The organism is Hoeflea sp. CAU 1731 (assembly GCF_039888615.1).
Taxonomy (GTDB): domain Bacteria; phylum Pseudomonadota; class Alphaproteobacteria; order Rhizobiales; family Rhizobiaceae; genus Flavimaribacter.
Genome location: NZ_JBDQQS010000016.1, coordinates 55461 through 112727 on the forward strand (window position 1 = coordinate 55461; position 57267 = coordinate 112727).

A 57267-nucleotide genomic window follows, 5' to 3' on the forward strand; every position below is an offset into this window, starting at 1 on the left:
CGTCTGCAACAGCTTCCCGGCGTCCGGCAAAAAAAGGAAGTTCAGTTGGTCTTTTTCTTGTCTTCGAGCTTCGCCCAGGCGTTCTGTTGCGCCAGCATGGTCCTGAGATAGGCCATATTCGCGTCCGCCTGTTCTCTCGACAATTCGGATTGCGCGATGCGCTGGGCCTCGTCGAACCGACCCTGAAGGCCGACGACGAGGGCGAGGTTCTGTCGTACGCGGCTGTCTGCGCCCGGACGGGCAACGGCTTGTTTCAGATAGGTTTCCGAAGTCCTGAGATCGCCTGTGAGCAGATAGGACATGCCAAGATTGGAGAGGATTGTCGGCTCGTCCGGCGCCAGGTCGAGCGCCTGGCGGTAAAGCCCGCGCGCCTGCTCGGTCTTGCCGAGCTGGTCGAGAATGGCGGCTTCCGCCGAGAGCAGCTTCCAGTCCGGCCGGTCCGGCGTCTGGGCCCGCTTGATCGTCGAAAGCGCTGCCTCGAGCTGTCCTGCGGCCGCCTGCGCCTTGCCGTAGCTGGCAAGCACGTCGCGGTCCGACGGATGCGCGATCGCCACCTGTTGCATGACTGCGAGCGCCTGTGAATCGCGTCCAACCATTCTGAGAACGGTTGCGTAATTGATGCCGGTCGCCTTGTCTTTCGGATCGGCTTTGTAGGCCGCAGCAAACTTGCTTTCCGCCTTTAGCAGCTCCGTTGCGTTCATCGTCGCAAGAGACGCCGAACTTCGGGCAATTGATCCGGTCGTCTGGCGGCTGACATTGTTGGCGCATCCGGATGCCAGCAGGGCGATGGCGAGTATGCCCGTCGAAACCCGCAGACCTGATGATAACGCCCCCCTCGATTTTGATTTCATGCCGTGTGTCCCCGTCTGGCAAAAGTGACCGCTGGCTGATCGGGACCCGGGCTCCGTTTTCCCTCCGGCGGCGATATCCCCGGCCGCCCGGTATTGCCCTGGCGATCCGATCCCGCCATTTGCATCCCGCTGCAGCGCCTGGAAGCGCAAATGTCGGACTCTTTCAGGCCAACAGCAGGAATATGTTTTTGTGGAGCTTAAAGATTTGACATTCGAAGCCGAGTTCAGGTCTTGTGGCGTTCAACTGTCGAATTTGCTCCATCAGCATTGAAAGACCGACAACGAAATCAATATTCTGTTAACCCTAACGGACCGTTAACGAGCACCTCGGATAACCCATGAACAGTTTCAGTTTTCAGGACGGCTCGGCGCCTTCCCTGCCCGTATATCTCGTCTCCCCCCGCGATCTCGAAAAGGCGTTGCCGTTGCCCGAGATGACCGAATGGGTGAAAGGATCGGGATTTTTAGCCGCAAGCGGCGAGATACTGCTTGTTCCGGGGCCAGACCGCACCATCGTCGGCGCGTTTTTTGGAACGGGAAACGGTCTTGAGGAAGACCCTCTGATCGCCGGCGCTCTGGCCAACGGATTGCCGAATGGCGTTTGGCGCATCGCCAATCCCGACCGCTTTGGCGAGCAGATCAGCCTTGGATTCGGTCTCGGCAGCTATCGCTTCGACGCCTACCGCAAGAAAAAGAGAGAGGGCGCGGTCGAACTCGTTTGTCCCGAAGGCGTTGATCGGGATCGCGCCGAAAGCATTGTTTCCGGCTGTTTTTTTGCGCGTGATCTCGTCAACACGCCGGTGAACGACATGGGGCCGGACGATCTGGAAAAGGCCGTTCGCGATCTGGCTCTTGACTGCTCCGCCTCCGTGGAGGTAATTGCCGGCGATGCGCTGCTTGCAAGCAATTTTCCGATGATCCACGCCGTCGGTCGGGCGAGCGCGCAGGCGCCGCGCCTGATCGACATGAGCTGGGGTAAGCCGGATGCGCCGAAGGTGACGCTGGTCGGCAAGGGCGTGTGCTTCGACACCGGCGGCCTGGACATCAAGCCGCCGTCCAGCATGCTTCTCATGAAGAAGGACATGGGGGGCGCCGCCAATGTTCTTGGACTGGCCAGGATGATCATGAAGGCCGGGCTCGATCTGCGTTTGCGGGTGCTTGTGCCGGCTGTCGAGAACTCCATAGCCGGCAATGCCTTCCGGCCTGGCGACATTCTGACCAGCCGGGTGGGCCTGACCGTCGAGATCGGCAACACCGATGCGGAAGGCCGGCTTGTGCTCGCAGACGCCATGGCGCTGGCCGACGAGGAAGAACCCGAGATCATGATTGACATGGCGACGCTGACCGGCGCCGCGCGGGTTGCGGTGGGAACGGACCTTGCTCCCTTCTTCTGCCATAGCGACAGCCTTGCGTCGGCGCTGCTTGAAGCCGCAGACAAGGCTTTCGACCCGCTCTGGCGCATGCCCCTGTTCAAACCCTATGACCGGATGCTGTCGTCGCCGATCGCGGACCTCAACAATGCGCCGGCGGGCGGGTTCGCGGGATCGATCACGGCGGCGTTGTTCCTCAACCGGTTCGTCCAGAAGGCGAAGGAGTGGGCGCATTTCGACATTTACGCCTGGAACCGCGCCGACAAGCCGCATGCGCCGGCAGGCGGCGAGGCGCAGGCGATTCGCGCGCTCTATACGATGCTGGAAGACCGCTACGGAAACTGATCGCTGCAGGTTTTGACCCGATGACGGCGAACTGATACGGTAGCGAAACGATTTCCGTATCTGATAGGTTTGCATGAGCGTACATCTGAGAGCGTCCGAAGCGCTCTATCTCTGGCGCAGCGCGATGCTGTCGATGGTCCGCAGTGACGGGCCGGATCTCACGCAACGTCAACTGACCATCCTTCTGCATGTCTATCTGGAGCCGCCGCCGCACACGGTGCGGGGACTTGCGGCGCTTCTTGGTGTCACGAAGCCGGTCATCACCCGGGCCCTCGATACGATGGGCGCCATGGGACTGGTGCATCGCACGAGAGACAAGGCCGACCGGCGCAACGTCGTCGTTCAACGCACTGTCGAAGGATCGGAATATATCGAGATGCTCGGGCGCATCATCGTCCGCGAGGGAGAGGAACTTGGTGTATGAGCGCAGCTCCGGACAAGCGGCTCAACGTATACCGAGCCGATCTGGCCGACAGCCGGCTTCGCAACGTTGTCGACGCCGCCGCCTATGTTACTGGCGCGCCCGCTGGGATCGTCGCCGCTGTCGCCAATATCCACGCCAGACCCGATCAGGCGTCGGAATGCGTGTCCCAGTCCCTCTACGGTGAAACGGTTCGCGTTTTCGAGAAAAAGGACGGGTGGCGGTGGATCCAGTGCGACGCCGATGGTTATGTCGGCTATGTCGAGGCTGAAGATGTGTCGGACAGCCAACCCAACCCAACCCATGTCGTTACAGTTCCGCGTACATTTCTCTATGACGGCGCCGATTTGCGCCACCGTGTCGAAATTCATCTCTCAATGGGAAGTCGACTAAAAATAACTGGGACAGCGGAAACCAGAGGCACGCGCTATGCGATAACGCATGACCGATTGGCCGTGATAGCCAGCCATGTTGCGCCGCTCGACCATCGAGAAGCGGACTACGTCGCTGTTGCGGACCGGTTTCTTGAGACGCCCTATCTCTGGGGTGGGCGATCGGGCTTCGGCCTCGACTGTTCGGGCCTGGTGCAGCTCGCCATGGCGATGGCGGGCCTCAAGGCGCCGCGCGACACCGACATGCAGGCCGCCGGCGTCGGCGACGCGGTCGATCCGGGGCGGGATTACAGCGCACTGCGCCGCGGCGATCTCGTATTCTGGAAAGGTCATGTGGCGATCATGCGCGACCGCGAGAGCATCCTGCATGCGAGCGGTCACACGATGGTGGTGACGGTGGAGCCGCTGGCCGCCGCCGTTTCACGCATAGCGCATCTCTATGGCCCGCCGACCGGTTTTCGTCGTCCGAAAATTCAGTAGTTCCTGCTTCGGTCGACGAGGTTCTTCAAGGGCTCGCCGGCGTCGTGGCGATCCATCTGTTCCAGCATGCCCGGCACGATTGCGCTTGCGACCGAGGTCGCCGCCGCATGCGGCGTGATGAAAATGCGCTCGTCCAGCCACAGAGGACTGTCCGGGGACAGGGGCTCGCCGTTGAAGACGTCGAGGCTCGCCGCTGACAGCAGTCCCCTGTCGAGCGCCGTCACGATATCCTCCTCGATCTGCTGACCGCCGCGCCCGGCGTTGATCAGGACAGGCGCGCCGTAGGGACCGCCTTTCTTGAGCTTTTCGAACAGCGGCAGCGCCAGAATGTGACGCGTCTCGTGGGTCAGCGGAAGCAGGCATACGATCATGTCGCTGATCTTCAGAAAATCATCGAGGCCGTCGTCGCCGGCGTATGACTGCACGCCCTCCATGGTCTTCCGGCTGCGCGACCATCCAGCAACCTGAAAGCCGAGGACGCGAAGCTTGCGGGCGGCGTCCTGCCCGAGAGCTCCAAGACCGAGAATGCCCACGGTGACGTCGGCCGCGATCGGCTGGTCGAGGTCCTCGCCCCACAGGCGTTGTGTCTGTTGACGCCGGTAGAGGTCGCCCTGCCTGTGATGGTCGAGAACGCGCCACACGACATATTCGCTCATGCGGTTGGTCAAATCCTCCGCCACGACGCGCACGATCGGCACGTCGGGAAGATCCGGATCGCGAAACAGGTGATCGACGCCGGCGCCGACGGAAAAGATCGCCTTGAGGTTGGGCAGAGACGCCAGCAGCCCCGGCTTTGGCGCCCATGCGACCGCGTAATCGATGGACGGGTCGCCTTGCTCGATAGGCGCGCGCACGACCTTTCGGTCTTTCGACGCGCTGCTCAGAAATGCGTGCCAGGAATCGCCCATCTCGCCTTTCATGGCGAGCAATATTGCCCCCTTGGTCTGCGTCACGCGATCCCCTTTGCGTCGTTCGTGCGGATTATTCGCTCACCACGCCTTCCGGCGCGGTTTCCAGATTGAAGGCAGCGGCCATCAGCGCCCTGGTGTAGTCGGTCTGCGGGTGATCGAAGATCTGATCGGACGGTCCCTGTTCGACGATCTTGCCATTGCGCATCACGATAACATTGTTCGCCAGCGCGCGAACCACCTTCAGGTCGTGGCTGATAAACAGATAGGCGAGATTATGCCTGGTCTGCAGCGTACGCAGCAGATCCACCACCTGGGCCTGCACGCTCATGTCGAGCGCCGAGGTCGGTTCGTCCAGCATCACGAAACGCGGGCTGAGCACCATGGCGCGGGCAATGGCGATGCGTTGGCGCTGGCCGCCGGAAAACTCGTGCGGATAACGCCACCGGGTCGCAGGATCCAGCCCCACTTCCTCGAGCGCTCCGACGACCTTGCGGTCGCGTGCGTCCGCATCGAGGCCCGGTTCGTGGATGCGCAGGCCTTCCGCGACGATCTCGGAGATAGACATGCGCGGGGACAGCGAGCCGAACGGATCCTGGAAGACGATCTGCATCTGGTCGCGCAGTGGCCGCATCTCGCGAAACGAGTAGCGCCCGATATCCTTGCCGACGAAACCGATCTGTCCCTCCGACGAGATCATGCGCGTCAGCGCGAGGCCAAGCGTCGTCTTTCCGGAACCCGACTCTCCGACGATGCCGAGCGTCTGGCCGGCCCGCAAGGTCAGGTCGATGCCGTCCACCGCCTTGACGTGATCGACGGTCCGTCTCAGCAACCCCTTCTTGATCGGAAACCAGACCTTGACCTGTTTGCCTTCGATGACGATCGGCGCCGCATCGTCCGTCTCCGGCGGCGCGCCGCTTGGTTCGGCAGCCAGGAGATGTTTCGTGTAGTCATGGGACGGAGCAGTGAACACGTCTTCCGTCACGCCTGATTCGACGATGCGGCCCCCGGTCATCACACAGACACGATCGCTGATCTTGCGGACGATCCCGAGATCGTGCGTGATGAACAGCATCGACATGCCGTATTCCTGTTTCAGCTCGTCGAGAAGCGCCAGGATCTGTGCCTGCACCGTTACGTCCAGAGCCGTTGTCGGTTCGTCGGCGATCAGCAGTTTCGGACGGTTGGCGAGCGCCATGGCGATCATCACGCGCTGGCGCTGCCCGCCGGAAAGCTGGTGCGGATAGGAGGCGAGGCGTTGTTCCGCGTCGCGTATGCCGACCTGCTCCAGCAGTTCAAGCGTCCGCGCTTTGGACGCTTTCTCGCCCATGCCCTGATGAAGTTTCAGAACCTCGCCGATCTGCTTTTCGACAGTGTGGAGCGGATTGAGGGACGTCATGGGCTCCTGGAAAATAATGCCGATCTGGTTGCCGCGCACCTGTCGCATGCGTTTCTCGCCGGCGCTCAGAAGATCGCCGCCCTCGAACATGATCTTGCCCGACGGATGGCTTGCCGCCGGATATTGCAGGAGCTTGAGCACAGACAGCGCCGTGACCGATTTGCCGGAGCCTGATTCACCGACCAGCGCGACCGTTTCCCCGTTTGCGATGTCGAAGGACACGCGGTCGACGGCGAGCGTCTCGTTGTCGCCCTGACGAAAGAGCACGGACAGATCGCGTATGGTGAGCAGCGGTTCGGTCAACTGAATGTCTTTCGCGGGTCGAAGGCGTCGCGCGTGGCTTCGCCGATGAAGATCAGCAGAGACAGCATCAGCGAAATAATGACGAAGGCCGTGATGCCCAGCCAGGGCGACTGCAGATTGTTCTTGCCCTGCGCGATCAGTTCACCGAGCGACGGCGAGCCGGGCGGCAGGCCGAGTCCGAGGAAGTCGAGCGACGTCAGAGTCGCGATGGATCCCGACAGGATGAAGGGCAGGAAGGTCAGCGTCGCCACCATGGCGTTGGGCAGCAGGTGGCGATAGATGATTGTCGCGTTGCCAACGCCCAGCGCCCGCGCCGCGTTCACATATTCGAAATTGCGGGCGCGGAGGAATTCAGCCCTCACGACGCTGACGAAGGCGACCCAGGAAAACAGCAGCATGATGCCGAGCAGCACCCAGAATCCCGGCGGGAGGATGGAAGCGATGATGATCAGCACATAGAGCACCGGCACGGCCGACCAGATTTCGATGAAGCGCTGGAACGTCAGATCGATCCAGCCGCCGAAGAAGCCCTGAATTGCGCCGAGCCACACGCCGACGACGGCGGAGAGCCCGGTCAGGATCAGACCGAACAGCACGGATATCCGAAACCCGTAGATGGCACGGGCCAGCACGTCGCGCGCCTGGTCGTCGGTGCCCAGCCAGTTGAGATTGCCGAGCGTGCAATCCGGGTCGTCACTGCCCTCCAGATAGGCGGAACAGCGCTGTTCCTTGTCCATCAGCCAGAAGGGCGGGGTGGGCGCCGAATGGGGCACCTCGGAATTGCGGGTGAGATAGGAATAGCGGATCGGCGGCCACAGGATCCAGCCATTGTCCGTTATTTCCTGGTTGATCATCGGATCGCGATAGGCGGTCACGGCGTAGAAGCCGCCGAATTTCTCTTCCGGATAGTCGACGAGGACCGGAACCAGGAGTTCGCCCTTGTACCAGGCGAGCAGCGGCTTGTCGTTGGCGATGAATTCCGCGAACAGGCTGAGCACGAACAGCACGAGGAAGATCCACAGCGACCAGTAGCCGCGTCGGTTGGAGCGGAAATTCTGCCATCTTCGTTTCGTGGTTGGCGAGAAGAACCCTTTCGGAGGGCCATCGAGCGCCTTGGTTTTGTCGACCGTCTGTTCCATGTCAGACGTCCCGCCGCTCGAAATCGATCCGTGGATCGATCCAGGTGTAGATCAGGTCCGAGACAAGGCCCACCACCAGCCCCATCAGAGAGAAGATGAACAGCGTCGCGAAAACAACCGGATAGTCGCGGTTGATCACAGACTTGTAGCCGAGCAGCCCGAGGCCATCGAGATTGAATATGGTCTCGATTAGCAGCGATCCGGAAAAGAAGGAGGAGATAAACGCCGCTGGAAAGCCGGCGATCACGATCAGCATGGCGTTGCGGAAGACATGACCGTAAAGAACCTGATTCTCTGTCAGTCCCTTGGCGCGCGCCGTCGTCACGTACTGTTTCCTGATTTCGTCGATGAAGGAATTCTTGGTCAGAAGCGTCGTTGTCGCAAAGGCCGCCAGTGAAAGCGCAAGCAGTGGCAATGTCAGGTGCCAGAAATAGTCGAGGATTTTTTCCCACCAGGAAAGGTCCGAAAAATTCTCCGACACGAGACCGCGCAGCGGAAACACGTCAAAGAACGAACCGCCGGCAAACAGCACGATCAGCAGTATGCCGAACAGGAAGCCGGGTATGGCGTAGGCGATGATGATCACGCCGGACGTCCATATGTCGAACCGCGACCCGTCCGTCACAGCCTTCTTGATCCCCAGCGGCACCGAGATGATGTAGGAAATGAGCAGGATCCAGATCCCCAGCGAGATGGAAACCGGTAGTTTCTCCTTGATCAGATCAATGACCGAAATATCGCGAAAGAAGCTCTCTCCGAAATCGAAGCGCATGAAATCCCACATCATTATGAAAAAGCGTTCCGTGGGCGGCTTGTCGAAGCCGAATTGTTTTTCGAGCTTTTTGATAAAGTCCGGATCGAGACCTTGCGCGCCCCGGTAGCTTGACGACGCGTCAGCGCCGCCCGCCGGCTGGTTCTGGAAATCGCCGCCGCCGGAAATTCTCTCGGTCGCGGAATTGCCCTGTCCGGAAAGGTCCGCCAGGATCTGCTCCACAGGCCCGCCGGGCGCAAATTGCACGACGAGGAAAGACAGGGCCATGATTCCGATCATCGTCGGAATGATCAGGAGCAGCCGTCGAACGATATAGGCGCCCATCAGCGCTTATCCTTGCCGGTTGCGAATGCCGTCATTCGATTCAATCTGTTCCCGTCCCGCTCTGGCTTCATCTGCCGATCGCACGCGCCTTTTCTTCGTCGAGCCACCACAGTGATTCGACAGGCCACCCGTAGTCCGGCTTTGTAACAGGGAATCCGAACATGTCCCAGAATGCAACCTTGTGGTCCGCCGAATACCAGTTCGGAATCCAGTCAAGCCGCGCTCTTTCGACACGATCGAGCGCGCGCATGGCTATCACCAGCTCTTCGCGGCTTTGGGCTTTGCCGACATGAGCGAGCAGATCGTCATAGACGCCGCTTTGTGCGCCCGGATAATTGTTTGAACCCTCGACGGCCGCAAAGGAATCGGAAAACATCGACGCCAGATTTTCCCGGGTCGGCGTGGCGCCCATTGACAAGGCAAGGCCCACCATGTCGAAATCGAACGTTTCGAGCCGCGACTGGAATTGCACCGGATCGACCAGTCGGACCGAGGTTTCGATGCCCACCCGACGCATGTTTTCCACCAGGCCAGACAAAACCCGCTCGAAGACTGGCGACCGGATCAGGATTTCCACCGACAGGGTCTCGCCATCCTTCTTCAATACCTGCCCGTCACGCGTCCAGCCCGCTTCGTCGAGAAGGGTCACAGCCTGCCGGAGCAGGGCGCGGTCGCGCCCGGATCCATCCGAAACGGGCTGCGTCACGGCTTCGCCGAAGGCGGCTTCCGGCAGCCTCTCTCTCAGCGGTTCGAGGATGGCAAGTTCTGCCTCCGTTGGCATGCCGGTCGCAACGAACTCGGACTTCTCGAACAGGGATTGCGACCGCTCATAGGCGTTGTAGAAGATCTTGTCGTTGGTCCACCGAAAGTCGAAGCAAAGATTGATCGCCTGCCTGACGCGCCAGTCGGAAAAGCGCGCGCGGCGCTGGTTAACCGGCCAGGCCTGCATCATTGGACGACGCTCGGCGGGAAAGGTTCGCTTGATCACGCGGCCCTGTGTGATGGCCGGAAAATTATATTCGGTCGCCCAGCTCTTGGAGGTGAACTCCTCGCGAAACTGGATCTCGCCCTTCTTGAACTGCTCGAAACCGGCCTGCCGGTCGGCGAAGAATTCGATGCGCAACGTGTCGAAATTGTTCTGGCCCCGGACAGTCGGCAGATCCCGGCCCCAGTAATCTTCGACGCGGCCATATTCGATGAAGCGGCCGGCGTCCACGCGCGACGGCCGATAGGCGCCGGAAGAGAGTGGAATGTCGAGCGTGCTGGAGTCGAAAGGACGGTCGGAGTAGTAGGCCTGCGACAGCACCGGCATTTCGACGGCGGCGAGGATCGCGTTTGCAGACTGGTCGCCGCTGAAACGTAGCTCCAATGTGCGCTCGTCGATATCGACGGCTTCGGTCATCTCCCGCAGCGTGATGACGATATTGGGATGACCCTCTTCCTTGAGTAGATTGTAACTGTAGGCCGCATCTGCGGCGGTCACCGGGGATCCGTCATGGAACCGGGCTTCCGGCCGCAATCCGAACCGCCAGACATTGCGGTCTTCGGAGACCTCGACCCATTCGGCCAGGTGGCAATATTGCGCGTCTGGTTCGTCGAGCGCTCGCACCATCAGACTGTCGAAGCACAGTTCCATGCGCGGCGGCGCATCGCCGCGCAGTATGAAGCTGTTCAGCGTATTGAATGTCTGGACGTTCTGGTTGTACTGCCAGTTCGGCGGCTGGAAATTGAAAATGCCGCCTTTTGGGGCCTGCGGGTCGACATAGTCGAAATGCGTGAAATCGGCCGGATATTTCAGGTCTCCGAAAGCCGAAATACCGTGCAGGCGTGTATTGCCCGGAACTTGCGCGAAGGCGAAACGCGCCGGCGTCAACATGCCGGCGGCGCCAAGCCCGGAGGTGAGAAGGAAAGTACGACGGTCCATAGCCGCCATCAGTCCGTCGCCTTCTTCGACCACCAGATCGAAGGAAAGCCGAGCGAATAGGTCGGCAGCGGTTCCGGAAAGGCCAGGAAACTCCAATAGGCCAGGCGCGCCTTTCTCAATGTGTAGGACGGAACGACATAGCGGCCGGCAAGCAGCACCCGGTCGAGCGCCTTCGCAGCGGCCACCAGCGTGTCGCGGTCTTCGGCGAAGACGATCTTTTCGATAAGCGCGTCGACGCCCGGATCGGAAATGCCGGCGTAGTTCGCCGAACCTTCCCGGTTCGCCGCAGCCGAGCCCCAATATTCCATCTGCTCATTGCCGGGCGACAGCGACTGGCCCCATCCGCTGTAGATCACATCGAAGTCCCGGCTGCGCTCGCGGTTTGTGTATTGCGCCGGATCGACGGAGCGCACCGTCGCCTCGACGCCGATCCGCTTCAGGTTCTGGGCGTAGGCCTGGGCGACGCTCTCGATAATCGGACCATTGAGCAGGATCTCGAAGCCGAAAGGCTCGCCGGTTTCGATGTTGACCATCTTGCCGTCGCGGATTTCATAGCCGGCTTCGCCGAACAGGCGAATGGCCTCGCGAAGATTTTTGCGCTGGTTGGCGCGGTCGCCGCCGACCGGGTTCTTGTATTCTTCGGTAAAGACCTCTTCGGGCACAAGGTCGCGCACCGATTCGAGTATTTCCAGTTCCTTTCCCTGAGGAAGGCCGCTGGAGGCAAGTTCGCTTCCGTAGAAATAGCTGCCGATGCGCTCATACTGATCGAAGAACTGGGTGCGATTGAGCTCCTCGAAATCGAAGACCTGGATCAGCGCTTCGCGCACGCGCGAATCCTTGAACTTGTCGCGCCGCAGATTGGGAATGAAACCGACCATGACGCCCGAGGACCGGTAGGGGTTCTCGAACATGTCGCGGACGATCCGCCCGTCCTCGACCGCGGCGAAATCGTAGCCATTGGCCCAGCGTTGCGCCCTGTTCTCGAGCCAGAAATCGACCTTTCCGGCCTTGAAGGCCTGAAATTCGGAATCCCTGCTTGTGAAATATTCGTATTGAAGCTTGTCGAAATTGTTGCTGCCTACATTGACCGGCAGATCCTTGCCCCAATAGTCCTCGACCCGCTCGAAGACCACCGTGGAGCCGGGCGATACGCTGGTGATCTTGTACGGTCCCGATCCCATCGGGATTTCGAGAGTGGTGCGCTCGATGGAGCGTTGCTCGCCCTTGTCGTTGATTCCTTCCCACCAGTGTTTCGGCAGAATAAGGAGCTGGCCGACAATCTGCGGAAGTTCCCGGTTGTTCTTTTCGTCGAAGGTGAAGGTGACGTCGCGCTCTCCGGTCTTCTCGGCGCCGGTGACATGCTGATAGTAGAAATGCCTCTGGGGATCGAGTTCGACGACCTTTTCGAAGCTCCAGATCACGTCCTCGGGCGTGACGGGTGTTCCGTCGTGCCAGCGCGCGCCCTCTCTCAGGCGATAGGTCGCCGAGGAATAGTCGTCGGGAAAGCTGACCGCCTCTGCAAGCAGTCCGTATTCTGAGTTGATCTCGTCCATGGACGAGGTCAACAGCGTTTCGAAAACGAGGCCGAGGCCTTCGGCGAGATCGCCCTTGGCGAGCAGCGGGTTGAACGTGTCGAACGTGTCATTGGCAGATACCCGCACCTCGCCGCCCTTCGGCGCATCCGGGTTGACGTAGTCGAAACGCTGGAAATCAGCTGGATATTTCGGCGTCCCGATCAGCGACGACGCATGACGCCACACCATGTCGTCGGCGACCGCGGCCGGGGGGAGGAGGTTGAGAACTGTGAAGCCGGCCACGATGCCGGCAAGGATGGCGGGACTGCGTCTGGATAGAGAACGAACCGTCACCGTGATCTCCCGTTGTGTGAGGCGTCATTGCTGTCGTTTAGTACATAAACAAAAGCAATAGTCGGTCAATGTATCGACCCATGAAGGTCAAATGTGACGAAGAACGGGCAAAAATTATGAACAATCGGTAAGGTTCGCCGATACGAAAAAGGCCGGGCGCGGGCCCGGCCTCATCGAGGATTGTTTTTTTTCAACGTCAGTTCGAAGATTCGGTTTCCGTTGCCGTCGGCTCCGCTGCTTCTTCTTCCAGCGCGTCGACATCGGTCGTCACGGCGTCGGCGCCCTCTGCGGCCGCCTCATCCAGCGTCTTGGATTCCTCGGCCTTTTCTTCCGCCGTTTCGGCAGGCGTCATTCCGGAGGAGCCGGACATGTCTTCGGCCGCGGTCGCATCGCTGGCGGCCTCCGGCGTGGCTGACGCTTCAGTCGCTTCCGGTGTCGTTTCGGCTTCCGCGGCCTCGGGCTCAGGCGTGGGGAGCGGCAGCAGTTCAGGCGCCTGTTCCCTCAAGTAAGCAATCACATTGGCGCGATCTTCCGGCTTTTTCAGGCCGGCGAAGCTCATCTTGGTGCCGCTGAGGAATTTCTTCGGATTGTCCAGGAACTCGCTGAGATTCTGGTACATCCAGTGGGTTTCGCCGCCAGCAGCGTATTCGACCATGGCCGGCGAATAGGCGAAGTCCGGGGCGCTGGCCACCGGTCGACCAAGCACATGCCACAGGTTGGGGCCGACCTTGTTGGCGCCGCCATCATCGACTGTGTGGCAGGACTGGCACTTCTTGAAAACATTGGCGCCGGCCTCGGCGCTGGCGCCCGCCATCAGGGTTGCGATCTGGAATGGACCCGCATCTTCCTTGCCACCGGCTTCCCCGCCCCCTTCGGTCACCTCGATCTCGAAGCCTTCCTTGACCGGTTCCCTGGTGTGGAAAATGGCGTCGGAAGCGATCGACACGGTCATGACAACGAAAACCACCGTGAGAAAAGCGCCGGCGATTGCGTTGAAATAAGAGCTGTTCATCTTCGGGGGCTCCATGTTATGCCGGTCCTTCCCCGAAACCGGCACAAGTCTCGATTTGGCGCGGAACCTATGTCTTTTGCCTTGCTGTTGCAACACTGTTTATAACCGCTCCAGAAAGTGACTTCCAGCCCGCGAAGCAGAACCGGTCCCCAGATGTCGTCCAGCAGCAATATTGTCCTGATTCCCGCGCGCATGTCCTCGACGCGGCTGCCTGGCAAGGTGCTCGCCGACATCGGTGGAAAACCGATGATCGTCCAGGTGGCCCTGCGCGCCCGCGAAGCCGCAATCGGCCCGGTTGCGATCGCGACCGACAGCCGCGAGGTGGCGGACGCCGCACGACGCGAAGGCTTTGAGGCGATCCTTACCCGGCCCGATCATCCATCCGGATCGGATCGTGTTTTCGAGGCCCTGCAAGCCCTTGATCCTGATGGAAAAATAGAAACAATTGTGAACGTCCAGGGCGATCTCCCCACGGTGCGTCCGGAGACGATTCGCGCGGCTTTCGCGCCTCTCGAAAATCTGCAGACAGATATTGCAACCGTTGCAGCGGTGATTTCGGAGGCGGAAGAAAAAACCAATCCGAACGTCGTCAAGGTGGTCGGGTCTCCGCTGTCGGAGAAAAGGCTGAGGGCTCTGTACTTTACCCGCGCAACCGCGCCTCACGGCGACGGGCCGCTCTACCACCACATTGGCCTTTACGCCTGGCGCCGCGACGCTTTGTCCCGGTTCGTCTCGTTACCGCGATCGACGCTCGAAACGCGGGAATCGCTCGAACAACTTCGCGCGCTTGAGGCCGGAATGCGCATCGACGTGGAAATCGTCGGCGAGGTTCCGCTGGGAGTCGACACCGGGCCCGATCTGGAGCGCGCGCGGCAAATTCTTGCCGATCCTCACGCGTTCGGCTAAAGCGCAGACATAATACGACAAACAATCAGGGCAGGAAAATGAACAGGATCTCGTTTCAGGGTGAATACGGCGCCAATTCGGACATGGCTTGCCGCGACATGTTCGCCGAGATGGATCCAATGCCCTGCCGGACTTTCGAGGACGCCTTCAACGCCGTGAAAAGCGGCGAGGCGCAACTCGCGATGATCCCGATCGAGAACACCATCGCGGGCCGCGTCGCGGATATCCACCACCTGCTGCCGGAATCAGGACTGCACATCGTCGGCGAATACTTCATGCCCATCCATTTCCAGTTGATGGTGGTCCCGGGCGGGAAGATCGAGGACATCAAGACGGTTCACAGCCATATCCATGCGCTCGGCCAGTGCCGCAAGATCATGCGCGAAAATGGCTGGCAGCCGGTTGTCGCCGGCGACACTGCGGGCGCGGCGCGCCTTGTCGCCGAAAAGGGAGATCCGTCCATGGCGGCGCTTGCGCCGCTTCTGGCCAGGGACATGTACGGCCTCGATATCCTGATGGAAAACGTCGAGGACACCGACGACAACGTCACCCGGTTCGTCATCCTGTCGGCGGAAAGCGTCATGGCGCCGCGCGAGCGCGACGAGGACCTCATCGTCACGACGTTCATCTTCAACGTGCGCAACCTTCCGGCGGCGCTCTACAAGGCGATGGGCGGTTTCGCCACCAATGGCGTCAACATGACGAAGCTTGAAAGCTATCAGCTGGAAGGGCGATTCACCGCGACCCAGTTCTACGCCGATATTGAGGGCCATCCCGATGATCTGAACGTGTCGCGGGCGCTCGAGGAACTGGGTTTCTTTTCCACAAAGGTGAGGGTGCTCGGCGCCTACAAGGCGCATCCTTTCCGCTACGAGCAGGACCGCAACGGTTAAAGCCGCGTGCGCGCCCGCATCGCGGCCGACAGCGTGCCCTCGTCGAGATAGTCGAGTTCGCCGCCCACCGGAACGCCGTGCGCCAGTCGTGTGACGGAAAGATCAAGGCCTTCAAGCTGATCGGTGATGTAGTGGGCGGTCGTCTGGCCTTCCACCGTCGCGTTGACGGCGATGATGATCTCCTTGACGTCGCCGCCTGAAGCCCGCTCCACCAGCGCCTTGATGTTGAGATCGTCGGGACCGACGCCGTCGAGCGGTGACAGCGTGCCGCCAAGCACGTGGTAGAGCGCGTTCAGCGCGCCAGCCCGTTCCAGGGCCCAGAGATCGGCGACATCCTCGACCACGACGATCACGCTGCGATCGCGCCGCGGGTCGGTGCAGATCGTGCAGGGGTCGCTGGTGTCGACATTGCCGCAGGTCGAACAGACGCCGACATGATCGTAGGCCTCGCGCATTGCGTCGCCGAGTGGGCCCAGCAACTGGTCCTTCTTCTTGATCAGGTGCAGGGCGGCGCGGCGCGCCGAGCGCGGCCCGAGCCCCGGCACCTTGGCCAGCAGCTGGATAAGTTTTTCGATCTCGGGTCCGGCGACGCTTTTGCTCATACCTGCCTTTCTAGCCTGATTCGAGACGAATGGCAGCGCAGGAGTTGGCGGAAGACCGGTGGCGTTTGCCGGCCGGCCACACTATGTGTGATCAGGATTTTGAATGATGCGCAAAGCATCGATGGGATGAAAAGATGACGAAAACACTCAAGGTCGCCGTCCAGATGGACCATGTCTCAACGATCCAGATTGCGGGCGATTCGACCTTTGCCATGTGTCTGGAAGCCCAGCAGCGCGGCTATGAGCTGTTCCATTACACGCCGTCGCAGCTGTCGCTGTTCGACGGCAAGACCATCGCCACGATGGAGCCCATGACCCTGCAGGACAGAGAAGGCGATCACTACACCCTCGGCGAACCGCGCCGCGTCGAGCTCGCCGCCATGGATGTGGTGCTGCTGCGTCAGGATCCGCCCTTCGACATGTCCTACATCACCTCGACGCATCTGCTCGAGCGCGTTCATCCCGAAACGCTGGTGGTCAACGATCCGGCCTGGGTGCGCAATTCTCCGGAAAAGATCTTCGTGACCGAGTTTCCGGACCTCATGCCAAAGACACTGATTACAGCCGATCCGAAGGAGATTGTCGCCTTCCGCAAGGAAATGGGCGATATTATCATCAAGCCCCTCTACGGAAATGGCGGCGCCGGCATCTTCCATCTGAAGAACGACGACCGCAACCTCTCTTCGCTGCTGGAACTGTTTGCCGAGATGTATCGCGAACCGCTGATCGCGCAGCAATATCTTCCGGCGGTGAGACAAGGCGACAAGCGCATCATCCTCATCGATGGCGAGCCGGTCGGTGCAATCAATCGCGTGCCGTCCGAAACCGATTCGCGATCCAACATGCATGTCGGCGGCCGCGCCGAACCGTCTGAGCTCACGCAACGCGAGGAGGAGATTTGCGCCCGTATCGGCCCGTCCTTGCGCGAACGCGGTTTCCTCTTCGTCGGCATCGACGTGATCGGCGACTGCATGACGGAAATCAACGTGACCTCGCCGACCGGCATTCGCGAGGTGAAAAAATTTGGCGGGGCCGATATCGCCGCCCTGTTGTGGGACGCCATCGAAGCGAAAGTCGCTGTTTGACGTACAAATGGAACGCGCCGCAAAAGCGGCGCGAACAGTGAGTTAAAACTCGGGCGTTTTTGACTACTGGACGACGGGTCCGCTGCGAACACGCGGACGTTCCGGCAGGTCAAGCTCCTCGTCCGGTGCGCCGGGCGTTGCGAAATCGAAGGCCTTGTACAGGCGCACGCCGAAGACATGCGAGCCGACGCTGTCCTCGTCCACATAGGCGTAGCCGAGCGTCAGATCGAGACCATTGTCGAACTCGTAACCGCCGGAAAGCTGGACGAAGGATGTGTCCTCCGAACCGCCGCCATCGAGATTGATGTCGCGAAGCGCGCCGGCGAGTTCGCCATGCCAGGAGCCATTGCTGAGTTCCAGACCGGCGGTGAAGTAGGTTCCGTCATCGAGCGTGCCGCCGATATTGTTGAAATAGGCCACTTCCCCGGTGACGTTCATGGTGACGCCGTTGGCGTATTCGTTTTCGTAAGCCAGACCGAAAACATAACCGGTCTGGTCGGCGACATCGCCGATTCCTGCGGAAAGATAGGTAAAACCGAGATTGTAGCTGAGGCCGGGCAGCGCCGTCATCTCCTCGCCGCTGAGGGCGACTGCGTAATTGTTGAACCTTTCGGTATTGGCCGACCCGCCGTCGGACAGCGAGACGCGGCCGCGATTCGTAATCAGCGATTCGGACAGCACCGTCGTATCGGCGAAGAAGGTGTTGGCGGCGAGCGTGTGGGTGCCGGCGTCGCCCAGTTCGAAGTCATAGGCAAAGCCCAGTGCGATCATCTCGGTGATCTCGTAATCCTCGGCCAGCGAGGTGCCGTAAAGACCGGGCGTGTTGTCCCACGCCTGTCCGAACTCGGGACCGTATTTACCGGCGAGCAGCGACAGCCCACCGACATCGGCTTGCAGATGGATTGTATCCATATAGAGCCCGACATCTTCGAAATAGCTGTCCTCTTCCGGATCCTCGAGCTGCTCCATGGTCAGGCCGACAACGACCTTGAAATACTCGTTCAGACCGAGTTCGGCGACGAACCCGATTGTCGGATAGAGATTGTTGAATTCGGCGTCGGGATCGTCGGAATTAAAGACGAGGTCGTTTTCCAGTTCCACTTCCAGTTCGGCGATGATGAATGGATAGCTGACGGTCTGGACAGCGGGAGCGGTGACAATCTCCACCTCCGTCAGATCGGCTGCGATCGCCTGCCCGCCGAATGTGGCTGCGCCAACGAGCGCCAACATCGCGACCACCGGCTTGACGGGGCTTAAGAGCGTCGACCCGATCAGGTTGCGCGTGTTGAAATTCGAGTCCCTCATAGACCTCTCCTGTCCGATTGTCGGGATATTCTGATAATGCAAATCATTCTCATCCGCACTGTACTGTTTGCAGAATTGGAGATCAAGCTTTAATGAGAATGCGACTCAAATGCATTTGACGCCAATTCGTGTCTGGCGCCGGCCGAGTGCTCAGGATGTCGTATCCCCCAAGATCCCCTTGTGTGACCGTGCCGAAACCGCAGGCTTCAAATAATGATACGTAATAACATAACGTATCTTCTACGACAGGCTCTGTCCATCGGTATTTCATTAGCCGGTTGACAATTTTCGGGTAAAGCGGCCGCACAGTCGCCATTAGCGAATGCTAATTTTCTAGAAGTGCTTTAGCGGAGTGTCAATTGCAAACATGACAAAAATTATCATGATAAATGCGACCGTATGTCGCTTGCGCTGAGACCCTGTCGCCCGTGTCAGGAAGAGGTTTCCAGCCAATCGCGGATCAGGTGATGCGCGATTGCTCCCGGCGGCGGTGAATTGAGGGTCCCGCTTCCCACCCGTCGCGAGAGAATCTCGGCCGTTTCTTCCCGATTGAACCAGCGGCAGTCTTCCAGTTCCCGCGTATCGGCCACGATGCGGTCGCTGAGCGCTTCTCCGTAGCAGCCGATCATCAGCGAATGCGGCATCGGCCAGGGTTGCGACGCATGATAGCGTACGGCGCCGATCCGGATGCCCGATTCCTCCAGGGTTTCGCGCCGAACCGCTTCCTCGATTGTTTCGCCCGGCTCCAGAAAGCCGGCAAGGCAGGAAAACATGCCCGGCGCAAAATGCGGGCTGCGGCCAAGCAGGCAGCGATCCGTCTTTTCGTCGATGGCCAACATGATGACGACCGGATCGGTCCGCGGAAACATCTGGTTGCCGCAGGAGGGGCATTCGCGCCGATAGCCGCCGGCGCGCGGTTGTGTCTTTTCGCCGCAACGTCCGCAAAAGCGGTGCGACATCGTCCAGGCGAGGAGGCTCGCGCCTTGTGCGAGTTCCCCGAGTTCGCTCCCGCGGACGAGACCCTGCATGTAGATCGAGCGATGATCGATGGCTTTGATTGTGTCCGGGAGGTCATCCGGATCCCGCTTCACCGGAACCGCCAGCCGCGGCGCGCCGGAGTCTGTATAGCCAAGCACAACGGCGTTTTCGAAATCCGGCGAAAGCGCGTCCAGATCGGCGATGTCGTGAAGCGCGTCGAAACCCTCTCCATTCATCGCCAGATAGGCCCGGCCGCTGCGCATGGCGAAGGCCATGGCCCCGGCAGTGGCGAGCGCCTCTTCGAGCACGCCGTCGTCGCGATGTTCCGAACGACGTTCCAGCCGGTTTCCTGCAAAGGCGACGAAACTGCTCGGTTCCGGCCCGTTCCCGTTAAAAAGCGACAATGTTTCTTTTCCTAAAGTGCGTCCACGATGGCGGCTTTCAACCCGTCGGCTTCTCCACGATCATAGGGGATAGCCGTTCCAACGCCCCAGACCGGTTTCGGCCAGGCCGCGTCGTCGGTTCTGCGCGCGATCACATGAAAATGGAGCTGGCGGACCTGATTGCCAAGCGCGGCGACGTTGATTTTAGCGCAGCCCGTAACCTGCTTGAGCGCGCGGGCTATTTCGCAGGTTTCGAATGTCAGGAGAGTCTGGTCGAGTGGCGTCAGGTGGTAGATCTCCTCGGCTTCCGGTCTCTGCGGGATCAAAAGCAACCAGGGCCAGCGACTGTCGTTCATCAGCCGCAACTGGCAAAGACCCAGTTTCGAGACGAGCATGCTGTCGGCTTCCAGCACCCGATCCAGCTTGAATGCACTCATACAGTTTCCACCCCGGTTTCTTCTTCTGGCGAACCAGTTGCCGTAGCGTAACAGTTTTTTCTGCGATTGGCTTGCATTTCTGCGCCCGATTGACGATATGGGACGCGGGAGGTTGGTGGTGGACGAGCCACTCGCCAACCGGGTCAGGTCCGGAAGGAAGCAGCCCTAACGAGCCAGGCACGGGTCGCCGTGCCAGCCTCCCACCCACCTTGATATCCACAGAATGCCCGGTCCTCCACCCCGGCGCCGCCTTTGCGCCGTGATCGCAGTCCGCCGCTATTGACTTGGCGCCGCCCGCAGGGCGATGCTTTCTCCATGCGGACGTAACGCAATATCCGGAGCGGATTTTGCTCCGGCGCCGCCTTTCGTATTGATTGCACGCGCCGCAATCCGTTATGTCGGGCGGAACCGTCCGGGGAGCATTGATGAACGACGTCACGCAGGGTTATCGCGTACTGGCCAGAAAGTACCGTCCGCGGGATTTTGGCGACCTCATCGGCCAGGCGCCGATGGTGCGCACCCTGACGAACGCTTTCGAAACGGATCGCATCGCCCAGGCCTACATGTTGACCGGCGTGCGCGGCGTCGGCAAGACGACGACGGCGCGCATTCTCGCCCGCGCCCTGAACTACCGGACCGAGACCATTGATCGACCGACCGTCGACTTGAGCGAAACCGGCGAGCATTGCGAAGCGATCATGGCGGGCAGCCATGTCGACGTCATAGAAATGGACGCGGCGTCCCACACCGGCATCGACGACATTCGGGAAATAATCGAGCAGGTTCGCTACAGGCCGGTCTCCGCGCGCTACAAGGTCTACATCATCGACGAGGTGCATATGCTATCGACGCAGGCCTTCAACGGTCTGCTGAAAACGCTGGAAGAGCCGCCTGAACACGTGAAGTTCATCTTCGCGACGACCGAGATCCGCAAGGTGCCCATCACGGTGCTGTCGCGTTGCCAGCGCTTCGACCTGCGCCGTATCGAGGCGGCCGAACTGATCGATCATTTCCGCTCCGTCGCCGGCAAGGAAGGCGTCGCCATCGACGACGAATCGCTCGCCATGATCGCGCGTGCGGCGGAGGGTTCGGTGCGCGACGGCCTGTCGCTGCTCGACCAGGCGATCGCCCATGGCGGCGGCGCGATAGAGGCCGAGACGGTGCGCGGCATGCTTGGCCTCGCAGACCGGACCCGGATCGTCGACCTGTTCGAACAGGTCGTCGGCGGCGCCGTGGCGGATACGCTGGGCACCTTCCGCGATCTCTACGATTCCGGCGCCAATCCGGTCGTCGTCCTGACTGACCTGGCCGATTTCACCCATCTCGTCATCCGGTTGAAATTCGTCGCCGGCGCGGCCGACGATCCTGCCCTCAACGAAGTCGAGCGCAAACGCGGCGCCGAGTTCGCTGGAAAACTATCCGTGCCGGTTCTGTCGCGTCAGTGGCAGATGCTGCTCAAGGGCATCGCCGAGACGGAGCAGTCGAACCGCCCGGTCAGCGCTTGCGAAATGGTGCTCATCCGGTTGACCCACGCCGCCAACCTGCCTTCGCCGGAAGAGGCGGCGCGCAGCCTGGACAAGGCGGTTTCGAACGCTGCGCCGTCTCCAGGCGGACCTGCCCCGTCGGGAACGTCGTCCTCTGCGCCGGTCTCAACGTCGGCCGTGTCTGTGGAGGCGCCCGTGTCCACGACGGTTCCAGGCAATGGCGAGCCGGTCGCGCTGCGGCGCGTCAACGGCGACGCTGATCCGCGGCCGGAGCCCGCGTCGCTGGAAACCGCCGAAGCCGCGCCGGAAGTGGCGATCGCCTCCTTGTCCGAACTGGCGGAACTCGCAGGCAGCCACCGCGACCTGAAACTCAAGGCGATGATCCGCCGCTATCTGCGGCCCGTACGCATCGAGCCCGGCCGGCTGGAAATCGCACTGCATGACGATACGCCGCGCGCCTTCATCGGCGAGCTCGACGGACGGCTGAAGGAATGGACCGGACGACGCTGGATCATCTCGATCAGCCGCGAACCCGGCGGGCAGACGCTGGAAGAGATCGATTCCGAACGCCACGACAAGCGGGTGCGCGACGCCGGCGAAGATCCGGATGTCGCCGCAATCCTCGCGCAGTTTCCCGGCGCCCGGATCCGCGACGTGCGAATCCGCGTTGACGAACAGGACGAATTGCCTTCAGAGCATCAAAGCGAGGAAGGAGACATCCTTCCCGAGGCGTTCGAAGAAGACTGAGACATGACACCAATCTAATGGAGACAAGCAATGCGCGACCTCATGGGAATGATGGGCAAGGTCAAGGAAATGCAGGAGAAGATGGCCGGTCTCCAGGAGCAGTTCGAGTCGATGCAGGTTGAGGGAACATCCGGCGGAGGCCTGGTCACCGTCACCCTGAACGGCAAGGGCGTCATGTCGGCGCTGAAGATCGATCCGTCGCTCATCAAGGATGACGAGGCGGAAATACTCGAAGACCTGATCCTTGCAGCCCACAATGACGCCAAGTCGAAAGTCGAGGCGGCGGTTCAGGAAAAGACCCAGGAACTCACCGCCGGCCTGCCGATCCCGCCCGGCTTCAAGCTGCCGTTCTGATCCCGGTATCCGGATAGCGCCGCCTCTGCGGCGCTATCAATGTCTCAGCTCTACTGCGCGGCTTTCAACTCGCGCCGCCTGGCGTGCAACACCGGTTCGGTGTAGCCGTTGGGCTGTTCGCGACCTTTGAGCACCAGATCGAGCGCCGCCTGAAACTCGATGGAGTCGTCGAAACGGCCCGCCATCGGGACATAGGCGGGATCGCCGGCGTTCTGTTCGTCGACAACAGCCGCCATGCGTTTCATCGTTTCGACGATCTGGTCTTCGCCCACAATCCCGTGATGCAGCCAGTTGGCCATGTGTTGGGACGAGATGCGCAGGGTGGCGCGGTCTTCCATCAGGCCGATATTGTTGATGTCAGGCACCTTGGAGCAACCCACTCCCTGGCCGACCCAGCGAACGACGTAACCAAGGATGCCCTGCGCATTGTTGTCAAGTTCGTGCTGGATATCCTCCGGCGTCCAGTTCGGGCGATCGCTCACCGGAATCGAGAGAATGTCGTCAAGCTTCGCTTTCGGACGATCGCGCAGGCGCGCCTGCACATCGGCGACGTCGATCGCGTGATAGTGTGTCGCGTGCAGCGTCGCCGCCGTCGGCGAAGGAACCCAGGCGGTGTTGGCGCCGGCTTTCGGATGGCCGATCTTCTGTTCGAGCATCGCCGCCATGAGGTCCGGCATCGCCCACATGCCCTTGCCGATCTGCGCATGGCCGGAAAGCCCGCATTCGAGTCCGGTGTCGACGTTCCAGTCCTCATAGGCGGAAATCCATGGAGCCTGCTTCATGTCGCCCTTGCGGATCATCGCGCCGGCTTCCATCGAGGTGTGGATTTCGTCTCCGGTGCGGTCGAGGAAGCCGGTGTTGATGAAGAAGACCCGCTCCTTCGCCTCGCGGATGCACTCCTTCAGATTGACCGTGGTGCGCCGTTCCTCGTCCATTATGCCCATTTTCAGCGTGTTGCGGGCAAGGCCGAGAATATCCTCGATGCGCGAGAACAATTCACAGGAAAAGGCGACTTCTTCCGGTCCGTGCATCTTCGGCTTGACGATATAGACGGATCCCTCGCGCGAATTGCCGCGCCGACCGTTCTCGCCGATATCGTGCAGGGCGATCATGGCGGTGACGAGCCCGTCCATTATGCCTTCCGGAATTTCAGCGCCGTCGCGGTCGAGGATCGCGGGGTTGGTCATCAGGTGGCCGACATTGCGCACCAGCATCAGCGAGCGGCCGGGCAGGGTCAGCGTCTCGCCGTTGCGGCCGGTATAGGTGCGGTCTTCGTTGAGGCGGCGGGTGAACGTCTCGCCTCCCTTGCTCACCTCTTCGGCCAGATCGCCCTTCATCAGGCCCAGCCAGTTGCGGTAGACCACCGCCTTGTCTTCCGCGTCCACAGCCGCGACGCTGTCCTCGCAGTCCATGATCGTGGTCATCGCCGATTCGAGAATGATATCGGAAATGCCCGCCGCATCGCCGCTGCCGACCGCGCTGTCCGGGTCGATGACAATGTCGAGATGCAGCCCGTTCTTCTTCAACAGAATCGAATCAGGCTTTTCGGGAGCGCCTGTGTAGCCGGCGAATTGCGCCGGGTTGGAAAGACCAGCGGCGGAGCCGTCGGCAAGCGTGATAACCAGTTCGCCGCCGGCGACCTTGAGGCCCGTGACGTCCGTCCAGTCTCCGCCGATCGGAACCGAGCGGTTCAGGAAATCTCGCGCCCAGGCGATGACCTTGGCGCCGCGCACGGGATTGTATCCCTTGCCTTTTTCGGTGCCGTCTTCTTCGGAAATCGCGTCGGTTCCGTAGAGCGCGTCGTAGAGCGATCCCCAGCGCGCGTTGGCGGCGTTGAGCGCATAGCGCGCGTTCATCACCGGCACGACGAGCTGCGGTCCGGCGATGGAGGCGATTTCCGGATCAACATTGGCGGTGGCGACCGCGAATTCCGGGCCTTCCGGCACAAGGTAGCCGATCTCCTTCAGGAAGGCCTTGTAGGATTCGAGGTCGGTGGGCTTGCCATTTTCGCGATGCCAGACGTCGATGGTCTCCTGCAGTTCGTCACGCCGCGCCAGCAATGCGCGATTGCGCGGTGCGAGCTGGTGAACGAGGTCCGACAGGCCGCTGAAGAATCGATCTGCGTCGACGCCCGTGCCCGGAAGCGCTTCGTCAACGATGAAATCATGCAGTTCGCGGTCGATCGTCAGGTCGTGGAGTTCGACAGTCGCCATGGTGTTCTTCCTGCTTTGGAGGTGAAAAAGATGCGCAGAATATAGCGGAGGCGCCCCGGTCCCTGTCAATTTGGCAATAATGGATAACATCTGTTCCAATCAAGAAATAATATATTGCATTTGGCCCTCCCGAGGAAATGTCTTAAACTTTCCGGAGGATTATAATTGTCTGTGGCTGGGGGGCCGCGTGTCCGACATTTTCAACCTCGACCTCTTCCTGAAATTCGCCATAGCGCTTGCAGCGCTTCTCAACCCGTTGCTTGGGGTGCCGGTCTTCCTGAAGATGACAAACGGTTTCCCGCCCGCGGAGAAACGCAAGGTCGCGCATGTGGTCGGCGTCACCATATTCGCCGCCTGCGTTGTAATACTGCTGATCGGTGAAGAGATACTGGCGTTTTTTGGCATCAGCATCCCGGGATTTCAGATTACCGGCGGCATCGTCATTCTCGGTCTCGGGTTGTCCCTGATCCGGAGCGATGACGGCGAGGCGGTGTCAGATCAGGGACAACCGGCTGAAGAGCGCCCGCGCCGCAACATCGCCGTCGTGCCGATGGCGATCCCGATCATGCTCGGACCCGGCGCCATCACGACGATCATCGTTTTTACTCAGCTCATGAACGACACGAGCGAACTGGTGACGATGGTTCCGGTTGTGCTGCTGATCAGCGTGATGGTGTGGTTGGGCCTGCTCTTTGCAGACGTCATTTCGAGGACCCTGGGCGATACGGTTATCAATATCGTGACGCGATTGATGGGGCTGGTGCTGGCTGCTGTCGCCGTCGAAATGCTTGTGGCCGGCATCGTCGCCTTTGCGAAACTGCACTTTCCGGCGCTGGTCGCCGGCGGGTGAGTCGCCCTTCCTGGATTGTGTGCTTGCGGGCGAACGAGTGGAGCAAATTTGACAATAGAGTCCCGCACGACGCGAACTTGTTTTTCAAATGTCAAACTACAAGCCCCAATAAAAACATTATCAGACTGGTGGTTCTGAAGATTCCGACATTTGCTCCAGGACGACCCGCATCGGGATGCAAATGCCGGAAGCGCACCACTAGTGCCCCCAAATCTAAAGTTCCTGTATGAGACAGCTGCTACAATGTAAGGAACTTCAAATCCACCACACTAGGAGAAGACGACCTGCATGTCGGTGTATTCGGCAAGACCTTCTTCGCCGAATTCAACGCCCAGACCGGATGATTTCACGCCGCCAAACGGCGCATTGGGCTGGATGGCCCCATGCTTGTTGACCCAGACCGAGCCGCATTGCATGTCCCGTGCGATCGCGCGGCCGCGTTCGATATCCGAAGTCCAGACAGAACCGCCCAGGCCGTTCTTGCTGTCATTGGCGGCGGCGATCGCTTCGTCCAGATCCCGGTATATGATGACCGGCAACGCCGGACCGAACTGCTCTTCGTCCACCAGGGGATCGCCGTTGTTCAGTTCCGCCACTATGGTCGGCGGGAAGAACAGGCCGTTGCCGGGTTCTCCGCCAAGCAGCGTGCGCCCTCGCTGCCTGGCGTCGTCGACAAGGCGCTTTACCTTGTCGAATTGCGTCTTGTTTTGCACCGGCCCCAGAACGGAGTTCTCGTCGAGTCCATTGCCCATCGGTATGGTTCGGGCGAAATCAACCAGCGCGGCGCACACTTCGTCATGAATGTCCTCGTGCACATACAGCCGTTTCATGGCCGCACATGTCTGCCCGTTGTTGATGAACGCGCCCCAGAATAGGCCTTCGGCGATCGCGGCGGGATCGACGTCCGGCAACACGACGCCAGCGTCATTGCCGCCCAGTTCCAGGGTCAGGCGCTTCATGGTCGTGGCGGCGGAGGCCATGATCTTCTCACCGGTAGCGCAGGATCCGGTAAAGACGATTTTCCGGACGCCGGGATGCTCGGAAATCGCCGCGCCGAGATTGAACGTTGCGTCCTCGCCGGAAATTGCGTTCACGACGCCCGCGGGCAGCACCTCGTTCATGATCTCGACCAGTCGCAAGGTCGCCAGCGGCGTATAGGGCGAGGGCTTGATGACGATCGTATTGCCGGTCCTGAGCGCCGGCAGAATGTGCCAAACGGCGATCAGCACCGGAAAATTCCACGGGGTGATGGAGCCCACGACCCCGATCGGTTTGCGGTGCAGCTCCACCCGTCCCTCGTTGTCGTCCTGCAATGTCTTGACCGGCAGCGATAATCCCGATGTGTGGGCGGCCCAGGCTCCCGCTCCCGCCAATTCCCAACGCGAGCCGAGCCCGTTGAGCGGTTTGCCCTGCTCGAGCGTGATGATCTGCGCGAGTTCTTCGGCGTGTTCGCTGATTTTTTCTGTGACAGCCTCGCAGGCCTCCCGCAGTTCGCTGTCCGGGCGGCGGGACCATGAGACGAATGCGTCGGACGCCGCTTCCACGGCTTCGTTGAGATCGTCGAGGGTCGCCGCCGGCGCCTCTCCGGCAATGCCGCCTGCTGGATTTGCGACTTCAAAGACAGAGGCCGCGCGTCTGGCGTGGCCGTTAATGGTCATGTGATAGGTCAAGTTATTCCTCCCCGGAAATGTTTCAGGCGTAAGCGCCGGAGCGCAATTCAGTTTGCAAGCGCATGATACCGGCTGGAAAAAAACACCAGCGGTTCAGCTTCGTCCTCATGGGTGCAGGCGCAAACGGCTCCAATGAGCAGGGTGTGATCGGCGACGGTAACGAAGCGCGTCGCTTCGCAGTCGAAATAGGCGATCGCATGCAATAGCTTGGGCATGCCGCCAGTGGGTTCGAACTCCGGCGCCGGCCCCGATGACGGCCGGCCTGCAAAATGAATCGACAGGTCCTTCCCGAACGCCGGCAGAATGTTGACGGCGAACTTGCCCGTGCTGCGTATGGCCTCGAGCGTACGACCTGTCTTGATGGAAATCAGAACAGTCGGAGGCGCCAGGCTGACGGAGGTGAAGCTGTTCGCCGTCATGCCGATTCTCTTGCCGGCTGCATCGACTGTGGTGACGACGGTCACCCCCGTCGTGAACCGCGAGACAGCTTGACGGAACTGCGAAAGTTCGGGATGTTCGATCATCTGAGGTCTCTAGACCTCAATCGGGAAGTGAAAGATCTGTGCGCCTTTCGGCGAGTAGTTCGCGACATCCTGCGCGACCTCTCCGCCGACGCTTGATTCCATCGCTGCGCCCATCGCTGCGCCGTCGTCGAAATAGGCCTGGAAGATGCAGAATACGTTGCCGCCGCCGACTGCGTCGGGATAGGCGTAATGATAGCGTGTTAAGCCGGGCAGCCTGGCGGCCAATGGCAAATGCTTTCCTTCGTAGTAGGTTTTGAAAGCTTCCGGGTCGTCCGGATGGGGATAGATCACGGTCAGACAATGCATGGATATGACCTCTTCTTATTCGGCCGCTCTGGCAGTGGCGGATCGCTCGATCCAGGACCGGATGCGCGTCGGCGAAGACAGATTGTCCCACTGGCGTTCCGGCCAGTTGAAGTTCTCGGTGAATTCGTCGCACAAAGCCTTGTTCTGGCTCATCGCGCCCAGAAGCATCTGCATTTCTTCAGACGGCGGCGGCATCATGAGATTGCTCCAGCGGGCGGCTCCGAGGCAGCGGTCGTTGCGCGCCATGTCGACATGTTCGACGAAACGTCGGTCGAGTGAAGGCGCCTTCATGATTTCCTCGCCCATCACGAACGCCGCATAGGAGGCAATATTGGCGCCCTGGCCGGTGACGGGATCCACCGTCACATGGACATCGCCGAGCGCAACGGCGAACTTGCCATTGTCGAACTCGACCGAGGTCTTGCGCACTGTCGGAACCAGGCCGCCCTGCAGCAGGTCATTCGGTTGACACAAATCGAACCGGGTCGTGTCGATACGATCGTAGACGGCCGGGTGATACTGTTCGAGACCCTCGAGCACTATCTGGCGGAAGGCGGCGGGTCCGTCGTCATATTTCGTTGTGACCGTCTGCTCGAGCGGCCCACCCGGAACGTTCTCCATCAGGAGAGCTGTTCCGATCCCATCGAAAGTTATCGTCGGAATGACGATCAGTTCGCCGGCGCCGGGGCTTAACGACAGGGTCACGTTCATGGGGTCGGTATGCCTGACGCCGGAATAGAGTCCGACGCTCAGCCGCCGTTGCGGCTGCTGGAACGGGCTTTCATCCGGATTGTGGCTGAAGATCGCCCCGAGAGGGCCTTTTCCGGTCGACACGACAAGCAGATCGAAGCGGTCCACGAGGGCGGCGATATCATCTTCCTCAATACGGCCATATTCGATGACGCCGCCCCGGTCGGTGAAATCCTCCATCAGCGCCGGAAGATAAATCCGGTAATCCACGGCGCGGGAGGGTTTGGAGAAATGGCCTGAAAAATTGAGCGGCGAGCCCGGAATATTCAGCCAGTGGTCGTGATAGTAGTAATGCTGATTCTGATCGGGCCAATGATTGATCCCGAGCGCCTCCTCGCGCGCTAGCGTTGTGTGGTGATGCGCGACAGTGTTGAGAAGCCGTCCCTTTGCAAGTTCCTTCGGCGTGCGGTCGGTGATGATCGTTGCGTCGACGCCTCTTTGCTGTAGGTATAGTGCAAGGTGCAGGCCGGCGATCCCTGCGCCGACGATCCCTATCTTGTGCATTGTTTTCCTCCCTCTGACAGGAAAGATTTATTGCAGTTTCAGCCAATCAGAAATAGCATGAAAAAGATAAATCATATTCCATTTAGGAATAAATATGGATAGGCTTGACTGCATTGAAACCTTCATCAACGTGCTCGAAAGCGGCAGTTTTTCGGCCGCCGCCAAGCGCATGGGCACCACGCAGTCGACCGTCAGCAAGCGTATCGCAATGCTGGAGAACACATTCGGCACATCTCTCTTCCTTCGCACGACACGGCGCTTGACGCCGACAGAGGACGCCCATCGCGTATACGAACACGCTCGCGACATCGTGGACGCCTATCAACTCACTCGCGCCGCGGCGAGCAATGCGTCTCCGATTCCCGCCGGAACACTGACGTTTAGCGCGCCGTCCTCCATGGGGCGGCATCTATTGATGCCCATCGTGCGCGACTTTCAAAAAAGATATCCGGCGATCATTCTGGATATCCGCCTGACGGAGCGCCACGTGAATCTCGTCGAGGAAGGCATCGAGATGGCGTTGCGCATCGGCGAACTGGAGGACAGTTCGCTGCGCGCCCGCAGCCTTGGCCGCATACGCCGATATGCCGTGGCCAGTCCCGACTATCTCCGGTTTCAGCCGGAGATAACCGAGCCCTCTGACCTGTCATCGCATGCCTGTCTCGGATATTCGCGTTTCGGCGCGCCGACGACATGGATATTCGAGGGCGAGAGCGGCCGCCATGTGGTCAATGTGGAATGCGCGATGAAGCTTGACGACGCCGATACGCTGCAGTCGGCCATTCTGCTCGCAATGGGCGTCGGTGTATTGCCGGGATGGCTGGTCCAGCCGCGCGTCGAGCGCGGAGAACTGGAAATCGTGCTGCCCGACTACACGGCGCCGAGCCTGCCCTTCAACGCCATTTATCCGGATCCAGGGCGGTTGTCGTTGCGGGCCCGGACTTTCCTCGACTTTGTGGCGGCGCATCGCGCCATACTGATATCGGCTGATGGCGGTTACGGCTCAGGTGAGCCATAGACCGACAAGTCCGGCCGTGCCGACGATGATGCGCCACCAGGCAAACACCATGAAGCCGTGCCTGGAAACGAAGTCGAGCAGGCCGCGCACAACAAACACGCCAGAGATGAACGCCATGATGAATCCGACGGTGATCGTCGTGACGTCATCTAAGCTCAATAGCGCGTAATTCTTGTAGAGATCATAGGCGAAGGCGCCGGCCATGGTCGGCATGGCCAGAAAGAACGAGAACTCCGCCGCCGAGCGCTTGTCGGTCCCCATGAGCAGCGCGCCGGCGATCGTCGAGCCTGATCGCGACGTTCCCGGAATCATCGCCAGGCACTGGAAAAGGCCGATCTTGAAGGCGAGCGACGGCGGATAGTCCATCACGTCGGTGTAGATCGGTTCGCGCTTCAGGCGGTCGACCGCCATCAGCACGAAGCCGCCGAGTATGAGCACGATGCAGATCAGCAGCGGCGTTTCGAACAGCACCGTCTTGATAAAGCCGTGCGCCATCACGCCGATCACCGCCGCAGGCAGGAAGGCGAGCAGGATCGAAAAGACGAAGCGCCGCGCCTTGGCGCTTGACGGAAGCTGCATGGCGAGCGTCGTCAGCCGCGTGAAGTAGACCGACAATATGGCGAGCACGGCGCCGAGCTGGATCAGCACCTCGAAGGTCCGTCCGGTCGAGTGGAAGCCGAGAAAATGTCCTGCAAGCAGGAGATGCGCTGTGGACGAGACCGGAATGAATTCGGTGAGACCTTCCAGGAGGCCCAGAAGCGCGCCGATCAGTGTCTGTTCATCCATGCGGAAGCCTGTCGCCTATCCAGGTGAAACGGTCGGAACAACAAGCTCCGTTTGCGGGCGTCACGCGAATCCTGTAACCAGACCCCTGGCTGGAAGAAGCATCGCTTGTAACGCCGGTTTCGAGTCCCTATAGCTTTTTTTCGCCGGATTGCGCCAGTTAAAATCCGGAGAATGTTTCAGTTTCACAAGATACGCTGAATGCCAACGCTCTATCATCATCCAGTCTCCGCCGCCTCACGCTTTATCCGGCTGGTTTTCCGCGAATACGCGATCGAGGCGGAGCTTCTCGAAGAGCGGCCGTGGGAGCAGCGCCGCGATTTCCTGGCGCTCAATCCGGCGGCCACACTACCCGTCTATGTCGATGAATCCATGCACGCGATCTGCGGCGCAGGTGTGATCGCCGAATATGTCGATGAAACCCGTGGCGCACTCAAGCGCGACCGGCGGCTTCTGGGAGACAATGTCCTCGAGCGCGCCGAAGAGCGCCGCCTGATGGACTGGTTCCTTCTGAAGATGGACAATGACGTCACCCGGCATCTGGCGCGAGAGCGGATCCTGAAGACCATCATGTCGAAGGAGCATGGGGGCGGCGCGCCCGATTCAAAGGCGCTGCGCATGGCGCGCAACAACATCAAGCAGCATTTGCGATATCTCGACTGGCTTGCCGGATCGCGCAACTGGCTTGCCGGCGACAAGATGAGCTATGCGGATCTCGCCGCCGCCGGCGCGGTCTCGGTGCTCGACTATATTGGCGAGATCAAATGGGACGACGCGCCGCAGGCGCGTCAGTGGTATCAGCGCATCAAGTCCCGCCCGTCATTCAGGCCCCTGCTCGCCGACAGAATCCGCAACCTGCCCCCGGTCTCGCACTACGCCGATCTGGATTTCTGACCATGGGCGAGACGGCGCGAAAATTGATGCGGCCGGACGAGCGCAAGGCCTTCCTCGTCGATCTGGCCCGGTCGGAGGGATTCGACGTTGCGCGGGTGGTGCGGCCGGACGCGATTTCGGATCGCCCCAAGAACGCGCTCCAGGCATTTGTCGCGAAGGGGTATCACGCCACGATGGATTGGATGGAAGAGACCGCCGAGCGCCGCGGACACCCGCGCAGCCTGTGGCCGAACGTGCGCTCCATTCTGATCCTCGGCATGAATTACGGCCCGGACTCCGATCCGCTGGACGTCCTCGAGCGCCGCAGCAATGCGTCGATCTCGGTCTATGCCCGCCACCGCGACTATCACGACGTCATCAAGGGACGGCTGAAGACCATCGCGGGCCGGTTTGCGGCGCGCACAGGCGCCGAAGTCAAGGTTTTCGTCGATACGGCTCCGGTCATGGAAAAGCCGCTGGCTGAAACGGCCGGCGTTGGTTGGCAGGGCAAGCACACCAACCTGGTCAGCCGCGATTTCGGCTCCTGGCTGTTCCTCGGCTCAATCTTCACCGCCGTCGATCTGCCGCCAGACGATCCGGCCTCGGATTCCTGCGGCTCGTGCCGCGCCTGTCTGGATATCTGTCCGACCAACGCCTTTCCGGCGCCCTACCAGCTCGACGCGCGACGCTGCATTTCGTACCTCACCATCGAGCACAAAGGGCCGATCCCGCTCGAATTCCGCGAGGCGATGGGCAACCGCATCTACGGATGCGACGATTGCCTGGCCGTCTGTCCGTGGAACAAGTTCGCCAACACGGCGCGCGAGGCGAAATTGCAGGCCAGGGAAGACCTCAATGCGCCCCGGCTCGCCGATCTGGCCGTCCTCGACGATCCGGCGTTTCGCAAGCTGTTTTCTGGCTCGCCGATCAAGCGCATCGGCCGGGATCGTTTTGTGCGCAATGTCCTGATCGCCTGCGGAAACTCCGGCGATCCGGATCTCGTTCCTCCCTGCGAGACGCTGCTCGACGACGCGTCGCCGGAGGTGCGCGGCGCAGCCGTCTGGGCGCTGTCCAGACTCGTATCGTCTGACAGGATGCAGCGGCTTGCCGACAGGGTGGAAACGGATACATCCGTTATTGCAGAGTGGCGACACGCAACCGGGCGCCTGTCCCCGCTGCACTGATGGAACAAGGCATGGATCTCTTCATTCTCGGCGCCGGGTTTTCCGGCCAGGAAATTGCGAGGCGCATGGGCGGCGCAGCCCGGATTACCGGAACCAGCCGCGCGGTGGACAGTTTCGACGCTCTGCGGGCAGCCGGGATTGATCCCGTTCTCTTTGACGGGGAAACCCTGTCGGGAACGCTACTGGAGGCGCTCGCCCGGACGACGCATCTCGTCCAATCGGTGCGCCCGAACGAACGCGGCGATCCGCTGCTGCGACTGACCGGCGGAAACTTGACGCGCTTCATGCCGAAGCTGCAATGGGTCGGTTATCTCTCCACGGTCGGCGTCTATGGCGATCACGACGGGGCCTGGGTGATGGAAGAGGCGCCGGGAAAACCGGTCAACGAACGCTCGCAATGGCGTGTTGAGGCCGAACAGGGCTGGCTGGAGTTTTCAAAGCGCTCCGGTCTGCCCGTCGCGATTGCGCGGCTGGGCGGTATCTATGGTCCCGGCCGCAATACGTTGGTCAAGATCGATCGGGGCGAGGCCCGCCGGCTTGTAAAACCCGGCCAGGTCTTCAACCGCATCCATGTCGCCGATGTGGCGGGCGCGGTGGACCATCTTTCAAGAACGCATTCAAGCGGTCTCTGGAATGTCGTCGACAACGAACCGTGCCCGCCGCAGGACGTGGTGACATTTGCCTGCAAACTGATGGGCGTCGAGCCGCCTCCCGAAATCGCGTTTGAAGACGCCGACCTCACCCCGATGGCGCGCTCCTTCTATGGCGACAACAAACGCGTCTCCAATGCAAAACTCAAGGAAAGCGGCTACAGCTTCCGTTATCCGGATTACCGCGTCGCATTGAAAGCCATGTTGTCGGACGGAAGCTGGCGGGGCTAAGCGATCACGCCTCCCTTCGCGCGGTGGGCTTGGCGCCTACTGGATTTAGGATCAGGTCCGCGATGATGAAACAAGGCGGGTCATATCGCCAAATATCTCACGCGCAATCTGCTGCAATTCTATAGGTTTGACGACTTTGCAGCCTTCCCTCATTACCTTGTCCCGGCCCCCGAGCCGGGATCTATGCGGCCTGTCGGGTCGTAGAACATAGCAGGAACTTTTAGACTGCATTTTTCCACGATTCGTGCTATAAAACGCTCTGCCGGCCGGAGAGGTTTCGGCGTCTCTGATGTGCATCGGGTGTCAAAAACGCGGATTCCCGAAACAAAGCCAACCATGAAAAATATGGATTCCCGAAACAAACCCAGATTCGCCAACCTTGAATTTTCAGATTCCCGAAACGAAGCCAGATTTCAAAACACCCTTGAAATCGCAAAATCCCGAAACAAAGCCAGGAACTATAATAAGCTAATGAAAACAATCGTGTAGGAAATAGTACAGGCCGAATGATCAGCTATTCCGGCGCGCCGCCCAAATGTGCGAGCAGTTCCGTCACGTTGCTGACCTTGAACTTTTTCAAAAGCCGCGACCGGTAGAACTCGACGGTTCTTGGAGAAATATCGATCTGGCGCGCGATCTCCTTGCTGGTCCGCCCGTTGCTCAATTGCGTGATGATCTGGCGTTCACGCACCGACAGCGACACATAGGGACGGTGGACGGAAATATCGGCGTAGCTCAGTATCGTCCGCCGCAGCGGGTCGTCCGGCGTCGGGCTGTGCGCCCGGACCCGGCACCAGAACAGGCTGCCGTCCTTGCGCGGCATGATCCGTTCGTCGCTGTATGGCTTGCCCTCGCGCAGCGTTCGCAAACCGATATCGCGCATCTGCTCGAATTCCTCGTTCGAGGCGTAGAGCAAGCGGAAGGACTGGCCGATGAGTTCGCGCTTATCGTAGCCAAAAATAGTGGCGAACGTGGTGTTGCAGGCGCGGATCACGCGGTCTTCGGTCAGCACAATGCCGACAGGCGCCAGTTCAAAGGCCATATCGCTGAGGGTCTGAAAGCTGTCGGGTGCGTCCGAATTCATCACGTTTCGTAGTATCACGGTATTGCGGCCTTCCGCCCTTGGCGAAAATATCCCCTTCTTTATATCGACAAACGGGGAAAAGCACATGGGAGTGGCGCAATCCGTCCGCGGTTCGTATCTCGATCTGATCGACGCGCGTCGCGACGAGCTCATTGCCCTCACGCAGGACCTGATCCGGATTCCGACCCTCAATCCGCCGGGGGAAGCCTATCTTGAAATCTGCGAATACCTCGCCGAAAGGCTGAAGAAGCGCGGTTTCGAAACGCAGTTACTGCGCGCCGAAGGCACGCCGGGCGACAGTGACCGCTATCCGCGCTGGAACGTGATCGCCCGCCGCGAGGGCGGCGTTCCAGGCAAGTGCGTGCATTTCAACTCCCACACGGATGTCGTTGAAACCGGAAAGGACTGGACGAAGGATCCTTTCGGCGGCGAACTCGAAGACGGAAAAATCTACGGACGCGGCGCCTGTGACATGAAGGGCGGGCTCGCCGCCTCGATCATAGCCGCGGAAGCCTTCATCGACGCGCGCCCGGATTTCGCCGGCGCGATCGAGATTTCCGGAACGGCGGACGAGGAAACCGGCGGCTATGGCGGTGTCGCCTGGCTTGCCGAGCAGGGATATTTCGATCCGTCGCGCGTTCAGCACGTCATCATTCCCGAACCGCTCAACAAGGACCGTATCTGTCTTGGCCATCGCGGCGTGTGGTGGGCGGAGATCGAAACAAAGGGCCACATCGCCCACGGATCGATGCCGTTTCTCGGAGACTGCGCCGTGCGTCACATGGGCGCCGTGCTTCAGGAGTTTGAAACCACGCTATATCCTGCGCTCGCCAACAAGCACACCGCCATGCCGGTCGTGCCCGAAGGCGCGCGCCAGTCGACGATGAACATCAATTCCTTCCATGGCGGCCAGGCCGAACCGGAAGCCGATTTCACAGGATTTCCGTCCGCCTGTGTGCCGGATTCCTGTCGCATGATTGTCGACCGGCGCTATCTGATCGAGGAAGACGCTGAAGAAGTGCGTCAGGAGATCGTCGATATTCTCGACAAGCTTGCGAGCGAACGCGACCGCTTTTCCTACGAATTGCGGGAATTGTGGCAGGTAAGCCCGACCATGACCGACGAGGACGCCCCGGTCGTGCGCTCTGTCTCCAAGTCAATCGAGCAGGTGCTGGCGCGCAAGCCGGAATACGTCGTCTCGCCCGGCACCTACGACCAGAAGCATATTGACCGCATCGGACGCTTGAAGGACTGTATCGCCTACGGGCCCGGCATTCTCGATCTCGCCCACCAGCCCGATGAATGGGTCGGTGTCGACGACATGATTGATTCGGCCAAGGTAATGGCGCTGTCTCTGGAAGATCTTCTCGGCGCTTGAAGTCGCAGGGCGGGCGCAGTAACAATCTTCAATAAGCGAAAAATAACAGGGAACTACAGGAGAACCGATTATGCAGACACACATCAGGGCATTCGCCATCGCCGGAGCGTTGGTCGTCTCGACGGCGTTGACCCCGGCCGCATTCGCCGCCGACACGGAAGTCACGCTCGGCGCTCAGCTCGAGCCGCCGAATCTCGATCCGACAGGCGGCGCGGCCGCGGCGATTGACGAAGTCACCTACTCGAACGTCTTCGAAGGGCTGACCCGTTTCACCTCCGACGGCAGCGTCGTGCCGGGCCTCGCCGAATCCTGGGAAATCTCTGACGACGGCAAGGTCTATACCTTCAAGCTGCGCGAAGGCGTGAAGTTCCACGACGGATCCGACTTCACTGCCGAAGACGTCAAGTTCTCACTCGATCGCATAAATGCGGAAGAGTCCACGAACGCCCAGAAGGCGCTCTACGCGGATATCGAATCGGTCGAGGTGGTTGATCCTTCAACCGTCAAGGTTACGCTTTCCAAGCCGAACGGCAGCATTCTCTTTAATCTTGCCTGGGGCGACGCTGTCATTGTCGCGCCGGAAACGGCCGCCACGAACGCCACCAATCCGGTTGGAACCGGCGCCTTCAAGTTCGACGACTGGGTGGAGGGCGACCATATCGACCTCGTGAAAAACCCGGATTACTGGGGTGAGCCGGCGAAGCTCGAAAAGGTCACCTTCAAGTTCATCTCGGACCCGAACGCAGCCTTCGCTGCGGTGATGGCGGGCGACGTCGATTCCTTCATGCCGTTCCCGGCGCCGGAAAACCTCGCCCAGTTCGAAGCCGATCCGCGCTTCAACGTGGTCGTCGGTTCGACGGAAGGCGAAACCATTCTCTCGACCAACAACAAGCAGCCGCCCTTCGACAATCCGAAAGTGCGTGAAGCCCTGGCCCACGCCATTGATCGCAGCGCCATCATCGACGGCGCAATGTTCGGCTATGGAACACCGATCGGCACCCACTTCGCCCCGCATAACCCCGCCTATGTCGACCTGACGTCGCAGTCGGACTTCGATCCGGAAATGGCGAAGAAGCTGCTGGCAGAAGCCGGTTTCGCGGACGGCTTCACCACCACGCTGAAACTCCCGCCGCCCTCCTACGCCCGCCGCGGCGGCGAGATCATCGCCGCGCAGTTGCGCGATGTCGGCATCGAGACCGAGATCAGCAATCTGGAATGGGCGCAGTGGCTGGAACAGGTCTTCAAGGGCAAGGATTTCGGTCTGACGATCGTCTCGCACACGGAACCGATGGATATCGGCATCTATGCGCGTCCGGACTACTATTTCCAGTATGACAGCCCGGAATTCCAGAAGATCATGGAAGACCTCAACAATACGACCGATCCCGCAAAGCGGACCGAACTGCTTCAGGCGGCACAGAAGAAAATCGCCGACGATTACGTCAACGGCTATCTCTTCCAGCTCGCCAACACCGGGGTTGTCAACGCCAAACTGAAGGGCATCTGGCCGAACCGTCCGACCCAGGCGAACGACATGACGTCGGTCTACTGGGAAGACTGAGCCACAAGCACCTGAACGGGAGCCCGAACGGGCTCCCGTCTTTTCATTATCCGATTTGAATTCATGCTCCCATTCCTGGCCAGACGCATCGGATCTCTCGCGCTCAGCCTGATCGCGGCCAGCATCGTCATTTTTCTGGTCATTGAGGTTGTCCCGGGCGATCCGGCGTCGTTCATGCTCGGCCTCAACGCCGCGCCAGACACGGTCGCCGCCCTGCGCGAAAGCCTCGGCCTCGATGCGCCCGCCTTCATCCGCTACTGGGAGTGGATCACCGGCATGTTCCGTGGCGAGTTCGGCACGAGCTACACCTACAAGGTGCCTGTCGGCAATCTGATCGCCGATCGTGTCTGGGTGTCGCTGCCGCTGACGATCTACGCTCTGACTCTGTCGACGCTGATCGCCTTTCCTGTGGGCGTGCTCGCCGCCGCAAGACGCAATTCGCCGACAGACGTGTCGATCATGGGCGTGACCCAGCTCGGCATCGCCGTCCCCAATTTCTGGTTCGCCATGCTGCTGCAGCTTGTCTTCGCCGGCATCCTGCGCTGGTTTTCCGCCGGCGGCTTTCCCGGCTGGGACGCCGGCTTCTGGGCAGGCATGAAGGCGATGACGCTGCCCGCCGTGGCGCTCGCCCTGCCTCAGGCTTCTATCCTCGCCCGTGTCATGCGTTCGTCGCTCCTCGACACGCTCGGCGAAGATTTCATCCGTACTGCGCGCGCCAAGGGTCTCAGCCGTCGCCAGGCGCTCTGGCGTCACGCCATCCGCAATGCGCTGATTCCGGTGCTCACCATCATTGGCCTGCAGTTTTCCTTCCTGCTCGCCGGCGCGATCATCATCGAACGGATCTTCTATTTTCCGGGCATGGGCAGTCTGATATTCCAGGCGATCACCCAGCGCGACCTGATTGTCGTGAAAAGCGCGGTGATGCTGCTCGTCTTCGCCGTCATTCTCGTGACCTTCCTGGTCGACGTGACCTACGCCATCGCCGATCCGAGGCTGAGGAGGGGGCGGTCATGAGCGACATGTCGCTGAATTCCCGACCTACATCGGGCCTTCTCGGCGCGGCGCTGCGGTCGCCGAGCTTCATGATCGGCTTTCTCCTGACGCTGCTTTTCGTCCTTGCGGCCGTGATTTCCTTCTTCTGGGTTCCTTACGACGTCACGGTTCTCAACATTCCGAACAAGCTGAAGCCGCCGTCGCTCGAACACTGGTTCGGCACCGACATCTTCGGGCGGGACATCTTTTCCATGATCATGGTCGGCGCCCGGGTTTCGATTGCGGTTGCACTTGTCGCCGTCGGCATCGGCATTGTCGCCGGCGTGCCGCTGGGGCTGCTTGCGGCCGCGCGCCACGGCAGCCTGCTCGACGAAGTCATCATGCGCGGCAACGACCTCGTCTTCGCCTTTCCGGCGCTCTTGATCGCCATCATGATCACGGCTGTCTTCGGCCCCGGAGCGATCAACGCCATCATCGCCATCGGCATTTTCAATATACCGGTTTTCGCCCGGCTTGCGCGTGGCGCAGCCCTGTCGCTCTGGACGCGCGATTATGTGCTGGCCGCCCGCGTCGCCGGCAAGGGCCAGGCGCGGATTTCCGCCGAACATATTCTGCCCAACATCCTCAATCTGCTGATCGTCCAGGGCACAATCCAGTTTTCGCTGGGCATTCTCGCCGAAGCCGGACTCGCCTTCGTCGGTCTCGGCACGCAGCCGCCGCTGCCGAGCTGGGGCCGCATGCTCGCCGAGCACCAGACACTTTATGCGTTGGCGCCGCAGACCGTCATCTTTCCGGGTCTTGCCATCGTGCTCACCGTCCTCGGCCTCAACCTGATGGGCGATGGTCTGCGTGATATTTTCGACCCCCGGCTGAGAAGGGCGCGCTGATGTCCCTGCTCGAAATCGATAAGCTGAACCTCTCGATTTACGGATTGCCGATCCTGCTCGACGTCTCCCTCTCTCTTGAGGCCGGCAAGGTTCTGGGCATTGTCGGCGAATCCGGCTCGGGCAAATCGATGACGGCGATGAGCGTCATGCAGCTTCTGCCGGCCGGGTCGGAATGGTCCGGTCATATCCGGCTGGATGGAAGGTCGCTTGGCGATTGCAGCGAAAGGGACATGTGCGGGATCCGCGGCAACGATATCGGCATGGTGTTTCAGGAGCCGATGACGGCGCTCAATCCGGTGCAGACCATCGGCGACCAGGTGGCCGAGACGATCCTCATCCATACAGGCGCGTCGAAACGCGAGGCGAAGGCGATCGCCGGGGAAGCGCTCAATCGCGTCGGTCTGCCGGAGGACCGTTTTCCGCTCGACCGCTACCCGCACAACCTGTCGGGCGGCCAGCGCCAGCGCGTCGTCATCGCCATGGCGATCGCCCTGAAGCCGCGGCTGCTCATTGCCGACGAACCGACGACGGCGCTCGACGTCACCACCCAGGCGCAGATCCTGACCCTGTTGAAGCGGCTGGTCGAGGAAGACGACATGGGGCTGGTGCTGATTACCCACGATCTCGCCGTCGTCGCCGACATGGCCGACGAGATCGCCATCATGAAAGACGGAGAGGTGGTGGAGCAGGGAAAGACTGTGCCGCTGTTCCGACAAATGTCGCATCCCTACACGAAGGCGCTGTTCGATGCGTCCGGTCACGTGCCGGCGCGCAAGACTCACGAAATCGACGCAGCGAAACCGCCGGTCGTGCAGGTAGAAGACGTCATTCGCGATTACGCGTTGCCCCGCACGTCACTGTTTTCCGCGCCTGGCCGCTTTCGGGCTGTCGACAATGTGTCGCTAAAAATTGCGCGAGGCGAGAATGTCGGCCTCGTCGGCGAGAGCGGTTGCGGCAAGTCGACGCTCACCCGCGCCATCCTGGCGCTCGACGCGATTCAGGGCGGCGAGATTCGTCTCAATGGCGATAGTTTCTCCTCCGCCGGCAGCGGACCGGATCGTGACAGTCGCAGACAGGTTCAGGTCGTATTTCAGGATCCATACAGTTCCTTCAACCCGCGGCATCGGGTGGACCGGCTGATAACCGAGCCGTTTCATCTGCTCGACAATCCTCCTGCGGGCGACGAGCGTCGCCAGAGAATTGTCAGGGCATTGACCGATGTCGGTCTGCAGGCCTCGGACGCCGACAAATACATCCACGAATTCTCCGGTGGCCAACGCCAGCGGATCGCCATAGCCCGCGCGCTGATCATCGAACCGTCGCTGATCGTGCTCGATGAGGCGGTGTCGGCGCTCGATGTGTCGATCCGCGCCCAGATCCTGGACTTGCTTGCCGATCTGTCCGACCGGCGACAGGTGTCGTATCTGTTCATCTCGCACGACCTGTCGGTCGTGCGCGCAATTACCGATCGGGTGTTGGTGATGAAGTCGGGCAGGATTGTCGAGGAAGGGCCTACGGAAGAGGTCTTCCTCAATCCGCAACACGACTATACGAAGGAACTTCTGGCTGCGACGCCCATCCTTGACGTGGCGCTCAGCGCGCGCGAAAGGCGCGAAAGCAGCCGGAACCGCAGCGAGATCTAGGAGGATCGTCATGGAACGTCCCGACAATCCGGGCTTCAGCCCGGCCAAGTGCTTCATCGGCGGTCGCTGGATTGCGCCTGACGCGAAAGAGACGCTGCCCATCGAGAACCCGTCGACCGGAGAGACCATGGGCGAAATCGCCCGTGGCAAGGCGGCCGACATCGATGCGGCGGTGGCGTCGGCCCGCTCCGCGCTCGACGGCGAATGGGGCAAGCTTCCGGCGGCCGAACGGGGTCGCGTTCTTGCCCGCATTGGCAAGCTGGTGCTGGAACATGTCGATATGCTCGCCGAGCTGGAAACCGCGGATGTGGGCAAACCGCTCACCCAGGCGCGCAACGATGCGATCGCGCTTGCCCGCTACATGGAATTTTACGGCGGCGCCGCCGACAAGATCCACGGCGAAACCATTCCCTATCTCGACGGCTACACCGTCTACACGCTGCGCGAACCGCATGGCGTGACCGGTCACATTGTTCCCTGGAATTATCCGATGCAGATCATTGGCCGGTCCGTCGGCGCGGCCCTGACCATGGGCAACGCCGCGGTGCTGAAGCCGGCGGAAGAGGCTTGCCTGACGGCGATGGCCTTCGCCCGGATCGCCCAGGACGCCGGCCTGCCGGACGGAGCGCTCAACGTCGTGCCGGGTCTGGGCGAAGAGGCCGGCGCTGCGCTGACCGCCCACCCCGGCGTCGATCATGTTTCCTTCACCGGATCCGTCGCCGTCGGCAGGCTCGTTCAGGCGGCTGCGGCGCGAAACGTGGTTCCCGTCACGCTGGAGCTCGGCGGAAAGTCGCCGCAGATCGTTTTCGACGACGCAGATCTCGACAAGGCGCTGCCTTTCCTCGTCAACGCCGGAATCCAGAACGCCGGGCAGACATGCTCCGCCTCGTCGCGCATTCTCGCGCATCGTTCAATCTACGATCAGGTCGTGGAGCGGATGGGGCAGCGCTATGAGAGTTTGGAAGTCGGACCGGCCGCATCCGATCTCGACGTCGGTCCGCTGATTTCCGCCAGGCAGAAACAGATCGTCGAAGGTTTCGTCGGTATTGCGGAAGAGAGCGGGCTGAATATCGTTGCCCGCGGTCGTATTGTCGATGATGCGCCGGGCAAGGGCTATTACGTCGCGCCGGCTCTGGTCGACGGCGTCGCGCCCGGTCACAGCCTTGCGCAGGACGAGATTTTCGGCCCCGTCCAGGTCATCATCCCGTTCGACAGCGAAGATGAGGCGGTCGCTATCGCCAACGGCACCGATTACGGTCTGGTCGCCGGCGTCTGGACGCGCGACGGCGCGCGCCAGATGCGCATGGCGAAGGAGATCAGGTCCGGCCAGGTCTTCATCAACAATTACGGCGCCGGCGGCGGCGTCGAATTGCCGTTTGGCGGCGTGGGCCGGTCCGGCCACGGACGCGAAAAGGGTTTTGAAGCCCTCTACGGTTTTTCGGTCCTCAAGACCGTCGCCGCCCATCACGGATAAAGACAAGGGGAGTGAACACTATGCGGCTTGCAGGAAAATCGGCCATCGTGACGGGGGGCGCGTCCGGTTTCGGCGCCGGGATCGCGAGAAAATTCGTCAGTGAAGGCGCCCGCGTCATGATCGCCGACGTCAATAGCGAAGCGGCGGCGTCCTTCGCCGCTGAACTCGGAGACGCCGCCGTCGCGCAAGTCGTGGACGTGTCGAACGGCGAAAGCGTGGAGGCGATGACGCAAGCGGCGCTGAAAGCTTTCGGCGCGATCGACATCCTCATCAACAACGCTGGCGTCACGCATCTGCCGATGGCGATGGAAGATGTGTCAGAGGAGGATTTCGACAGGGTGCTGGCGGTCAACGTCAAGTCTGTTTACCTGACGGCGCGCAGCATCGTTCCGCACATGAAGAGCCGGGGTCAGGGCGCTATCATGAATGTCGCTTCCACTGCCGGCGTCAGTCCCAGGCCACGGCTCAACTGGTACAACGCTTCCAAGGGCTGGATGATCACGGCGACAAAGACAATGGCTGTAGAGCTTGCGCCGATTGGCGTCCGCGTCAATGCGATCGCCCCGGTCGCAGGCGAGACCCCGCTGCTGAAAAGCTTCATGGGCGAGGACACGCCTGAGATGCGCGCGAAGTTTCTTTCGACCATACCGATCGGTCGCTTCTCGACGCCGGAGGACATGGGAAATGCCGCGTGTTTCCTGTGCTCGGACGAGGCCGGCATGGTGACGGGCGTGATCATGGAGGTCGATGGCGGCCGCTGCATCTAGACCCGCCGCGCTTCGCACTTGACACCGGACCGTTTCGCTGGCTCCATTGAATTGGAGTAATTAAAATCTATGTCGATTCTAGCGACAGCAAAAATGCTCCACTCGTCGCTCCGCCTGTTGCCGGTCGTTCTCCACGACCGCTCGGACGGACCAGTAAATGACGCAGGACCCTGCGTCGTGTCAGTCAAGTATCGTTTCCTGGGAGGAAATCGATGGCAAGCTTAACAATGACGGTGAATGGGCGGAAAGTCAGCGGCGAAGCCGAGGACAGGACGCTTCTCGTCGAATTTCTTCGTTCCAATCTCGCGCTTACCGGCACCCATGTCGGTTGCGACACGTCGCAATGCGGCGCTTGCGTGGTGCATGTGGACGGCAAGGCCGTCAAGTCGTGCACGATGTTGGCGGCCCAGGCGTCCGGTTCGTCGGTCACGACGATCGAAGGTCTTGCGAATGGCGACGTGCTGCACCCGGTGCAGAAAGCCTTTCACGAGAATCATGGCCTGCAATGCGGATTCTGCACGCCGGGCATGATCATGGCGGCGGTCGACATGATCGAACGTCATGGCGGCGATCTCGACGAGGCGACGGTTCGCGCGGAACTCGAAGGCAATATCTGCCGGTGCACGGGCTACCACAATATCGTCAAATCGATCCTCGCTGCAGCCGCAGAAACCAGCGGCTCCAGACAGGCTGCCGAATAACCGGACAATTACGGGAGTCCGCTCACCTCCGTAACGTCCGGTTGGTCACCGGCGCGGCAGCGTGGAATCCGGACTCCGCACTGGAGCGTCATGCTCCGGATTTTGGAGGAGAAGTTCCATGGGAGTAGTAGAAGGAATTGGCGCCCGCGTTGCGCGCAAGGAAGACAGGCGCTTCATCACGGGCAAAGGTCGCTATACCGACGATATGAATGTCGTTGGCATGAAACACGCGATCTTCGTCCGCAGCCCGTACGCTCACGCCAGAATCAAGAGCATCGACAAAAGCGAGGCGCTGGCGGTTGAGGGCGTGATCGACGTTCTCGACGGCGATCAGCTTGCGGCCGACGGCATCGGCAATCTGATCTGCGGCTGGATGATCCATTCCCGCGACGGCTCTCCCATGAAAATGGGCGACTGGCGTCCGCTGGCTGGCGATACGGTTCGTTATGTCGGCGAGGCGGTCGTGATCGTCGTCGCCGAAACCAAGGCGATCGCGCGGGAAGCGTCCGAAAAGGTTGTGATCGACTACGAGGAACTGGACGCGGTCACTGATCTCGTCACGGCCGTCGAGGCCGGCGCGCCGCAAATCCATCCTGTGGCGGAAAACAATCTGGTCTTCGACTGGACGATCGGCGACGAGACGGCAGTGGAAGAAGCGATTTCGGACGCGGCCCATATCGTCGAACTGGAAGTGTCGAATAACCGGCTGATCCCCAACGCCATGGAGCCGCGGGCGACCCTTGGCCATTATGATCCGGGCGAGGATCACTATACCTGCTGGACGACGTCGCAGAACCCGCATGTGGCGCGGCTCGTCATGAGCGCCTTCTACAACGTCGCGCCGGAAAACAAGCTGCGCGTCATTGCGCCCGACGTCGGCGGAGGCTTCGGCTCCAAGATCTTCATCTATCCGGAAGAGATCGTCTGCCTGTGGGCCTCGAAGCGCACCGGCGTGCCGGTCAAATGGGTGGCGGACAGGACAGAGTCCTTCATGACGGACGCCCATGGACGCGACCATTTGTCGACAATCAAGATCGCCCTCGACGCGAACAAGAAGATCACCGCCTTCAAGATCGACACGCTCGCCAACCTCGGCGCCTACATGTCGCTGTTTTCGTCGTCGGTGCCGACCTATCTCTATGCGACGTTGCTTTCGGGTCAGTATGACATTCCGAATATCTTCGCGAATGTCCGCACGGTCTATACCAACACCACCCCGGTCGACGCCTATCGCGGTGCTGGGAGGCCTGAAGCCTCCTACCTGGTGGAACGCGCCATGGAGACGGCGGCGCGGCAGCTCGACATGGACCCGGCGGAACTGCGCCGCATCAACTTCGTGAAGACATTCCCGCACGAAACGCCGGTCATCATGACCTATGACGCGGGTGATTTCGAAGCGTCGCTGGACGTCGCTATGGAAGCCGCGGATTACGCCGGCTTCCCGGCCCGCAAGGCGGAGGCCGAAGCTCGCGGCAAGCTGCGCGGCATCGGTTTCAACTGCTATATCGAGGCCTGCGGCATCGCGCCGTCCAAGGCCGTCGGTTCTCTTGGCGCCGGCGTCGGGCTGTGGGAATCGGCCGAGGTGCGGGTCAACGCCGTCGGCACCATCGAGGTGCTGACAGGCTCGCACAGCCACGGCCAGGGTCACGAGACCACCTTCGCGCAGCTCGTCGCGGAACGCCTCGGGGTCGGCCTGGATTCGATCTCCATCGTCCACGGCGACACCGACAAGGTGCAGATGGGCATGGGAACCTACGGCTCCCGCTCGGGCGCAGTCGGCATGTCGGCGATCGCCGGCGCGCTCGACAAGGTCGAGGCCAAGGCCAAGAAGGTCGCCGCTCACCTGCTCGAGGCCGATGAAAGCGACATCGTCATCGAAAACGGCGAAGTCAAGGTCGCCGGCACCGACAAGAAGCTTGCATGGCACGAAGTTTCGCTTGCCTGCTACACTGCGCACAATCTGCCGGACGGCATGGAACCCGGGCTGAAGGAGACGTCGTTCTACGATCCGTCCAACTTCACCTTCCCGGCCGGCTGCTATATCTGTGAGGTCGAAGTGGACCCGGACACCGGAACCACGCAGATCATACAGTTCGTGGCGGCCGACGATTTCGGCAATATCATCAATCCGATGATTGTCGAGGGCCAGGTTCATGGCGGCGTCGCGCAGGGAATTGGCCAAGCCATGCTCGAAGGGTGCGCCTACGATCCGGAGTCAGGACAGTTGTTGACAGCCAGCTACATGGACTACGCCATGCCGCGCGCCCATGACCTGCCGTCCTTCAACGTCTTGACAACGACGACGCCTTGCCCCTCCAATCCGCTCGGGATCAAGGGTTGCGGCGAAGCAGGCGCCATCGGTTCGCCGGGAGCGCTCATCAATGCGATCACGGATGCGATCGGCAACAATGATCTTTCCATGCCGGCGACGCCCCAGAATGTCTGGGCCGCTCTGAACGCAAAATAGGAATTCGAGGGAAGGGTACTCACATGTATGCAACCAATTATCACCGGGCTTCCTCGCTTTCGGAGGCCGAACAGATGCTGGCGGCGGCCGAGGAAGGAAAATTGCTTTCCGGCGGGCAGACGCTCATTCCGACGATGAAGCAGCGGCTTGCCGCGCCGACCGACATCGTCGATCTGCGGCACGTCGCCGAACTCAAGGGCATTTCCGTCAGCGGCGGCGTTGTGAAGATCGGCGCCGGAACGACCCATGCGGAAGTCGCCGGTTCCGCCGATTTAAAAAACGCCTGTCCGGCGCTTGCCGGCCTTGCCTCCCATATCGGCGACCCGCATGTCCGACACATGGGAACCATCGGTGGATCGATCGCCAATAACGATCCCGCCGCAGACTATCCGTCAGCCATGCTTGCCCTGAACGCAACCATCTACACCAACAAGCGGGAGATTGCGGCCGACGACTTCTTTGTAGGCATGTTCGAGACGGCGCTTGGCGACGACGAAATCGTCACCGCCGTGTCTTTCGAGGCGCCGGACAGCGCCGCCTATCAGAAGTTCCCGAACCCGGCGTCGCGCTACGCCATGGCCGGGGTGTTCGTGGCGAAGAAGGGCGGAACGGTGCGAGTCGGCGTGACAGGCGCCGGATCGGACGGCGTCTATCGCGCGTCAGACATGGAGCAGGCGCTCGCCGGCAATTTCTCACCCGATGCGCTCGACGGCGTCACCGTCGATCCCGGCGACATGATGTCGGATATCCACGGCACCGCCGAATATCGCGCCCACCTCGTCAAGGTGATGGCGAAACGCGCAGTCGCCGCAGCCTGACCTGCCTCGACCGTCAATTGGAAACGGCCCGGTTGCAATGAGCACAGCCGGGCCGTTTTGTTGGATTGCGTTCTCGCAAATGCTACTGAATCACGACGACCTTGGTGCTTTTACCCGGTTTGACCCGGGAATAAAGATCGATGATATCCTGGTTCATGAGACGGATGCAGCCGGACGAGGCGGCCGTGCCGATCGACTTCCATTCTGGCGTGCCGTGCAGCCGGTAGAGCGTGTCCTTGCCGTTGTTGTCGAACAGGTAGAGCGCGCGCGCGCCTAGCGGGTTGCCGAGACCCGGCGCCTGGCCGCCATCGGCGTATTTCTTAAGCCGCGGATCGCGGGCGATCATTTCCTTCGGCGGATGCCAGCGCGGCCAGGGCTGCTTCCAGGACACATAGGCCTCGCCTTCCCAGGCGAAGCCGGCGCGACCGACGCCAATACCGTAACGCATCGCCTTGTTGCCCGGCATGACATAGTAGAGGTGCCGGCTGCGGGTATCCACGACGATGGTTCCGGGCTTTTCCTTCGTCCGGTAGGTGACAATCTGTCGGTGAAACTGTGTTGGAACCCGCTCAATGGGAACCGCAGGAATTGTGTAGCCGCCATCCTTGACGGCTCCGTACTCGCTGGTGAATACCCGTTCTGTAAACTGCGGCCCGCTTGTCGTACATCCGGCCAGCGCAGTTGCGGCGGCCAGTCCCAGAAAAGCGAGAGCCCCTCTTCTATCAACTAAAGTCACACATGTCCCCTATTGCGATCGCTGCGAACAAACTCTGCAATAGTCACGGTTTATTTGTATAAATCCCGAATTGGCAAGTGCTTCCTGATATAGATGAATCAAAAAACTGTCATTCTCCTTGCCAGTATGTCTTTCCTACAACTGTCCGCCGGCGGTTCCCATCAGACGGATGGAGCGGTATCATGGAACGAAACCGCAACAAAGGAGTCGCATCACCGTTTTTGATTATGACGATCGTATCGCCCCATCCGGAACCCACACTTGTAGACGGTCGCCAGTCCGAACGGGCTTTGCTCGTGCGACGCGGCGTTCAGAAGCTGTTGCGCGACATGCAGCACGCCATGTTGCCGGAACTCAGCCTCGCAAGCGGAAGGCGGGCGGATCTCATCTCGCTATCCGCCAAGGGAGAAATCTGGATCGTCGAGATCAAATCATCGATCGAGGACTTCCGGGTCGATTCCAAGTGGCCAGACTATCGGCTGCATTGCGATCGGCTGTTTTTCGCCACGCATCCGGGCGTGCCTCTGGAAATCTTTCCCGATGACTGCGGGATGATTCTGTCGGACGGTTACGACGCCGAGATCATGCGCGACGCCCCGGAACATCGGCTGCCGCCGGCTACCCGCAAGGCGCTTACGCTGCGGTTCGCCCGCGCGAGCGCCGACAGGCTCCTTTTTGCCGAACATCTTGCCTATCAGCAGGCTGTGGATGACGGCCTGAAATGATCAGGAAAACTCAGCGCGGCGCGCGCTTTGCAAGAATACGCTGCAATGTCCGGCGGTGCATGTTGAGCCGCCTTGCCGTTTCCGACACGTTTCGATCGCACATTTCATAGACACGCTGAATATGTTCCCAGCGTACGCGGTCTGCCGACATCGGGTTTTCCGGCGGCTCGACCTTCTCTCCCGGCTTGCAGGTCAGGGCCGCGAACACATCGTCCGCGTCTGCGGGTTTCGACAGATAGTCGATCGCGCCGAGTTTTACCGCATTCACGGCGGTCGCGATATTGCCGTAGCCAGTCAGCATCACGATCCGCGTATCCTCGCGAACCTTGCGGAGCGCCTCGATCAGTTCGAGGCCATTTCCATCCTCGAGCCGCAAGTCGATAACCGCATATTTCGGCGGTTTGCTCCGGATCGCCGCGCGTCCTTCTGCGATTGATTCGGCGAGAGCCACGTCGAAACCGCGGGTTTCCATGGCACGGCCGAGACGACGGACGAACGGCCCGTCATCATCGACGAGCAGAAGCGACCGGTCCTCGCCGAGAATCTCGTCTGCTTCGCTCTCTGGCGCCATGCTCATCAGATCGTTTCCTGTATTGTTGATAGCTACATAAGGCTCTGAAACAAAAAAGCCAATAGTGTCGCACCCCGTCCGGCGATCAGGATTCCGCGTCAGCCACCATCGCTTTTCTCGGCCAGGCAATTGTCACCTGCGCGCCGCCGTCCGCGGCATTGGAAAAGGCCAACGTCGCGCCCGAGCGCTCAAGCAGGGTTTTTGCGATGAACAGTCCCAGGCCCATGCCTCCGGCGCTTGAATTCGCGTTGCGCGATCGCCTGGTGACATAGGGGTCTCCGATGCGCGCCAGCACCTCCGGGGCAAATCCCGGGCCGTCATCGGTAATTGTGACGCGGACGCAGTTCTTGTCGGAACGGGTTTCGATGCGCACGACAGAACCGGCGAAGTCGACGGCGTTCTCCACCAGATTGCCAAGGCCATGAACGATACCGGCGTTGCGCCTGCCGACCGGCTCGCCGCCATCTTCGAAACTGTGCTCGACCTGGATCTCCACGCCAAACTCTCGATGTGGCGCGATCACTTCCTCAATAAGCGACGTGAGTGGAAGGTTGCGCAGATGCGCCTCACCCGAACTGGAGAGTGTGGTGAGCCTGCGAATGATGTCGCGGCAACGCTCGCTCTGGCTTTTCAGAAGATGCACGTCCTCGCCATAGCGTTCATCGCCGCCGAGCGCCTTTTCCATTTCACGCGCGATGATGGTGATCGTGGCGAGAGGCGACCCGAGTTCATGGGCTGCCGCAGCCGCCAGGCCATCGAGCGCGGAAAGGTGTTGTTCACGCTGCAGGGCGAATTCCGTGGCGGCGAGCGCCTGTGCAAGTTCCTGGCCTTCAGCCGAAACGCGATAGGCGTAGAAGGCGGCGAAGGCCGATGTCGAGACGATGGCGATCCAGGAGCCGGCAAGCAAAACTGGCGGTAATTTGAACACGGCGCCTTCATGCCAGGGCAACGGCCAGTGGTAGAAGGCAATTACGGTGACAGCGGCGACCGCCACGCAGCCGACGATTACAACATATCGCACCGGTAGCGACGCAGACGCGATAATCACCGGAACGCACATTAGAAGGGAAAACGGATTGTCGAGACCGCCGGTCATATAGAGCAGACCCGACAGTTGGAGCGTATCGAAGCTGAGGATCAGCGTCGAGGTCGCCGGCTCCAGCCGATGGGTGGTCGTATAGCAAATCCTCAAAACCACGTTGAAGACGGCAAGCAGCGCGATCAGGGCGAAACAGGCGGCGACCGGGACATCGAATCCAAGACCGTATGCGACGCCCAGCACGGTCACGCTCTGGCCAATGATGGCGAGCACGCGCAGCCGGATCAGTGTCTGGATGCGAAGCCTGCCGGAATCGCGCGCTGCGTCGATATAGGTCGAATATTCCATAGCCATGAAACTGATCTAACCTGCCGAGATCATAAGTCTACCGTCTTTTGTAATGTTTGGCGCGGCTTGTCGGCTCGGCGGCTCCGGGATCCTCCGGCCAGTGATGTTTCGGATAGCGTCCGCGCATGTCGGCGCGGACGTCCCGCCACGAGCCGGTCCAGAAACCGGGCAGATCGCGGGTGGTCTGGATCGGCCTGTGGGCGGGCGAAAGCAGTTCAAGAACCAGCGGCGCGGAGCCCCCGGCAATGGCCGGATGACTTTTCAGCCCGAACAGTTCCTGCACGCGCACGGAGAGCGCTGGCGCGTCGCCGGAATAGTTGACCGGCAGCCGGGAACCCGCTGGTGTTGTGAAATGCGTCGGGGCGAGCCGATCGATCTGCGCCAGAAGGGAAGGATCGACCAGCGAGCGAAGACCGTGCGACAGGGCTGAACCGTCGATCTCCCGGATGGACGTCGCGTTCGGTTGGAAGGGCTCAAACCACCTGTCCATGTCCTTTGCGAGCGCGTCGTCCGAAAGATCCGGCCATTCATCGCCGAGCGTGCGACGCAGCCATTCGATCCTGTCGCGCAGGTGCTGGCATTCCCGGCTCCAGGGCAGTGTATTCAGTCCTGCCTTGCGAATGCCTTCCGCAAGAGCGCGCGACGCTTCGGCGCCAGCCTTGACCGGCAATGCGGCTTCGCCGAGGAGAAGCTTGCCGAGACGCTTGACGCGCCGCGCCCGTACAGCGCCGCTGTCTGCGTCAAACCGGAATTCCTCGCTTTCCTCAATGCGGGAGGCGATATCGGTCATGTCGATCCGCGCCGCCGACAGGATGCGCTGCGAAGCGGCATGCCCTGTGAGATCGGTCACCACCAGCAATTCTTCGTTCGATATCGGATCGCTCTCCTCCAGAAAGGCGCCGCGGCCATTGGCGAGGCTGTAGAAGCGGCGTCCATGGTCGATGCCGCGCCGCATTGCCACCCGGTCGGGATACCCCGCGAGCAATAGGGGGCCCGCTGCGATTTGTTCGTCTTTCCCTGCGCCGCCGGACTTGACGGTGATGCGCTGTGCTAGCGAACGGGCGGATTTCGCCCGCGGACTGCTGTCGCTGCGGAAACGGGAGAGACGGTGCTCCAGATCCGTCGCGTTGCCGCCAAGCCCCTGCTCGCCTTCAAGCACGGCCAGTTGCGCGGCTGTGGTCGCCGCGCCTGTCTCCGCAGCCGCGATCACGATGGCCGCGAGACGCGCCGGCAGGCCGAGACGCCGCATCATCACGCCCTTCGGGGTTATTGCAAAGCTGTAATCGATCGCGCCAAGCGAAACCAGCAGTTTGCGGGCCTCGGCAATGGCCGCCGTCGGTGGCGGATCGATCAGTGCAAGGCGCGACGGATCGGTCACGCCCCAGGAGGCGCAGTCGAGCACGAAACCGCTCAGGTCGCTCGCAAGGATCGCCGGCGGCGTGAAGGCGAACATGGAATCCGTCTGTTCGCGTCGCCACAACCGGATCGCGACGCCCGGCGCGGTCCGTCCGGCGCGGCCGGCGCGCTGGTCAGCTGAGGCGCGCGACACCCGAACGGTTTCCAGACGGGTGATCCCGGTTGATGCTTCATGCACAGGCAAGCGCTGCAACCCGCTATCGAGGACGATCCTCACGCCTTCGATTGTGATTGACGTTTCGGCGATCGACGTGGCGAGAACGATTTTACGCCGTCCCTGTTCGGCCGGCCGGATCGCGGCGTCCTGTTCGGCGCCCGAAAGGTTGCCGAAGAGCGGCGCGATCACGGCGTCGCCCGGCAGATCCTTCACCAGCGCTTCGGCCGTTCGCCTGATTTCGGCCTGGCCCGGCAGAAAAGCGAGTATGGAGCCCTCTTCCGTATCGAGCGTCCGGCGGATGATGCGCGCCATGTAGGCTGCGATATCAATCCCGGAAGGGCGCTCCTCATAACGCAGATCGACCGGAAAGCTGCGGCCTGCGCTTTCAATCGCCGGCGCATCGCCGAGTATGGCGGAGACGCGCGCGACGTCGAGCGTAGCCGACATCACGAGAATTCTGAGATCTTCGCGCAGCGCCGATTGCACGTCGAGCGCCAGCGCCAGTCCAAAATCGGCGTCAAGCGACCGCTCGTGAAACTCGTCGAAAATGACGAGAGAGACGCCGGGCAGTTCGGGTTCGTCGAGCAGCATGCGGGTGAAGACGCCTTCCGTCACCACCTCGATACGGGTGTCGCCGGATACCCGCGTATCAAGCCGCGTCCTGTAACCGACGGTTTCGCCGGCCTTTTCGCCGAGAAGGCGCGCCATCTGCCGGGCGCTGGCCCTCGCCGCCAGTCTGCGCGGCTCCAGCATGATGAATCGCCCCTGCTTCGCCCAGGGCTGATCGAGCAGATGGAGCGGGACCAGCGTCGTCTTGCCAGCGCCCGGCGGCGCGGCAAGCACCACATTTTGCGACTGCTCCATCGCCGACGAGAGGTCGGGCAGGGCGTCGCTGACGGGAAGGCGGGGAAGCTCGGGTTTCATGGTCTGCCGGTTGCGATAATGGCTTCCCTGTCTATCAGTTGCGGACGGCTTGCGGCAATCCGCCCTTCCTGATCAATCGGCGCTCGCTATCACGAGGCAGGTGGGCTACATAGATCAGGATTGGTTCACACTGGATTGACGGAGCTGGACATGGGCGAAACCGTCCGCAAGACACTAGTGCTGACGGGCGCGAGCCGTGGAATAGGACATGCGACGGTCAAACGGTTCTCGCGCGATGGCTGGCGGGTGATAACCTGTTCAAGGCAGTCCTTCGCCGAAAACTGTCCGTGGCCGGCTGGTCCGGAGGACCATATCAAAATTGACCTTTCCGATCAGGAGGACGTCGGAAGCGCAGTCGCTGAAATCCGCCATCGCCTGGAAAAAGAGGGCGGACGGCTGGACGCGCTGGTCAACAACGCCGGCATCTCCCCCAAAACAGAAGACGGCACGCGCATGAACTCGCTGGAAACGCCCATGCATGTGTGGCGAGATGTCTTTCAGGTCAATTTCTTTGCGCCCATCATGCTTGCCCGCGGCCTGTTCAGGGAACTGGAGACAGCGAAAGGCTCGGTCGTCAACGTAACCTCGATCGTTGGCTCTCGCGTACACCCTTTCGCTGGAACCGCCTATGCGACGTCCAAGGCGGCGCTTGCCTCGCTGACGCGTGAAATGGCGGCGGATTTTGGGCCGCACGGCATTCGCGTCAACGCCATCGCACCCGGTGAAATCGAGACCGCGATCCTGTCGCCCGGAACCGACAAGATCGTCGAGAACATTCCCCTGCGCAGGCTGGGAACGACGGCCGAAGTGGCCGAGACTATCTTCTTTCTGTGCAGCAGCGCGTCATCTTACGTGACGGGCAGCGAGATCCACATCAATGGCGGCCAGCACGTTTAGTGGGCAGAGTCGAACCGGCCGATACGGACGCCGTAGTGGACCGCGAGGCCATAGTCGGGGTCATCGTCGGAATCGATCATCAACTGGCCTGCTTTCGAGAGCAATGCGTGACAGTCGCGCGACAGGTGTCGCAATTCCAGACGTATGCCCGCCGCTTCATATTTCGAGGCGAGCGCTTCGATCGCCTGCAGCGCAGACTGGTCTGCGACCCGCGATGACTTAAAATCGACGATGACGTGATCGGGATCCTCGTCAGGCTTGAAGAGTTCCTGAAAGCCGGCCGCGGAACCGAAGAACAGCGGTCCCTCGATGCTGTAAATGCGGGCGTCGTCCGTATCCTCGACAGTCGCCCGGATCCGCGTTGCGTTGCTCCAGGCATAGGCAAGCGCCGATATGATGACGCCGGCTACCACCGCGATGGCGAGATCCGTCAGGACGGTGATGATCGTAACCAGAATAATGACGGCGGCGTCAATGCGCGGCACGCGCGTGATAATCGTGAAGCTCTTCCAGGCGAAGGTGCCGATCACCACCATGAACATCACGCCGACGAGTGCGGCGAGCGGGATCTGTTCGATCATGGACGATGCGAACAGGATGAAGCTCAACAGCAAGACGGCCGCCGTAATGCCGGACAGGCGTGTCCGCGCCCCGGATTCGACGTTGATTATCGACTGTCCGATCATTGCGCAACCGCCCATGCCACCGAAGAATCCGGTCACCACATTGGCTGCGCCCTGCGCTACGCATTCCTGCGACGCGCCGCCGCGCGTGCCGGTTTTCTCGCCGACAAGGTTGAAGGTCAGAAGGCTTTCGATCAGGCCGATCGCGGCCAAAATGATTGAGTAGGGCAGGATGATTTCAAGTGTTTCCAGCGTGAAGGGAACAGATGGGATCGCGAATTCCGGCAGTCCGCCGGCGATCGACGCCATGTCGCCGACGCGGGGAACCGGAATGTCAAAACCGATCACCATGGCGGCCACGACCAGGATGGCTGCGAGCGGCGCTGGGACCAGACGGGTCAGGCGCGGCACAAAATGGATCACGACCATCGTCAAGGCGACGAGGCCCAGCATGTAGACAAGCGGCAATCCGCTGATCCACGACTTGACGCCGTCGGGGCCCGTCACCTTGAACTGCGCGAACTGCGCCAGGAAGATCACGATCGCAAGCCCATTGACGAAGCCGAGCATCACCGGATGCGGCACGAGCCGGATGAACCGGCCGAGCCGGAAAATTCCGGCGACAATCTGCAACATTCCCATCAGCACGACGGCGGCGAAAAGATAGTTGACGCCGTGGCTGGCGACAAGCGACACCATCACGACGGCCAGGGCTCCGGTCGCGCCCGAGATCATGCCCGGACGGCCGCCGAAAACGGAGGTGATCAGGCAGACGATGAAGGCGGCGTAGAGGCCGACCAGTGGATTGACGCCTGCGACAAAGGCGAAGGCGACGGCCTCTGGCACGAGGGCGAGAGCGACGGTCAGTCCGGAAAGTATTTCAATGCGAATACGGTCCGAATTCAGGGGAAACTGGTCCTGGTTTCGCATCCTGCGTATCGGCATGCTGATGGCTGCGTAGGCTGGCTTGAGCAAAGAATCGTCCAAATGTGGGTGAGGGAATGCTTGGTTTCGCGCGCACCTTATTGCACCGCACAAAAAAAGGCTACCTTGAAATTTGCCCTGCAAAGCTCCCATGCGCATATGAATGATGAAAACGGACGTTGACTCCAAGTGTGATCACACATATCACCACGGCATGACAGAACATATTCAGGTCGCCGAAACCGGGTCAGCGCCCGCCGGTTTGCACGGCAACGCCATTCTTCGCAATCCGGGCATGCCGCTGGAACTCGATTGGGTCAACGAGGTCCGCATCAACACGTCCGCCGTGGAACGGCGTTGCGCGACGCTGGCCGGACGCCGGTCCGTCAAGAAGGACGCCCAGGCAGGCTGGTTGCTGAAAGCAGTCACCTGTATTGATCTCACGACGCTGAATGGCGATGATACAGCCAACCGCGTCAAACGGCTCTGCGCCAAGGCAATGCGCCCGATCCGGCCGGATATTCTGGATGCGCTTGGCGTCGCCGATCGGCGCATTTCAACCGGCGCCGTTTGCGTTTATCACCGGTTCGTCGCGACCGCCGTCGAGGCTCTCGTAGGCAGCATGATCCCTGTCGCAGCTGTTTCCACCGGATTTCCGGCTGGTCTTGCCCCGCATGACACAAAGGTCCGGGAGATCGAGGCGTCGGTCGCGGACGGCGCGGGGGAGATCGACATCGTGATCACCCGCGAACATGTGCTGACCGGCGACTGGAAAGCGCTCTACAATGAGATGCGGGATTATCGCGCGGCCTGCGGCGACGCGCACGTCAAGGCGATATTGGCGACCGGCGACCTCAGGACGCTGCGCAATGTCGCCAAGGCGTCTCTGGTTTGCA

At 60.9% G+C, this 57267-nt stretch carries 50 protein-coding genes and 1 other RNA gene (1 of these 51 cut by a window edge); 27 read left to right on the forward strand and 24 right to left on the reverse strand.

Annotated elements, in window-relative coordinates; translation table 11 throughout:
* Window positions 1-41 precede the first annotated feature (41 nt).
* On the reverse strand, window positions 42-851 hold the full coding sequence (locus tag AAFN47_RS21935; protein WP_499811400.1) for a tetratricopeptide repeat protein: 810 nt from the start codon (window positions 849-851) through the stop codon (window positions 42-44).
* Window positions 852-1189: 338 nt separating this feature from the next.
* On the opposite strand from AAFN47_RS21935, the gene AAFN47_RS21940 reads away from it, so the two are divergent.
* The 3 genes from AAFN47_RS21940 (at window position 1190) to AAFN47_RS21950 (ending at window position 3859) form a co-directional block, all read left to right on the forward strand.
* Entirely contained in the window at window positions 1190-2566 is a 1377-nt protein-coding gene (locus AAFN47_RS21940; protein WP_499811401.1) for a leucyl aminopeptidase family protein, read from the forward strand.
* A gap of 73 nt (window positions 2567-2639) precedes the next feature.
* Entirely contained in the window at window positions 2640-2990 is a 351-nt protein-coding gene (locus tag AAFN47_RS21945; protein ID WP_499811402.1) for a MarR family winged helix-turn-helix transcriptional regulator, read from the forward strand.
* Window positions 2987-3859: a C40 family peptidase gene (locus AAFN47_RS21950; protein WP_499811403.1), complete on the forward strand. Its 873-nt coding sequence runs from the start codon at window positions 2987-2989 to the stop codon at window positions 3857-3859. Before AAFN47_RS21945 ends, AAFN47_RS21950 begins: the two co-directional genes overlap by 4 nt.
* Here the strand turns inward: AAFN47_RS21950 and AAFN47_RS21955 are convergent.
* The 7 genes from AAFN47_RS21955 to AAFN47_RS21985 form a co-directional block, all read right to left on the reverse strand.
* Window positions 3853-4812: a 2-hydroxyacid dehydrogenase gene (locus tag AAFN47_RS21955; protein ID WP_499811404.1), complete on the reverse strand. Its 960-nt coding sequence runs from the start codon at window positions 4810-4812 to the stop codon at window positions 3853-3855. The genes AAFN47_RS21950 and AAFN47_RS21955 overlap by 7 nt on opposite strands.
* A 28-nt stretch (window positions 4813-4840) precedes the next feature.
* The gene (locus AAFN47_RS21960; protein WP_499811405.1) at window positions 4841-6469 is read right to left on the reverse strand and encodes an ABC transporter ATP-binding protein; all 1629 of its coding nucleotides are present in this window, start codon (window positions 6467-6469) and stop codon (window positions 4841-4843) included.
* Window positions 6466-7608: an ABC transporter permease gene (locus tag AAFN47_RS21965; RefSeq protein ID WP_499811406.1), complete on the reverse strand. Its 1143-nt coding sequence runs from the start codon at window positions 7606-7608 to the stop codon at window positions 6466-6468. The genes AAFN47_RS21960 and AAFN47_RS21965 overlap by 4 nt, the downstream gene beginning before the upstream one ends.
* Window position 7609: 1 nt before the next feature.
* Complete coding sequence (locus AAFN47_RS21970) at window positions 7610-8704, reverse strand: microcin C ABC transporter permease YejB (protein WP_499811407.1); 1095 nt, start codon at window positions 8702-8704, stop codon at window positions 7610-7612.
* A gap of 67 nt (window positions 8705-8771) precedes the next feature.
* Window positions 8772-10637, reverse strand: a complete 1866-nt coding sequence (locus AAFN47_RS21975) for an extracellular solute-binding protein (protein WP_499811408.1) — start codon at window positions 10635-10637, stop codon at window positions 8772-8774.
* Entirely contained in the window at window positions 10637-12496 is a 1860-nt protein-coding gene (locus AAFN47_RS21980; protein WP_499811409.1) for an extracellular solute-binding protein, read from the reverse strand. The genes AAFN47_RS21975 and AAFN47_RS21980 overlap by 1 nt, the downstream gene beginning before the upstream one ends.
* A gap of 196 nt (window positions 12497-12692) precedes the next feature.
* Window positions 12693-13508, reverse strand: a complete 816-nt coding sequence (locus AAFN47_RS21985; RefSeq protein ID WP_499811410.1) for a c-type cytochrome — start codon at window positions 13506-13508, stop codon at window positions 12693-12695.
* Window positions 13509-13661: 153 nt separating this feature from the next.
* Between AAFN47_RS21985 and AAFN47_RS21990 the strand changes: the two genes are divergently transcribed.
* Together AAFN47_RS21990 and AAFN47_RS21995 are read left to right on the forward strand one after the other, a co-directional pair.
* Window positions 13662-14414, forward strand: coding sequence for a 3-deoxy-manno-octulosonate cytidylyltransferase (locus AAFN47_RS21990; RefSeq protein ID WP_499811411.1), 753 nt, complete (start codon window positions 13662-13664; stop codon window positions 14412-14414).
* Between the two features lie 38 nt (window positions 14415-14452).
* Complete coding sequence (locus AAFN47_RS21995) at window positions 14453-15307, forward strand: prephenate dehydratase (RefSeq protein WP_499811412.1); 855 nt, start codon at window positions 14453-14455, stop codon at window positions 15305-15307.
* On the opposite strand, the gene recR is transcribed toward AAFN47_RS21995, so the two are convergent.
* The gene (gene recR, locus AAFN47_RS22000; RefSeq protein WP_499811413.1) at window positions 15304-15909 is read right to left on the reverse strand and encodes a recombination mediator RecR; all 606 of its coding nucleotides are present in this window, start codon (window positions 15907-15909) and stop codon (window positions 15304-15306) included. The genes AAFN47_RS21995 and recR overlap by 4 nt on opposite strands.
* A gap of 134 nt (window positions 15910-16043) precedes the next feature.
* On the opposite strand from recR, the gene gshB reads away from it, so the two are divergent.
* The gene (gshB, locus tag AAFN47_RS22005; protein ID WP_499811414.1) at window positions 16044-16994 is read left to right on the forward strand and encodes a glutathione synthase; all 951 of its coding nucleotides are present in this window, start codon (window positions 16044-16046) and stop codon (window positions 16992-16994) included.
* Between the two features lie 63 nt (window positions 16995-17057).
* On the opposite strand, the gene AAFN47_RS22010 is transcribed toward gshB, so the two are convergent.
* The 3 genes from AAFN47_RS22010 to AAFN47_RS22020 form a co-directional block, all read right to left on the reverse strand.
* A complete protein-coding gene (locus tag AAFN47_RS22010) occupies window positions 17058-18299 on the reverse strand; it encodes a hypothetical protein (RefSeq protein WP_499811415.1) in 1242 nt (413 codons plus the stop codon).
* 431 nt (window positions 18300-18730) lie between these two features.
* A complete protein-coding gene (nudC, locus tag AAFN47_RS22015; RefSeq protein ID WP_499811416.1) occupies window positions 18731-19681 on the reverse strand; it encodes an NAD(+) diphosphatase in 951 nt (316 codons plus the stop codon).
* Between the two features lie 11 nt (window positions 19682-19692).
* A complete protein-coding gene (locus tag AAFN47_RS22020) occupies window positions 19693-20097 on the reverse strand; it encodes an HIT domain-containing protein (RefSeq protein WP_499811417.1) in 405 nt (134 codons plus the stop codon).
* A 107-nt stretch (window positions 20098-20204) separates the two neighbouring features.
* On the opposite strand from AAFN47_RS22020, the gene ffs reads away from it, so the two are divergent.
* The 3 genes from ffs (at window position 20205) to AAFN47_RS22035 (ending at window position 22682) form a co-directional block, all read left to right on the forward strand.
* An RNA gene (gene ffs / locus AAFN47_RS22025) (signal recognition particle sRNA small type) lies at window positions 20205-20301 on the forward strand.
* Window positions 20302-20492: 191 nt separating this feature from the next.
* On the forward strand, window positions 20493-22328 hold the full coding sequence (locus tag AAFN47_RS22030) for a DNA polymerase III subunit gamma/tau (protein ID WP_499811418.1): 1836 nt from the start codon (window positions 20493-20495) through the stop codon (window positions 22326-22328).
* Between the two features lie 30 nt (window positions 22329-22358).
* A complete protein-coding gene (locus AAFN47_RS22035) occupies window positions 22359-22682 on the forward strand; it encodes a YbaB/EbfC family nucleoid-associated protein (RefSeq protein ID WP_499811419.1) in 324 nt (107 codons plus the stop codon).
* A 50-nt stretch (window positions 22683-22732) separates the two neighbouring features.
* Here AAFN47_RS22035 and AAFN47_RS22040 read toward each other — a convergent pair whose 3' ends face one another.
* Complete coding sequence (locus AAFN47_RS22040; protein ID WP_499811420.1) at window positions 22733-24895, reverse strand: malate synthase G; 2163 nt, start codon at window positions 24893-24895, stop codon at window positions 22733-22735.
* Between the two features lie 187 nt (window positions 24896-25082).
* Here AAFN47_RS22040 and AAFN47_RS22045 point away from each other — a divergent pair, with 187 nt between their 5' ends.
* Window positions 25083-25745, forward strand: a complete 663-nt coding sequence (locus AAFN47_RS22045; protein WP_499811421.1) for a MarC family protein — start codon at window positions 25083-25085, stop codon at window positions 25743-25745.
* A gap of 269 nt (window positions 25746-26014) precedes the next feature.
* Here AAFN47_RS22045 and AAFN47_RS22050 read toward each other — a convergent pair whose 3' ends face one another.
* From AAFN47_RS22050 to styA, 4 genes are read right to left on the reverse strand one after another with little or no spacing between them, the layout of a single operon-like run.
* A complete protein-coding gene (locus AAFN47_RS22050; protein WP_499811463.1) occupies window positions 26015-27403 on the reverse strand; it encodes an aldehyde dehydrogenase family protein in 1389 nt (462 codons plus the stop codon).
* Window positions 27404-27462: 59 nt separating this feature from the next.
* On the reverse strand, window positions 27463-27939 hold the full coding sequence (locus AAFN47_RS22055; RefSeq protein WP_499811422.1) for a flavin reductase family protein: 477 nt from the start codon (window positions 27937-27939) through the stop codon (window positions 27463-27465).
* Window positions 27940-27948: 9 nt separating this feature from the next.
* Window positions 27949-28245: an EthD family reductase gene (locus AAFN47_RS22060; protein WP_499811423.1), complete on the reverse strand. Its 297-nt coding sequence runs from the start codon at window positions 28243-28245 to the stop codon at window positions 27949-27951.
* 15 nt (window positions 28246-28260) lie between these two features.
* Window positions 28261-29499: a styrene monooxygenase subunit StyA gene (gene styA / locus AAFN47_RS22065; protein WP_499811424.1), complete on the reverse strand. Its 1239-nt coding sequence runs from the start codon at window positions 29497-29499 to the stop codon at window positions 28261-28263.
* A 94-nt stretch (window positions 29500-29593) separates the two neighbouring features.
* On the opposite strand from styA, the gene AAFN47_RS22070 reads away from it, so the two are divergent.
* Window positions 29594-30517 carry a LysR family transcriptional regulator gene (locus AAFN47_RS22070; RefSeq protein WP_499811425.1) on the forward strand — a complete coding sequence of 308 codons (924 nt, stop codon included), beginning with the start codon at window positions 29594-29596 and terminating at the stop codon, window positions 30515-30517.
* On the opposite strand, the gene AAFN47_RS22075 is transcribed toward AAFN47_RS22070, so the two are convergent.
* Window positions 30503-31303, reverse strand: coding sequence for an undecaprenyl-diphosphate phosphatase (locus AAFN47_RS22075; RefSeq protein ID WP_499811426.1), 801 nt, complete (start codon window positions 31301-31303; stop codon window positions 30503-30505). The two genes, AAFN47_RS22070 and AAFN47_RS22075, sit on opposite strands and share 15 nt — an antisense overlap.
* A 198-nt stretch (window positions 31304-31501) precedes the next feature.
* Between AAFN47_RS22075 and AAFN47_RS22080 the strand changes: the two genes are divergently transcribed.
* Genes AAFN47_RS22080 through AAFN47_RS22090 form a run of 3 tightly spaced genes read left to right on the forward strand, consistent with a single transcriptional unit; the run spans window position 31502 to window position 34238 of the window.
* Window positions 31502-32194: a glutathione S-transferase family protein gene (locus tag AAFN47_RS22080; protein ID WP_499811427.1), complete on the forward strand. Its 693-nt coding sequence runs from the start codon at window positions 31502-31504 to the stop codon at window positions 32192-32194.
* 2 nt (window positions 32195-32196) lie between these two features.
* Window positions 32197-33357: a tRNA epoxyqueuosine(34) reductase QueG gene (gene queG / locus AAFN47_RS22085; protein WP_499811428.1), complete on the forward strand. Its 1161-nt coding sequence runs from the start codon at window positions 32197-32199 to the stop codon at window positions 33355-33357.
* A gap of 11 nt (window positions 33358-33368) precedes the next feature.
* Window positions 33369-34238 (forward strand): NAD(P)-dependent oxidoreductase, encoded by an 870-nt coding sequence (locus AAFN47_RS22090; protein ID WP_499811429.1) that lies wholly within the window; start codon window positions 33369-33371, stop codon window positions 34236-34238.
* 514 nt (window positions 34239-34752) lie between these two features.
* Here the strand turns inward: AAFN47_RS22090 and AAFN47_RS22095 are convergent.
* On the reverse strand, window positions 34753-35322 hold the full coding sequence (locus AAFN47_RS22095; protein WP_499811430.1) for a LuxR C-terminal-related transcriptional regulator: 570 nt from the start codon (window positions 35320-35322) through the stop codon (window positions 34753-34755).
* An 85-nt stretch (window positions 35323-35407) separates the two neighbouring features.
* Here AAFN47_RS22095 and AAFN47_RS22100 point away from each other — a divergent pair, with 85 nt between their 5' ends.
* The 10 genes from AAFN47_RS22100 (at window position 35408) to AAFN47_RS22145 (ending at window position 48011) form a co-directional block, all read left to right on the forward strand.
* Window positions 35408-36700: an acetylornithine deacetylase/succinyl-diaminopimelate desuccinylase family protein gene (locus AAFN47_RS22100; RefSeq protein WP_499811431.1), complete on the forward strand. Its 1293-nt coding sequence runs from the start codon at window positions 35408-35410 to the stop codon at window positions 36698-36700.
* Between the two features lie 70 nt (window positions 36701-36770).
* Entirely contained in the window at window positions 36771-38261 is a 1491-nt protein-coding gene (locus AAFN47_RS22105; RefSeq protein WP_499811432.1) for an ABC transporter substrate-binding protein, read from the forward strand.
* A 63-nt stretch (window positions 38262-38324) separates the two neighbouring features.
* Window positions 38325-39275: an ABC transporter permease gene (locus tag AAFN47_RS22110; RefSeq protein ID WP_499811433.1), complete on the forward strand. Its 951-nt coding sequence runs from the start codon at window positions 38325-38327 to the stop codon at window positions 39273-39275.
* Window positions 39276-39280: 5 nt separating this feature from the next.
* Entirely contained in the window at window positions 39281-40141 is an 861-nt protein-coding gene (locus AAFN47_RS22115; RefSeq protein WP_499811464.1) for an ABC transporter permease, read from the forward strand.
* Entirely contained in the window at window positions 40141-41784 is a 1644-nt protein-coding gene (locus AAFN47_RS22120; RefSeq protein ID WP_499811434.1) for an ABC transporter ATP-binding protein, read from the forward strand. Before AAFN47_RS22115 ends, AAFN47_RS22120 begins: the two co-directional genes overlap by 1 nt.
* A gap of 10 nt (window positions 41785-41794) precedes the next feature.
* Window positions 41795-43258 (forward strand): aldehyde dehydrogenase family protein, encoded by a 1464-nt coding sequence (locus AAFN47_RS22125; RefSeq protein WP_499811435.1) that lies wholly within the window; start codon window positions 41795-41797, stop codon window positions 43256-43258.
* Between the two features lie 20 nt (window positions 43259-43278).
* The gene (locus AAFN47_RS22130; RefSeq protein WP_499811436.1) at window positions 43279-44025 is read left to right on the forward strand and encodes an SDR family oxidoreductase; all 747 of its coding nucleotides are present in this window, start codon (window positions 43279-43281) and stop codon (window positions 44023-44025) included.
* A gap of 212 nt (window positions 44026-44237) precedes the next feature.
* Window positions 44238-44726 carry a (2Fe-2S)-binding protein gene (locus tag AAFN47_RS22135; RefSeq protein WP_499811437.1) on the forward strand — a complete coding sequence of 163 codons (489 nt, stop codon included), beginning with the start codon at window positions 44238-44240 and terminating at the stop codon, window positions 44724-44726.
* 118 nt (window positions 44727-44844) lie between these two features.
* Entirely contained in the window at window positions 44845-47193 is a 2349-nt protein-coding gene (locus tag AAFN47_RS22140; RefSeq protein WP_499811438.1) for a xanthine dehydrogenase family protein molybdopterin-binding subunit, read from the forward strand.
* A gap of 23 nt (window positions 47194-47216) precedes the next feature.
* A complete protein-coding gene (locus AAFN47_RS22145) occupies window positions 47217-48011 on the forward strand; it encodes an FAD binding domain-containing protein (protein WP_499811439.1) in 795 nt (264 codons plus the stop codon).
* Between the two features lie 82 nt (window positions 48012-48093).
* On the opposite strand, the gene AAFN47_RS22150 is transcribed toward AAFN47_RS22145, so the two are convergent.
* Entirely contained in the window at window positions 48094-48747 is a 654-nt protein-coding gene (locus AAFN47_RS22150) for a L,D-transpeptidase (RefSeq protein WP_499811440.1), read from the reverse strand.
* Window positions 48748-48974: 227 nt separating this feature from the next.
* Here AAFN47_RS22150 and AAFN47_RS22155 point away from each other — a divergent pair, with 227 nt between their 5' ends.
* On the forward strand, window positions 48975-49472 hold the full coding sequence (locus AAFN47_RS22155) for an MmcB family DNA repair protein (protein WP_499811441.1): 498 nt from the start codon (window positions 48975-48977) through the stop codon (window positions 49470-49472).
* A 10-nt stretch (window positions 49473-49482) separates the two neighbouring features.
* On the opposite strand, the gene AAFN47_RS22160 is transcribed toward AAFN47_RS22155, so the two are convergent.
* The 3 genes from AAFN47_RS22160 to hrpB all read right to left on the reverse strand — a co-directional run bounded on the left by AAFN47_RS22160 (window position 49483) and on the right by hrpB (window position 53927).
* Complete coding sequence (locus AAFN47_RS22160; RefSeq protein WP_499811442.1) at window positions 49483-50049, reverse strand: ActR/PrrA/RegA family redox response regulator transcription factor; 567 nt, start codon at window positions 50047-50049, stop codon at window positions 49483-49485.
* Window positions 50050-50128: 79 nt separating this feature from the next.
* On the reverse strand, window positions 50129-51430 hold the full coding sequence (locus AAFN47_RS22165) for an ActS/PrrB/RegB family redox-sensitive histidine kinase (protein ID WP_499811465.1): 1302 nt from the start codon (window positions 51428-51430) through the stop codon (window positions 50129-50131).
* 37 nt (window positions 51431-51467) lie between these two features.
* Window positions 51468-53927 (reverse strand): ATP-dependent helicase HrpB, encoded by a 2460-nt coding sequence (gene hrpB / locus AAFN47_RS22170; protein WP_499811443.1) that lies wholly within the window; start codon window positions 53925-53927, stop codon window positions 51468-51470.
* Window positions 53928-54077: 150 nt separating this feature from the next.
* Between hrpB and AAFN47_RS22175 the strand changes: the two genes are divergently transcribed.
* Window positions 54078-54824, forward strand: a complete 747-nt coding sequence (locus tag AAFN47_RS22175; protein ID WP_499811444.1) for an SDR family NAD(P)-dependent oxidoreductase — start codon at window positions 54078-54080, stop codon at window positions 54822-54824.
* Here AAFN47_RS22175 and AAFN47_RS22180 read toward each other — a convergent pair.
* Window positions 54821-56377 carry a SulP family inorganic anion transporter gene (locus AAFN47_RS22180; protein WP_499811466.1) on the reverse strand — a complete coding sequence of 519 codons (1557 nt, stop codon included), beginning with the start codon at window positions 56375-56377 and terminating at the stop codon, window positions 54821-54823. The genes AAFN47_RS22175 and AAFN47_RS22180 overlap by 4 nt on opposite strands.
* Before the next feature lie 289 nt (window positions 56378-56666).
* On the opposite strand from AAFN47_RS22180, the gene deoC reads away from it, so the two are divergent.
* A protein-coding gene (deoC, locus tag AAFN47_RS22185; RefSeq protein ID WP_499811467.1) for a deoxyribose-phosphate aldolase crosses the window boundary here: on the forward strand, window positions 56667-57267 show its 5' portion. 329 nt of this gene lie beyond the right edge of the window; only the first 601 of its 930 coding nucleotides appear in the window; it begins with the start codon at window positions 56667-56669; its stop codon lies beyond the right edge, outside the window.

Bases quoted from the DNA above. Each gene is read 5' to 3' on its own strand.
- AAFN47_RS22030 (WP_499811418.1), top strand. From the start codon at position 20,493: ATGTCGGGCGGAACCGTCCGGGGAGCATTGATGAACGACGTCACGCAG.
- AAFN47_RS21950 (WP_499811403.1), top strand. From the start codon at position 2,987: ATGAGCGCAGCTCCGGACAAGCGGCTCAACGTATACCGAGCCGATCTG.
- AAFN47_RS21940 (WP_499811401.1), top strand. From the start codon at position 1,190: ATGAACAGTTTCAGTTTTCAGGACGGCTCGGCGCCTTCCCTGCCCGTA.
- recR (WP_499811413.1), bottom strand. From the start codon at position 15,909: ATGAGCAAAAGCGTCGCCGGACCCGAGATCGAAAAACTTATCCAGCTG.
- AAFN47_RS22165 (WP_499811465.1), bottom strand. From the start codon at position 51,430: ATGGAATATTCGACCTATATCGACGCAGCGCGCGATTCCGGCAGGCTT.
- AAFN47_RS21970 (WP_499811407.1), bottom strand. From the start codon at position 8,704: ATGGGCGCCTATATCGTTCGACGGCTGCTCCTGATCATTCCGACGATG.
- AAFN47_RS21985 (WP_499811410.1), bottom strand. From the start codon at position 13,508: ATGAACAGCTCTTATTTCAACGCAATCGCCGGCGCTTTTCTCACGGTG.
- styA (WP_499811424.1), bottom strand. From the start codon at position 29,499: ATGCACAAGATAGGGATCGTCGGCGCAGGGATCGCCGGCCTGCACCTT.
- AAFN47_RS22035 (WP_499811419.1), top strand. From the start codon at position 22,359: ATGCGCGACCTCATGGGAATGATGGGCAAGGTCAAGGAAATGCAGGAG.
- hrpB (WP_499811443.1), bottom strand. From the start codon at position 53,927: ATGAAACCCGAGCTTCCCCGCCTTCCCGTCAGCGACGCCCTGCCCGAC.
- AAFN47_RS22145 (WP_499811439.1), top strand. From the start codon at position 47,217: ATGTATGCAACCAATTATCACCGGGCTTCCTCGCTTTCGGAGGCCGAA.
- AAFN47_RS21935 (WP_499811400.1), bottom strand. From the start codon at position 851: ATGAAATCAAAATCGAGGGGGGCGTTATCATCAGGTCTGCGGGTTTCG.
- AAFN47_RS22080 (WP_499811427.1), top strand. From the start codon at position 31,502: ATGCCAACGCTCTATCATCATCCAGTCTCCGCCGCCTCACGCTTTATC.
- AAFN47_RS22060 (WP_499811423.1), bottom strand. From the start codon at position 28,245: ATGCATTGTCTGACCGTGATCTATCCCCATCCGGACGACCCGGAAGCT.
- AAFN47_RS22115 (WP_499811464.1), top strand. From the start codon at position 39,281: ATGTCGCTGAATTCCCGACCTACATCGGGCCTTCTCGGCGCGGCGCTG.
- AAFN47_RS22140 (WP_499811438.1), top strand. From the start codon at position 44,845: ATGGGAGTAGTAGAAGGAATTGGCGCCCGCGTTGCGCGCAAGGAAGAC.
- AAFN47_RS22090 (WP_499811429.1), top strand. From the start codon at position 33,369: ATGGATCTCTTCATTCTCGGCGCCGGGTTTTCCGGCCAGGAAATTGCG.
- AAFN47_RS22180 (WP_499811466.1), bottom strand. From the start codon at position 56,377: ATGCGAAACCAGGACCAGTTTCCCCTGAATTCGGACCGTATTCGCATT.
- AAFN47_RS21945 (WP_499811402.1), top strand. From the start codon at position 2,640: ATGAGCGTACATCTGAGAGCGTCCGAAGCGCTCTATCTCTGGCGCAGC.
- AAFN47_RS22100 (WP_499811431.1), top strand. From the start codon at position 35,408: ATGGGAGTGGCGCAATCCGTCCGCGGTTCGTATCTCGATCTGATCGAC.
- AAFN47_RS22130 (WP_499811436.1), top strand. From the start codon at position 43,279: ATGCGGCTTGCAGGAAAATCGGCCATCGTGACGGGGGGCGCGTCCGGT.
- AAFN47_RS22010 (WP_499811415.1), bottom strand. From the start codon at position 18,299: ATGAGGGACTCGAATTTCAACACGCGCAACCTGATCGGGTCGACGCTC.
- queG (WP_499811428.1), top strand. From the start codon at position 32,197: ATGGGCGAGACGGCGCGAAAATTGATGCGGCCGGACGAGCGCAAGGCC.
- AAFN47_RS21965 (WP_499811406.1), bottom strand. From the start codon at position 7,608: ATGGAACAGACGGTCGACAAAACCAAGGCGCTCGATGGCCCTCCGAAA.
- AAFN47_RS22160 (WP_499811442.1), bottom strand. From the start codon at position 50,049: ATGAGCATGGCGCCAGAGAGCGAAGCAGACGAGATTCTCGGCGAGGAC.
- AAFN47_RS21975 (WP_499811408.1), bottom strand. From the start codon at position 10,637: ATGGCGGCTATGGACCGTCGTACTTTCCTTCTCACCTCCGGGCTTGGC.
- AAFN47_RS22095 (WP_499811430.1), bottom strand. From the start codon at position 35,322: ATGAATTCGGACGCACCCGACAGCTTTCAGACCCTCAGCGATATGGCC.
- AAFN47_RS22125 (WP_499811435.1), top strand. From the start codon at position 41,795: ATGGAACGTCCCGACAATCCGGGCTTCAGCCCGGCCAAGTGCTTCATC.
- AAFN47_RS22175 (WP_499811444.1), top strand. From the start codon at position 54,078: ATGGGCGAAACCGTCCGCAAGACACTAGTGCTGACGGGCGCGAGCCGT.
- AAFN47_RS22120 (WP_499811434.1), top strand. From the start codon at position 40,141: ATGTCCCTGCTCGAAATCGATAAGCTGAACCTCTCGATTTACGGATTG.
- AAFN47_RS22155 (WP_499811441.1), top strand. From the start codon at position 48,975: ATGACGATCGTATCGCCCCATCCGGAACCCACACTTGTAGACGGTCGC.
- AAFN47_RS22105 (WP_499811432.1), top strand. From the start codon at position 36,771: ATGCAGACACACATCAGGGCATTCGCCATCGCCGGAGCGTTGGTCGTC.
- AAFN47_RS22135 (WP_499811437.1), top strand. From the start codon at position 44,238: ATGGCAAGCTTAACAATGACGGTGAATGGGCGGAAAGTCAGCGGCGAA.
- AAFN47_RS22075 (WP_499811426.1), bottom strand. From the start codon at position 31,303: ATGGATGAACAGACACTGATCGGCGCGCTTCTGGGCCTCCTGGAAGGT.
- AAFN47_RS22040 (WP_499811420.1), bottom strand. From the start codon at position 24,895: ATGGCGACTGTCGAACTCCACGACCTGACGATCGACCGCGAACTGCAT.
- AAFN47_RS22070 (WP_499811425.1), top strand. From the start codon at position 29,594: ATGGATAGGCTTGACTGCATTGAAACCTTCATCAACGTGCTCGAAAGC.
- AAFN47_RS22110 (WP_499811433.1), top strand. From the start codon at position 38,325: ATGCTCCCATTCCTGGCCAGACGCATCGGATCTCTCGCGCTCAGCCTG.
- gshB (WP_499811414.1), top strand. From the start codon at position 16,044: ATGACGAAAACACTCAAGGTCGCCGTCCAGATGGACCATGTCTCAACG.
- AAFN47_RS22055 (WP_499811422.1), bottom strand. From the start codon at position 27,939: ATGATCGAACATCCCGAACTTTCGCAGTTCCGTCAAGCTGTCTCGCGG.
- AAFN47_RS21990 (WP_499811411.1), top strand. From the start codon at position 13,662: ATGTCGTCCAGCAGCAATATTGTCCTGATTCCCGCGCGCATGTCCTCG.
- AAFN47_RS22050 (WP_499811463.1), bottom strand. From the start codon at position 27,403: ATGACCATTAACGGCCACGCCAGACGCGCGGCCTCTGTCTTTGAAGTC.
- AAFN47_RS21995 (WP_499811412.1), top strand. From the start codon at position 14,453: ATGAACAGGATCTCGTTTCAGGGTGAATACGGCGCCAATTCGGACATG.
- AAFN47_RS22020 (WP_499811417.1), bottom strand. From the start codon at position 20,097: ATGAGTGCATTCAAGCTGGATCGGGTGCTGGAAGCCGACAGCATGCTC.